Annotated in this window: 52 protein-coding genes and 1 pseudogene (1 of these 53 cut by a window edge); 33 read left to right on the forward strand and 20 right to left on the reverse strand. The window is 65.0% G+C overall.

Annotation, left to right across the window (positions count from 1 at the left end; all coding sequences use genetic code 11):
* Window positions 1–192: 192 nt before the first annotated feature.
* Window positions 193–1,251 (reverse strand): fatty acid desaturase, encoded by a 1,059-nt coding sequence (locus tag ACN8M7_RS18955; protein WP_490261770.1) that lies wholly within the window; start codon window positions 1,249–1,251, stop codon window positions 193–195.
* A gap of 103 nt (window positions 1,252–1,354) precedes the next feature.
* Between ACN8M7_RS18955 and ACN8M7_RS18960 the strand changes: the two genes are divergently transcribed.
* From ACN8M7_RS18960 to ACN8M7_RS18980, 5 genes are all read left to right on the forward strand, one after another.
* Window positions 1,355–2,368 (forward strand): AraC family transcriptional regulator, encoded by a 1,014-nt coding sequence (locus ACN8M7_RS18960; protein WP_490261771.1) that lies wholly within the window; start codon window positions 1,355–1,357, stop codon window positions 2,366–2,368.
* Entirely contained in the window at window positions 2,365–3,441 is a 1,077-nt protein-coding gene (locus ACN8M7_RS18965) for an FAD-dependent oxidoreductase (RefSeq protein WP_490261772.1), read from the forward strand. The genes ACN8M7_RS18960 and ACN8M7_RS18965 overlap by 4 nt, the downstream gene beginning before the upstream one ends.
* A gap of 432 nt (window positions 3,442–3,873) precedes the next feature.
* On the forward strand, window positions 3,874–5,379 hold the full coding sequence (locus ACN8M7_RS18970; protein ID WP_490261871.1) for a methyl-accepting chemotaxis protein: 1,506 nt from the start codon (window positions 3,874–3,876) through the stop codon (window positions 5,377–5,379).
* Window positions 5,380–5,834: 455 nt separating this feature from the next.
* Entirely contained in the window at window positions 5,835–7,202 is a 1,368-nt protein-coding gene (locus ACN8M7_RS18975; RefSeq protein ID WP_490261773.1) for a glutamine synthetase family protein, read from the forward strand.
* 107 nt (window positions 7,203–7,309) lie between these two features.
* Window positions 7,310–8,623, forward strand: coding sequence for an NAD(P)/FAD-dependent oxidoreductase (locus ACN8M7_RS18980; RefSeq protein ID WP_490261774.1), 1,314 nt, complete (start codon window positions 7,310–7,312; stop codon window positions 8,621–8,623).
* 33 nt (window positions 8,624–8,656) lie between these two features.
* Here the strand turns inward: ACN8M7_RS18980 and ACN8M7_RS18985 are convergent, their stop codons facing one another.
* Both ACN8M7_RS18985 and ACN8M7_RS18990 read right to left on the reverse strand, forming a co-directional pair.
* Complete coding sequence (locus ACN8M7_RS18985) at window positions 8,657–10,609, reverse strand: metallophosphoesterase family protein (RefSeq protein WP_490261775.1); 1,953 nt, start codon at window positions 10,607–10,609, stop codon at window positions 8,657–8,659.
* 61 nt (window positions 10,610–10,670) lie between these two features.
* Complete coding sequence (locus ACN8M7_RS18990; protein WP_490261776.1) at window positions 10,671–11,354, reverse strand: Crp/Fnr family transcriptional regulator; 684 nt, start codon at window positions 11,352–11,354, stop codon at window positions 10,671–10,673.
* A gap of 123 nt (window positions 11,355–11,477) precedes the next feature.
* Between ACN8M7_RS18990 and ACN8M7_RS18995 the strand changes: the two genes are divergently transcribed.
* Complete coding sequence (locus ACN8M7_RS18995) at window positions 11,478–12,002, forward strand: Mpo1 family 2-hydroxy fatty acid dioxygenase (protein WP_490261777.1); 525 nt, start codon at window positions 11,478–11,480, stop codon at window positions 12,000–12,002.
* A 202-nt stretch (window positions 12,003–12,204) separates the two neighbouring features.
* Here ACN8M7_RS18995 and ACN8M7_RS19000 read toward each other — a convergent pair whose 3' ends face one another.
* Together ACN8M7_RS19000 and ACN8M7_RS19005 are read right to left on the reverse strand one after the other, a co-directional pair.
* The gene (locus ACN8M7_RS19000; RefSeq protein WP_490261778.1) at window positions 12,205–12,951 is read right to left on the reverse strand and encodes a hypothetical protein; all 747 of its coding nucleotides are present in this window, start codon (window positions 12,949–12,951) and stop codon (window positions 12,205–12,207) included.
* A gap of 130 nt (window positions 12,952–13,081) precedes the next feature.
* Window positions 13,082–13,870, reverse strand: a complete 789-nt coding sequence (locus ACN8M7_RS19005) for an MmyB family transcriptional regulator (protein ID WP_490261779.1) — start codon at window positions 13,868–13,870, stop codon at window positions 13,082–13,084.
* A 122-nt stretch (window positions 13,871–13,992) separates the two neighbouring features.
* On the opposite strand from ACN8M7_RS19005, the gene ACN8M7_RS19010 reads away from it, so the two are divergent.
* Window positions 13,993–14,394, forward strand: coding sequence for a hypothetical protein (locus ACN8M7_RS19010; RefSeq protein WP_490261780.1), 402 nt, complete (start codon window positions 13,993–13,995; stop codon window positions 14,392–14,394).
* Between the two features lie 10 nt (window positions 14,395–14,404).
* Here the strand turns inward: ACN8M7_RS19010 and ACN8M7_RS19015 are convergent, their stop codons facing one another.
* Entirely contained in the window at window positions 14,405–15,142 is a 738-nt protein-coding gene (locus ACN8M7_RS19015; RefSeq protein ID WP_490261781.1) for a sulfite exporter TauE/SafE family protein, read from the reverse strand.
* Window positions 15,139–15,498: an antibiotic biosynthesis monooxygenase family protein gene (locus ACN8M7_RS19020; RefSeq protein ID WP_490261782.1), complete on the reverse strand. Its 360-nt coding sequence runs from the start codon at window positions 15,496–15,498 to the stop codon at window positions 15,139–15,141. The genes ACN8M7_RS19015 and ACN8M7_RS19020 overlap by 4 nt, the downstream gene beginning before the upstream one ends.
* An 81-nt stretch (window positions 15,499–15,579) precedes the next feature.
* Here ACN8M7_RS19020 and ACN8M7_RS19025 point away from each other — a divergent pair, with 81 nt between their 5' ends.
* The gene (locus ACN8M7_RS19025) at window positions 15,580–16,272 is read left to right on the forward strand and encodes an ArsR/SmtB family transcription factor (RefSeq protein WP_490261783.1); all 693 of its coding nucleotides are present in this window, start codon (window positions 15,580–15,582) and stop codon (window positions 16,270–16,272) included.
* Window positions 16,273–16,277: 5 nt separating this feature from the next.
* Here the strand turns inward: ACN8M7_RS19025 and ACN8M7_RS19030 are convergent, their stop codons facing one another.
* The 5 genes from ACN8M7_RS19030 to oscA form a co-directional block, all read right to left on the reverse strand.
* Window positions 16,278–17,270, reverse strand: a complete 993-nt coding sequence (locus ACN8M7_RS19030) for a sulfate/molybdate ABC transporter ATP-binding protein (RefSeq protein WP_490261784.1) — start codon at window positions 17,268–17,270, stop codon at window positions 16,278–16,280.
* A gap of 41 nt (window positions 17,271–17,311) precedes the next feature.
* Window positions 17,312–18,178: a sulfate ABC transporter permease subunit CysW gene (gene cysW, locus ACN8M7_RS19035; RefSeq protein WP_490261785.1), complete on the reverse strand. Its 867-nt coding sequence runs from the start codon at window positions 18,176–18,178 to the stop codon at window positions 17,312–17,314.
* A 10-nt stretch (window positions 18,179–18,188) separates the two neighbouring features.
* Window positions 18,189–19,001, reverse strand: a complete 813-nt coding sequence (cysT, locus tag ACN8M7_RS19040; RefSeq protein WP_490261786.1) for a sulfate ABC transporter permease subunit CysT — start codon at window positions 18,999–19,001, stop codon at window positions 18,189–18,191.
* Window positions 19,002–19,113: 112 nt separating this feature from the next.
* Window positions 19,114–20,115, reverse strand: coding sequence for a sulfate ABC transporter substrate-binding protein (locus ACN8M7_RS19045; protein WP_490261787.1), 1,002 nt, complete (start codon window positions 20,113–20,115; stop codon window positions 19,114–19,116).
* 100 nt (window positions 20,116–20,215) lie between these two features.
* Complete coding sequence (gene oscA, locus ACN8M7_RS19050) at window positions 20,216–20,398, reverse strand: sulfur starvation response protein OscA (RefSeq protein WP_061238348.1); 183 nt, start codon at window positions 20,396–20,398, stop codon at window positions 20,216–20,218.
* A gap of 244 nt (window positions 20,399–20,642) precedes the next feature.
* Between oscA and ACN8M7_RS19055 the strand changes: the two genes are divergently transcribed.
* Window positions 20,643–21,224: an RBBP9/YdeN family alpha/beta hydrolase gene (locus ACN8M7_RS19055; RefSeq protein ID WP_061238349.1), complete on the forward strand. Its 582-nt coding sequence runs from the start codon at window positions 20,643–20,645 to the stop codon at window positions 21,222–21,224.
* 97 nt (window positions 21,225–21,321) lie between these two features.
* On the opposite strand, the gene modC is transcribed toward ACN8M7_RS19055, so the two are convergent.
* The 3 genes from modC to modA all read right to left on the reverse strand — a co-directional run bounded on the left by modC (window position 21,322) and on the right by modA (window position 23,944).
* Complete coding sequence (modC, locus tag ACN8M7_RS19060) at window positions 21,322–22,446, reverse strand: molybdenum ABC transporter ATP-binding protein (RefSeq protein ID WP_490261872.1); 1,125 nt, start codon at window positions 22,444–22,446, stop codon at window positions 21,322–21,324.
* Window positions 22,446–23,126, reverse strand: coding sequence for a molybdate ABC transporter permease subunit (gene modB / locus ACN8M7_RS19065; RefSeq protein WP_490261788.1), 681 nt, complete (start codon window positions 23,124–23,126; stop codon window positions 22,446–22,448). Before modB ends, modC begins: the two co-directional genes overlap by 1 nt.
* A gap of 62 nt (window positions 23,127–23,188) precedes the next feature.
* A complete protein-coding gene (modA, locus tag ACN8M7_RS19070) occupies window positions 23,189–23,944 on the reverse strand; it encodes a molybdate ABC transporter substrate-binding protein (RefSeq protein WP_490261789.1) in 756 nt (251 codons plus the stop codon).
* Window positions 23,945–24,650: 706 nt separating this feature from the next.
* Between modA and ACN8M7_RS19075 the strand changes: the two genes are divergently transcribed.
* The 6 genes from ACN8M7_RS19075 to ACN8M7_RS19100 all read left to right on the forward strand — a co-directional run bounded on the left by ACN8M7_RS19075 (window position 24,651) and on the right by ACN8M7_RS19100 (window position 30,237).
* On the forward strand, window positions 24,651–25,322 hold the full coding sequence (locus tag ACN8M7_RS19075) for a GntR family transcriptional regulator (protein WP_061238353.1): 672 nt from the start codon (window positions 24,651–24,653) through the stop codon (window positions 25,320–25,322).
* 60 nt (window positions 25,323–25,382) lie between these two features.
* Window positions 25,383–26,189, forward strand: a complete 807-nt coding sequence (locus ACN8M7_RS19080; RefSeq protein ID WP_061238354.1) for an ABC transporter substrate-binding protein — start codon at window positions 25,383–25,385, stop codon at window positions 26,187–26,189.
* A 9-nt stretch (window positions 26,190–26,198) separates the two neighbouring features.
* Window positions 26,199–26,966, forward strand: a complete 768-nt coding sequence (locus ACN8M7_RS19085; protein ID WP_061238355.1) for an amino acid ABC transporter permease — start codon at window positions 26,199–26,201, stop codon at window positions 26,964–26,966.
* Window position 26,967: 1 nt separating this feature from the next.
* Window positions 26,968–27,747: an amino acid ABC transporter ATP-binding protein gene (locus ACN8M7_RS19090; protein WP_490261790.1), complete on the forward strand. Its 780-nt coding sequence runs from the start codon at window positions 26,968–26,970 to the stop codon at window positions 27,745–27,747.
* Window positions 27,748–27,791: 44 nt separating this feature from the next.
* The gene (locus ACN8M7_RS19095; protein ID WP_490261791.1) at window positions 27,792–29,408 is read left to right on the forward strand and encodes a gamma-glutamyltransferase family protein; all 1,617 of its coding nucleotides are present in this window, start codon (window positions 27,792–27,794) and stop codon (window positions 29,406–29,408) included.
* Window positions 29,409–29,589: 181 nt separating this feature from the next.
* Window positions 29,590–30,237, forward strand: coding sequence for a DUF998 domain-containing protein (locus ACN8M7_RS19100; protein ID WP_490261792.1), 648 nt, complete (start codon window positions 29,590–29,592; stop codon window positions 30,235–30,237).
* Here the strand turns inward: ACN8M7_RS19100 and ACN8M7_RS19105 are convergent.
* Window positions 30,218–31,051 carry a MurR/RpiR family transcriptional regulator gene (locus tag ACN8M7_RS19105; RefSeq protein WP_490261793.1) on the reverse strand — a complete coding sequence of 278 codons (834 nt, stop codon included), beginning with the start codon at window positions 31,049–31,051 and terminating at the stop codon, window positions 30,218–30,220. The two genes, ACN8M7_RS19100 and ACN8M7_RS19105, sit on opposite strands and share 20 nt — an antisense overlap.
* A gap of 230 nt (window positions 31,052–31,281) precedes the next feature.
* On the opposite strand from ACN8M7_RS19105, the gene ACN8M7_RS19110 reads away from it, so the two are divergent.
* The 8 genes and pseudogenes from ACN8M7_RS19110 to ACN8M7_RS19145 all read left to right on the forward strand — a co-directional run bounded on the left by ACN8M7_RS19110 (window position 31,282) and on the right by ACN8M7_RS19145 (window position 38,525).
* Window positions 31,282–32,319: a polyamine ABC transporter substrate-binding protein gene (locus ACN8M7_RS19110; protein ID WP_490261794.1), complete on the forward strand. Its 1,038-nt coding sequence runs from the start codon at window positions 31,282–31,284 to the stop codon at window positions 32,317–32,319.
* Between the two features lie 86 nt (window positions 32,320–32,405).
* Window positions 32,406–33,521: an ABC transporter ATP-binding protein gene (locus tag ACN8M7_RS19115; protein ID WP_490261795.1), complete on the forward strand. Its 1,116-nt coding sequence runs from the start codon at window positions 32,406–32,408 to the stop codon at window positions 33,519–33,521.
* Entirely contained in the window at window positions 33,521–34,408 is an 888-nt protein-coding gene (locus ACN8M7_RS19120; RefSeq protein WP_490261796.1) for an ABC transporter permease, read from the forward strand. Before ACN8M7_RS19115 ends, ACN8M7_RS19120 begins: the two co-directional genes overlap by 1 nt.
* Window positions 34,405–35,265, forward strand: coding sequence for an ABC transporter permease (locus ACN8M7_RS19125; protein WP_490261797.1), 861 nt, complete (start codon window positions 34,405–34,407; stop codon window positions 35,263–35,265). Before ACN8M7_RS19120 ends, ACN8M7_RS19125 begins: the two co-directional genes overlap by 4 nt.
* The gene (locus tag ACN8M7_RS19130) at window positions 35,258–36,340 is read left to right on the forward strand and encodes a DmpA family aminopeptidase (protein WP_490261798.1); all 1,083 of its coding nucleotides are present in this window, start codon (window positions 35,258–35,260) and stop codon (window positions 36,338–36,340) included. The genes ACN8M7_RS19125 and ACN8M7_RS19130 overlap by 8 nt, the downstream gene beginning before the upstream one ends.
* Before the next feature lie 200 nt (window positions 36,341–36,540).
* The gene (locus ACN8M7_RS19135; RefSeq protein WP_061238359.1) at window positions 36,541–36,846 is read left to right on the forward strand and encodes an NIPSNAP family protein; all 306 of its coding nucleotides are present in this window, start codon (window positions 36,541–36,543) and stop codon (window positions 36,844–36,846) included.
* Window positions 36,847–37,529: 683 nt separating this feature from the next.
* Window positions 37,530–37,664 (forward strand): annotated as a pseudogene (locus ACN8M7_RS19140) (HAMP domain-containing protein); the annotation flags it as partial.
* 135 nt (window positions 37,665–37,799) lie between these two features.
* The gene (locus ACN8M7_RS19145) at window positions 37,800–38,525 is read left to right on the forward strand and encodes a methyl-accepting chemotaxis protein (RefSeq protein ID WP_490261873.1); all 726 of its coding nucleotides are present in this window, start codon (window positions 37,800–37,802) and stop codon (window positions 38,523–38,525) included.
* Window positions 38,526–38,633: 108 nt separating this feature from the next.
* Here ACN8M7_RS19145 and ACN8M7_RS19150 read toward each other — a convergent pair whose 3' ends face one another.
* Window positions 38,634–39,560: a DMT family transporter gene (locus ACN8M7_RS19150; protein WP_490261799.1), complete on the reverse strand. Its 927-nt coding sequence runs from the start codon at window positions 39,558–39,560 to the stop codon at window positions 38,634–38,636.
* Window positions 39,561–39,663: 103 nt separating this feature from the next.
* Between ACN8M7_RS19150 and ACN8M7_RS19155 the strand changes: the two genes are divergently transcribed.
* Window positions 39,664–40,575: a LysR family transcriptional regulator gene (locus ACN8M7_RS19155; protein WP_061238362.1), complete on the forward strand. Its 912-nt coding sequence runs from the start codon at window positions 39,664–39,666 to the stop codon at window positions 40,573–40,575.
* A gap of 404 nt (window positions 40,576–40,979) precedes the next feature.
* Here ACN8M7_RS19155 and ACN8M7_RS19160 read toward each other — a convergent pair whose 3' ends face one another.
* Window positions 40,980–41,753, reverse strand: coding sequence for an AraC family transcriptional regulator (locus ACN8M7_RS19160; RefSeq protein WP_061238363.1), 774 nt, complete (start codon window positions 41,751–41,753; stop codon window positions 40,980–40,982).
* Window positions 41,754–41,857: 104 nt separating this feature from the next.
* Here ACN8M7_RS19160 and ACN8M7_RS19165 point away from each other — a divergent pair, with 104 nt between their 5' ends.
* Window positions 41,858–43,075: an MFS transporter gene (locus ACN8M7_RS19165; RefSeq protein WP_490261800.1), complete on the forward strand. Its 1,218-nt coding sequence runs from the start codon at window positions 41,858–41,860 to the stop codon at window positions 43,073–43,075.
* Here the strand turns inward: ACN8M7_RS19165 and ACN8M7_RS19170 are convergent.
* Complete coding sequence (locus ACN8M7_RS19170) at window positions 43,072–43,701, reverse strand: class I SAM-dependent methyltransferase (RefSeq protein WP_490261801.1); 630 nt, start codon at window positions 43,699–43,701, stop codon at window positions 43,072–43,074. The two genes, ACN8M7_RS19165 and ACN8M7_RS19170, sit on opposite strands and share 4 nt — an antisense overlap.
* Before the next feature lie 173 nt (window positions 43,702–43,874).
* On the opposite strand from ACN8M7_RS19170, the gene ACN8M7_RS19175 reads away from it, so the two are divergent.
* From ACN8M7_RS19175 to ACN8M7_RS19185, 3 genes are all read left to right on the forward strand, one after another.
* A complete protein-coding gene (locus tag ACN8M7_RS19175; protein WP_061238366.1) occupies window positions 43,875–44,159 on the forward strand; it encodes a hypothetical protein in 285 nt (94 codons plus the stop codon).
* A gap of 199 nt (window positions 44,160–44,358) precedes the next feature.
* Complete coding sequence (locus ACN8M7_RS19180; protein WP_490261802.1) at window positions 44,359–45,600, forward strand: MFS transporter; 1,242 nt, start codon at window positions 44,359–44,361, stop codon at window positions 45,598–45,600.
* Window positions 45,601–45,790: 190 nt separating this feature from the next.
* Window positions 45,791–46,858, forward strand: a complete 1,068-nt coding sequence (locus ACN8M7_RS19185; RefSeq protein ID WP_490261803.1) for a 2,3-butanediol dehydrogenase — start codon at window positions 45,791–45,793, stop codon at window positions 46,856–46,858.
* 801 nt (window positions 46,859–47,659) lie between these two features.
* Here ACN8M7_RS19185 and ACN8M7_RS19190 read toward each other — a convergent pair.
* On the reverse strand, window positions 47,660–48,172 hold the full coding sequence (locus ACN8M7_RS19190) for a hypothetical protein (protein WP_490261804.1): 513 nt from the start codon (window positions 48,170–48,172) through the stop codon (window positions 47,660–47,662).
* Window positions 48,173–48,793: 621 nt separating this feature from the next.
* Between ACN8M7_RS19190 and chrA the strand changes: the two genes are divergently transcribed.
* The 5 genes from chrA to kdpC form a co-directional block, all read left to right on the forward strand.
* Complete coding sequence (chrA, locus tag ACN8M7_RS19195) at window positions 48,794–50,128, forward strand: chromate efflux transporter (RefSeq protein WP_490261805.1); 1,335 nt, start codon at window positions 48,794–48,796, stop codon at window positions 50,126–50,128.
* Window positions 50,129–50,390: 262 nt separating this feature from the next.
* Complete coding sequence (locus ACN8M7_RS19200; RefSeq protein WP_021490657.1) at window positions 50,391–50,480, forward strand: hypothetical protein; 90 nt, start codon at window positions 50,391–50,393, stop codon at window positions 50,478–50,480.
* A 10-nt stretch (window positions 50,481–50,490) separates the two neighbouring features.
* A complete protein-coding gene (gene kdpA, locus ACN8M7_RS19205) occupies window positions 50,491–52,179 on the forward strand; it encodes a potassium-transporting ATPase subunit KdpA (RefSeq protein WP_490261806.1) in 1,689 nt (562 codons plus the stop codon).
* A 13-nt stretch (window positions 52,180–52,192) separates the two neighbouring features.
* Window positions 52,193–54,250, forward strand: coding sequence for a potassium-transporting ATPase subunit KdpB (gene kdpB / locus ACN8M7_RS19210; RefSeq protein ID WP_490261807.1), 2,058 nt, complete (start codon window positions 52,193–52,195; stop codon window positions 54,248–54,250).
* Between the two features lie 222 nt (window positions 54,251–54,472).
* A protein-coding gene (gene kdpC / locus ACN8M7_RS19215; protein ID WP_490261808.1) for a potassium-transporting ATPase subunit KdpC crosses the window boundary here: on the forward strand, window positions 54,473–54,589 show its 5' portion. 441 nt of this gene lie beyond the right edge of the window; 117 of the gene's 558 nt are visible here — the first part of the coding sequence; it begins with the start codon at window positions 54,473–54,475; its stop codon lies beyond the right edge, outside the window.

The following is a 54,589-nucleotide window of genomic DNA, read 5'->3' on the forward strand; positions in this document are numbered from 1 at the left end:
CGCCTCATGGCTACTACGAGGGCGCCGAAGTCCGGTGGACGCGTCCCCTTGTGGGGAGCGCTCGGGCGCTTGAGGATTCTAGCCGACTGCTGGCGGGATGATTGCGTTGCGAGTCTCATCTGCCAGGATGGCGCGACGAATGACTGCTTGGCCGAGACGGCGGCGCACCGCTGCGCCGCGCTCGGGCAATGCTCAGGCGGTCTGCGTGCGCCCCTCTCTGGATTTTTGCTGGCGCGTCCAGCGATTGGCGCGGGCGAAGGTGCCGAAGTCGTTGAAGCGCACCCCCATCTCGCGCATCACCCGGTGGGCGAAGGGCACCGTCAGTTGGCGAATGTAGAAGGGCTCCTTGACCACGAAATGGTGGATCGCGTGGCTGCTGCCGAAGTTGAAGCAGAAGGCTTGCAGCGGCCACAGCCACCAAGGATTGAGCACCTGGGTCTGCTGGATCACGTTGCCCGGCTCGACGTCTCCGTAGTAGTGCATGTTGGAGCTGACGAAGTGCAGGCAGAAGGTGCGCAGCACGTTGGGACCTACCAGCACCACCACGGCAACGTTCACCACGGCCATCACCTTCAGGGTGCCGGCCGACCAGGTGATGGGAGCGCCGAGCGCGGCACTGGCCCAGTCCAGCAGATGGAAGCCGAGAAACAGGTACCAGGTCGCCCAGTTGAGCAGGCCCAGCGGCGCGTAGACCTTTAGCGTGCGGGTGAGGATCAGCCTGCGGTGTTGCGGGGTCTTCGCGCGCAGCCAGCGGATGAGCGAGCTCATCATGTTGTCACCGACCATCAGCAGGCGCGCGATGCCCCAGGGTTCACCGTTGGTGATGGCGCGCTCCTCCGTGTCCGCTTCGCTGCCGGACACCTTGTGGTGGTTCAGGTGCAGATGGCGGCGTACCCAGGGGTTGATGGTGCTGGGCCGCGCCAGCCAGACCAGCGCCATCATCAGGTTGTGCGGCAGCGCTCGCTTGCGGAAATACATCGAGTGGATCAGGTCGTGCTCCAGCTCATGAGTCAGCGAGGCGAAGAACGCATTGAGCAGCAGGCACGCCCACCAGGGTAGGTAATCGCCGATATACAGCGCCGCCGAAGCGAACATGCCGAGCAGGGCGAAGGCCAGAATACCGGCGCCCAACGCGTCCTGATGCTGCAGGATCGGATAGCGCTGACGCAGGGTGTTGCCATGGGCCATCACCTGTTCACGGATATAAGCGGCGCGTTGCTGGTCATTAAGGCTTGCGGGAGAGGGCGACATGCCGACATCCTCTTGTTATCGGGTTGTGACTTCACTGTGCCGTGACGGTCGTCAGAGCGCCCGACCGTGCACGCCAACCTGCCTACCGGATACGCCAATCTGCATGACCGCCGAACCCTCAACCCTGGCCAGCTGGACCCGCGCCCTGCGCAAGCAGCTCGATGCGCTTGGCCTGGACAGCGCAGAGCTGTGCCGCCAGGCGGGGCTCGATCCGGCAGCGCTCGACGACCCCAACGCGCGCTGCCCGCTGTCGTTGACCACACGCCTGTGGCAGTTGGCAGTGGCCGCCAGTGGTGACCCCGCGCTGGGGTTGAAGACCTCGCAGTTCGTCAGCCCGACCACCTTCCATGCCCTGGGCTATGCGCTGGTTGCCAGCAGTAGCCTGCGCGAGATGTTCGAGCGCATCGTGCGCTATCACCGCGTGGTCAGTGATGCGCTGCAGCTGGAGCTGTGCGCGCTGGAGGAGGTCTACGAATTTCGTTTTCGTATACCGCCAGGCAGTCCGGCGCCCGCACCTGAAGCGCTGGATGCCTTCGCCGCGATCTACGTGCGCAGTTGCCGGAATCGTCTGAGCCGCGACTTCTCGCCATTGCTGGTGCGGCTGCAACGACCTCGGCCAGCCGACCCGACGCCGTGGCAGGCGGTATTTCGCGCGCCTGTGCAGTTCGATGCCGAGGAGAGCCTGCTGCGTTTCCCTCGCGCCGCCTTCGAGCAACGCCTGGACGATGGCAACCCGGAGCTTGCCGAACACAACGAGGCGGTGCTCAGGCGCAACCTCCAGCAACTGCAGGCCGCCAGTTGCAGCGAGCGGGTGCGCGCTTGCCTGGAGGCACAGTTGCCGGATGGCGAGCCGTCCGCCGAGCGCATCGCCCAGGCCCTGCACCTGAGCCTGCGCAGCTTGCAGCGCCACCTCGCCGAGGAGGGCAGCAGTTATGAGCAGTTGCTGGGTGATACACGCCACGCCCTGGCGCTACGGCACATGCGCGACCCGCGCTGCTCGATCAGTGAAGTTGCCTATCTACTCGGCTTCAGCGACAGCAGCAGCTTCGGCCGAGCCTTCAAACGCTGGACCGGCCAGACGCCGAGCCAATACCGCGACGGATTCAAGAACGCATGACCCAGTACGACCTGATCCTGGCCGGGGCCGGCCATGCCCACCTTGGTGTGCTGCGCCGCTGGGCACTGGTGGAGCGTCCGCCGGGGCGTATCGCCTTGCTCAGTCCTGGCCCGGAAGCCTGGTACGCCGGCATGCTGCCCGGGCTGATCAGCGGCCGTTTCAGTGCGGCGGACTGCCGGGTTGAACTGCAGCCGCTGTGCCGGGCGGCCAAGGTCGACCTGATCGAAGGCGAGATCGCCTCGCTCGATGCCGATGCGCGCATCCTGAACTTGGGCGACGGCCGCCAGCTGCAGGGTGAGTGGTTGTCGCTCAACGTGGGGGCCGGTATGGCCATTCCACCGCAGCAGGGAGATGGCATGCAGGTACTGGCGGCCCGCCCCATCGAGCGCTTGCTCGAGGGCTGGCAGCAGTGGCAGGCCGAGCCGCGGCGCATGGCGATTCTCGGCGGTGGCGCCGGTGGTGTGGAGCTGTCTCTGGCGCTGGCCGACAAGGTACCGGCGCTGGCGCTGTTCTGCGGCGGCTCCTTGCTCGACGGGCTGGCGCCGGGGCTGCGGCTGCGTGCGCTGGGGCACCTGCGCCAGCGCGGCGTGCAGGTGCGCGAGTATTGTCCGATCGGGCGTATCGAGGATGACTGGTTGCTCAGCGGCGACGAGCCGGTCTGGCGCGGGCGGCGCCTGCTGCTGGCCAGTGGCGCACGGCCCTGGCTCTGGCTGACGGCCAGTGAGCTGGCCAAGGACGCCGCCGGTTTCGTCGCCATCCGCCCGACTCTGCAGTGCGAGTCCCATGCGCAGATCTTCGCCGTTGGCGATTGCGCCAGCCTCGATGGCATGCGTCGCAGTGGGCGCTTCGCCGTACGCCAGGCGCCCGTGCTTGCCGCCAATCTGCATGCCGCGTTGCATGAGCGGCCACTGCAACATTACCGGGCGCAGTGGCAGAGTCTGGCGCTGTTGGCCACTGGCGATGGTGGCGCCTTGCTCGGTTGGCACGACTGGAGTGCTGGCGGCCAGCTTTACGGGCATTGCAAGGATTGGCTGGACCGGCGTTTCGTCAAACGCCATCGCATGGCCGGCTAGCCTGCCGTTGAGGCCAAAGCCAGCGCGGTTTTGCAACCGTTTGCTAATGCCACCCGATTAGGCGTCGATACAGTGGCTGGGTCCCTGGCAAAGACTGCGCTGGAGGCCTGTTTGCGCTCGGCCTGCCAAAGGTTGACCGTCTAATTTCGTGGCAGTGTGCTACCAAAGTTTTATGGTGCTGGCGCTTCCAAGCTGCTCGAATCCCGGTCATGGTGCCCGTTCTGCATACGCTGATTTTTCGTCGGGCCTGTCGTACACGTAGCCTGCTGCCCAGGTTGCGTGGGATATTCAAGGAGAGAACCCGCCGTGACCCCGTCCGCCTACAGCGCCTCGCCGCGCACCAGAACAAGAACTCTGAGGTCGGTCATGCAAGCTGCCTTTGTCCGTTCCCCCGTTGCCTGTCTTCTTCACGCCCTGGGGCTGGCCGCGCTGATGCTGGTCTACCAGCAGGTGCAACTGCCGGTCTATGTCAGCGTGGTGTCCTTCCTGTTGCTGGCCTTATGGCCCTGGCTCGGGCCGTGGCAGCGCCGCGACGAGCCGGAGCACGCTGCCCAGCAGAGCCTGGGCGGCGACTTCGTCGAGCTCAGCCGTGGGCTGTCGCGACACACCTGCCACAACGCGCTGTCGGCCGCCAAGGTGGCCCATGCCGTCAAGCACCTGGCCGAGCGCCTGCAGTCGCAACTGGCGGCGGTGCAGCAGGTCAGCCAGGCGGCCGAAGCCATTACCTATACCGAGCAGGACAGCGCCACCCGCGCCGAGCACACCCTGGCCGCTGCGCAGCATGTGCGGGCCGCCAGCGCCGATGGCCAGGCCGAGCTCAACCAGGCCATCGAGCGCATGCAGCAGCTCAGCGCCCAGACCCTGGCCAGTCGTGAGCTGATCGACGGGCTCGGCAGCCGCACCGAACAGATCGAACAGGTCACCCAGGTGATTCAGTCCATCGCCAGCCAGACCAACCTGCTGGCGCTCAACGCGGCCATCGAGGCAGCCCGCGCCGGTGAGATGGGCCGCGGGTTCGCGGTGGTCGCTGACGAGGTGCGCAACCTCGCTGCACGCACCGCCAGTGCCACCGAGGAAGTCAGCCAGATGATCGCCGACATCCGCCAGCAGAGCACGGCAGTGGTCGCCCATATCCAGCGCCAGAGCGTCGAGCTGGAGCAGGCGGCGCGCCAGGTCGAGACGGCCGGTAGTGGCCTGCACGGCATTGCCGAGCAGGCCGAGGAAGTCGAGCAACAGGTGGCGCAGATCAGCGCCGGTACGGCAGACAACCACCAGCGCCTGGCCAGCCTGTCGGCGGCTGCCTTGCAATTGCAGGACGATGTGCAGGGCAGCGAAGGGCAGACGCGGCAACTGGCCGATGCTGCCGAGCAACTGGTCGGCCAGGCCGAGACCGTCAGCGAGCAGCTCGCCGAAGTGGGCCTGGATGACTACCACCAGCGTGCCTATGACCTGGCCCGCGAAGGCGCAGCGGCCATCGCGGCGCAATTCGAAGACGATCTGCAGGCCGGTCGCATCAGCCTCGACGATCTGTTCGACCGCCACTACCAGCCGATTGCCGGCACCCACCCGCAGAAGTACCGCACGCGCTTCGACCAGTATGCCGACCAGGTGCTGCCGGCCTTGCAGGAACCCTTGCTCAAGCGCCATGAGGGGTTGGTTTTCGCCATTTCCACCACGCCGGAAGGCTATGTGCCGACCCATAACGCCGCCTTCAACCATCCGCCCAGCGGTGACCCGGCGGCAGACGCCACCCGCAGCCGTGGCAAGCGCCTGTTCAATGACCGAACCGGCATCCGCTGCGGCAGCCACACGCAGGCGCTGCTGCTGCAGACCTACATGCGCGATACTGGTGAGCTGATGCACGACCTGTCGGTGCCGATCATGGTGCAGGGCAAGCATTGGGGCGGCTTGCGCCTGGGCTACAAGCCGGAGCCATAGGGCCACCGTGCGCGCCGTCACTGCGTGGGTGGCGCGGTTTGAGCGGCGGTACGCCACGGCCTCCTGCCGCTCGGCGTGGTTTGAATCGGCACGATTGTTTAGCTAGCGCATAACCAAGCGTATGAAAAACCCGATTTAACGCACGTCAAACCCTGTGCGACGCTGCCAAGCCATGAGTTCCCCGGTCTGCCACGTCCATGTTCTACCGCACCGCGCGCCTGCGCGGCGGCGCCTGCTGGAGCGGCTCAACCCCCTGCTGACCATCATCCTCGCCTTCTGGGCGTTGTGGCATTGCCGCCACGCGCGCCCGCCGGACGTCGTCCCCGCCCGCTGAATACCGATGGCTGCGCCATGCCCGCAGCTACTGCTATCACCTTGTCTGCCTGTGCAACCTGTTCAAGAATCGAACGGGCCGTGCGGACACCGAGCGCCCAACTGGCGCAAGCGAGCGCAACATGACGACTTTCGCCCCCGTGCAGGAAGCTCAGGACTTCCTGGCGAACAATCCCGATATCGAGTTGATCGAGCTGTTCATCCTCGACGCCAATGGCGTGCCGCGCGGCAAGCTGCTGCACCGCGAGGAGCTGTTGGCGCTGTACCGCAGCGGCCGGCCGCTGCCGAGCACCATGCTCGGCCTGTCCATCCAGGGCGAGGACGTCGAGGATTCCGGCCTGGTCTGGGAGGTGGGCGATATCGACTGTCGCGCCTATCCGCTGCCTGGCAGCCTGGTGCGCCTGCCCTGGCGGCAGATGCCCACCGCCGCCGTGCAGGTGTCGATGCATCCCACCGAAGGCCTGCCGGCCACGCCGGCCGACCCACGCCAGCTGCTGATCCGCGTGATCGAACAGCTCGAAGCCGAGGGCTATTACCCGGTGATGGCCTGCGAGCTGGAGTTCTACCTGCTCGATCAGAAGCGTGATGCCCAGGGCCGCCCGCAGCCGGCGCTGGATGCCGATGGCGGTCGCCCACGGCAGACTCAGGTCTACGGCCTGCGTGAGCTGGAGCAGATCGAGCCCTTCCTGCGTGATCTCTATGCTGCCTGCAAGGCCCAGGGTATTCCCGCGCGCACGGCGATTTCCGAGTACGCCCCCGGCCAGGTGGAGATCACCCTGGAACATGGCCCGGTACTGGCGGCGATGGATCAGGCGGTGCGCTACAAGCGCCTGGTCAAGGGCGTGGCCCATGCCCACGGCATGCAGGCCTGCTTCATGGCCAAGCCCTTCGATCACCTAGCCGGTACCGGCATGCACATGCATGTCAGCCTGGCCGATGCGCAGGGCAACAATCTGTTCGCCAGTGAAGATCCGGCCGGCACGCCGCTGCTACGTCAGGCGGTCGGCGGCATGCTCGCCAGCCTGCTCGACTCGCTGCTGCTGTTCTGCCCCAACGCCAATTCCTACCGGCGCTTCCAGGCCAACAGCTACGCGCCGCTGGCGCCGACCTGGGGCGTGGACAACCGTACCGTCAGCCTGCGCGTGCCCGGTGGCCCGGCGAGCACCCGGCATGTCGAGCACCGCATCTGCGGCGCCGATGCCAACCCCTATCTGGCTGCGGCGGCGATTCTCGCCGGGATTCACCGTGGCATGCGTGATCGCCTCGACCCCGGCGCACCGGTGGAGGGTAACGGTTACACCCAGGCCACGACCCTGCTGCCGACCGAATGGCTGGTGTCGATCCAGGCGCTGGAGCGCTCCAGCTGGGCGCGCGATGCCTTCGGCGCGGACTTCCTCAAGGTCTTTCTCGCGGTCAAGCGTGCCGAGTACCGCCAGTTCATGGGCGAGGTCGGCGAGCAGGATTGGCGCTGGTACCTGAGCAACGCCTGATTGAACAGCATCGCGGCTGAAGCCGCTCCTACGCATGCTTGACCCGTAGGAGCGGCTTCAGCCGCGATCCCAGATTCACCGGTGCGAATGCACCCCAAGGACATGCAATGAACACGATCAAGCAACCCGTCAAACCCGCTGCCGAGCGCGCGCCGTCCTACTACTCGGCCTCGCTCAACTTCGAGTCCGACTACCCGACGCTGCAGGGCAGCGTGAGCGTCGACGTGGCCATCATCGGCGGCGGTTTCACCGGTATCGCCACGGCGGTGGAGCTGGCCGAGCGCGGCCTCAAGGTGGCCGTGGTGGAAACCAACAAGGTCGGCTGGGGCGCCAGCGGGCGCAACGGCGGCCAGGTCACCGGCAGCCTGTCCGGCGACGAGGCCATGCGCAAGCAGATGCGCAACACCCTGGGCGAGGAGGTGGACGACTTCATCTGGCACCTGCGCTGGCGTGGCCATGAAATCATCAAGAGCCGCGTGGCCAGGTACGGTATCGACTGCGACCTCAAGCACGGCCACCTGCATACGGCGATGAAAGCCAGCCATATGGACGAGCTCAAGGCGACCTACGACGAAGCGCTGCGCCGCGGCATGGCGGGCGATGTCAGTCTGCTCGATGGCGCCGGCGTACGTGCGCAACTGGGCAGCGACCTGTACTGCGGGGCGCTGAAGAACACCCGCAACATGCACCTGCACCCGCTCAACCTGTGCCTCGGCGAGGCCAAGGCCGCCGAAAGCCTGGGCGCGCTGATCTTCGAGCACTCCGAGGTGCTGGATATCGTCCACGGCCCACGTCCGGCGGTGGTCACCACGGGCGGGCGCATCGAGGCCAAGCAGGTGCTGCTGGCCGGCGACGTCTACCACAAGCTGGAGCGGCGCACGCTCAAGGGCATGATCTTCCCGGCCATGGGCGGCATCGTCACCACCGCGCCGCTGGGCGAGTTGGCGCAAGAGATCAACCCGCAGGACCTGGCGGTCTACGACTGCCGCTTCGTGCTCGACTACTACCGTCTCACCGGCGATGGCCGCCTGCTGTTCGGCGGCGGCGCCAACTACTCCGGCCGCGATTCACGCGACATCGCCGGCGAGCTGCGTCCGTGCATCGAGAGGACCTTCCCGCAGCTCAAGGGCGTGCAGATCGACTTCCAGTGGAGCTGCGCCATGGGCATCGTGATGAACCGCATCCCGCAACTGGGCAAGCTCTCGTCCAACGTCTGGTACTGCCAGGGCTACTCCGGCCATGGCGTGGCCACCACCCATATCATGGGCGAGATCATGGCCAAGGCGATTACCGGCGACCTGGAGCAGTTCGACACCTTCGCCGCCTGCAAGCACATCAAGGTGCCGCTGGGCGATCAGCTCGGCAACCCGATGCTGGCGGCAGGCATGTGGTACTACCAGATGCTGGAGAAGCTGCGCTGACCGCTGGCCCCCGGGATCGGACCGTGGCGCTGCTCATTCGCTGAGCAGCGCTGCCTCTGTGGCGCCCGCTTCACGCTCGGCCACGAACGCGGCTGGTGGCGAGCCGTCGGCATTGAGCTGAAGAATGCGTGTGGGGCGGCCCTGCTCGTCGAAGAACACCTGGCCGAGGCCGGCGCTGTTCCACAGTCGTTCGCCTGAGCGGCTGCGATCGGGGATCAGCGGGGTGACGCGCATGCGCCGACGTTTGGTCAGCCAGTTGAGTGGCGACCACGGCGCGTAGAGCCAGCGATTGAGGCGGTCGAACCAGTCCAGCAGCTGGGCCGGAAACTCGTTCTTGATGCCGCTGCTGGTGATCTGCCAGATGGTCGGGCTGGCGCGACGGTGGCGGATGCTCACGCGATAGACGAAGGAGTAGTGCACATCGCCGGAAAGGATGACGAAGTCGCCTGGTGTGCGCGAGTGACGGAAGATGTTCATCATCACGCTGGCTGCGCCGCGGTGGGCCATCCAGTTCTCGGCATCGACCATCAGCGGGTGGCCGGCGAGGGTGAAGAGTTTCTGGATGCCTTCGATCAGCTTCACGCCGAACATCGGCGCAGGCGAGACGATGATGCAGCTGGGGTGGTCGAGCAGCGCCTGCTGAAAATCGCACAGCGCCTCCCAGTCCATCAGCCCCGAGGGCTTCGACTGATGCCCTTCGCTGCGCCAGCGGCGTGTGCGGGTGTCCAGCACCAGCAGCGCCGGCGTGGTCGGCAGTACGTAGTGCCACTGTTCGAACTCCAGCAGACGATCGATCAGCGCGTCATGTGCCGTGGCCTGCAGATGGTCGTCCTGGCGCTGCTCAAGCAGTTCGCGAAAGACCTGCAGCGGCTCCTCGAATACGTCCGGGTTGTTGCCCCAGCCCTGGCACAGCAGATAGGCGAGCAGGGCGTTGCCGATGATGCGCTTGGAAAACGGGTGGCCGTAGGCGGTCTGCTCCCAGCGTGCGGAGAGGTTCCAGTCGTCGGTGACGTCGTGGTCGTCGAAGATCATCAGCGTCGGCAAGTGAGCGAACACCCGCGCGGCCTGGCCCAGATTCTGGCGAAAGGCATCGATACGTTCGCGCTCGCTGGCGTAGCGCTGCTGCTGTTCGTCGTCCAGCGCTGGCTGCTTTTCGCTGATCAGCGTCCAGGGCAGCGGCGACCAGACCAGCAGGTACATGGCGATCATCTCGGCGAAGGTCACCAGGTGGTTGTCGGCGCTGCTGCTGGTGAATACCGGCTTCTCGACGCCGCCGAAGAACTTGTCGCGCAGGGTCTGGTTGCTCTTCACCGCCGGCAGCAGCTCGGCGCGCTGGTAGTAGCCGACCGGGTTGGCGTACAGCGACTGGCTGTTTTCGACCACGGCACCTTCGAGAAACTCGTCGAACAGGCCGAGGCGGGCGATCAACTGGTGGATGGCGCAGAGCATCGGCCCGGCGACGTCGTCCACGTAAACCTGATCGCCGCTCATCAGCAGCAGGGCCGGGCGCTGCGTGGCGTCGTGTGGTTCGGCGAGCAGACGGTCGGCGCACAGCAGGCCATCGTCGGCGGCATGATGCGGCTTGCGGCAGGAGCCGTGGAGCAGCTGATCGACGCGCGAGCGCAGGACGAAATCGGCATGCTCGGCGCCGTCATGCAGCACGTGCGGTGCCCAGTCGCGCATGCCTTTCGCGCCCGCGTCATCGACGATCTGCAGGTCGTAAGCGATGCGCTCGTCCTGCGGCAGCGCTTGCGAGAGGGGCAGGTCGATCAGGTGCAGCACGGCATGTTTGCCGAGCGGCAGCTGCTGGCAATGCTCGTCACCCAGGCTGTGGCGTTGTTGCGCCTGGCCCTCGGGTTGCAGCCACAGTTGCAGGGTCAGCTCGCGACTGGCTACCAGCCACAGCACCAGGCGGCCGGGTTCCAGGCGGCGCAGCAGCGGGCCGGCGAGCACATCGGGCAGCGGGGCATGGGTGTTGTCAGGCATCGTTGCGGCGCTTCCTGCAGGAAAATTGACAGGGCTTGGACAGTGGCAGGGCGCCAGCGGTTCAGGAGGCCAGCTGGCGCAGGCGTTCGATATCGAGAATCTCGATTTCGCCGTAGGTCAGCTGCACCACGCCCTGTGCCTGCAGCTCCTTGAGGATCTGGTTGGTGGTCTGGCGCGACAGCGAGAGCATCAGCGCCAGCTGTTCCTGGGCCAGGTGCAGCACTCGCCGTGGTTCGCTCTCGCCGTAGTTCTCGGCGATCAGCAGCAGGCGCCGGGCCAGGCGTGGCGCGGCCGGCAGCAGGCTCATGTCCTCCAGGGTAAGGAAAGTCAGGCGCAGCTTGTGGCTCATCAGCAGGGCGAAATCGCGCCAGTACTGCGGCTCGCGTTCGAGCAGGGCGAGCAGCTCATGCTGGGGTAGCAGCAGCAGGGTGCTGGCGCTCTCGGCGAAGGCATCGTGGGTGCGCGGCAGGCCATCGAACAGGGAAATTTCGCCGAACCAGTAGGGCGGCTCGACCAGCGTCAGCAGCGCCTCCTTGCCGCTCTCGCTGACCGCGCCGACGCGCACCGCGCCTTCGACTACCGCATACAGCCCGCTGGGTTTGTCGCCACGGCGAAACAGCCGCTGGCCGGCGTCCAGGCGTTGCACCTGGGCCATCGCCAGCAGGCTCTGGCCAAGCGGTTGGGGCAGTGCGGCGAACCAGTGGCCCTGGTTCAGCTGGCTGAAATAGTCACGGGGATCGAGCATTGCGGCTCCTGTGAGGTTACGCGGCGCCGAGGCCATCGTTGCCATTGTCGGCTAGCCGACAGTGCGACGAGCCACGGCAAGGTGATGATGCTCGGGCCCGTTTCACACGTGAGGACGATAACCATGAAAACCCTCGTCGATCACCTGGCGCAGTATGCCGCCTACCACCGCGACCGGCGCAACATCGCCAGCCATTTCATCGGCATCCCGATGATCGTGTTGGCCGTCGCCGTGCTGCTGTCACGCCCGGGGTTCCAGTTCGCCGGCCTGTGGCTGGCGCCGGCGACCTTGGTGGCGCTGGCGTCGGCATGCTTCTACCTGCGCCTGGATACCCGCTTCGGCCTGCTCATGAGCGCTCTGCTGGCGTTGTCCCTGTGGGTCGCGGCCAAGCTGGCGCTGGCGAGTACCGGCCTGTGGCTGACGGCAGGGCTTGGCCTGTTCGTGGTCGGCTGGATCATCCAGTTCGTCGGTCATTACTACGAAGGGCGCAAGCCGGCGTTCGTCGACGACATCACGGGGCTGATCATCGGCCCGCTGTTCGTGGTCGCTGAACTGGTCTTCCTGCTTGGCCTGCGCAAGGAGGTCGAGCATGCCGTGGTGGAAATCGCCGGCCCGACCTGCATCCGCGAGAAGAAGGCGCTGGCCTGAGCACGTACCGCTTCTGCTGTTCGTCGCGGCTAAAACCCTTCCCACAATCCCGAGAGACCGTGGGAGGGGCTTTAGCCGCGAGCTTTTCTCGGTTCTGTATGAGAAGCAGGAGCCCGCTTGCTGGCGACCCCGCAGTGTGACGATCTGACGAAAAGCATCGCCAGCAAGCCGGCTCCCACGATTGCTTTGCACGGTCGCGGGGCTAGAACATCGTCATCCATTGCGCCGTCATGGCGCGCGCGTGGCGGTCCACGGTGATGGGGGCGAAGGGGCGGCCGGAGACGCTTTGCAGGGTGTTGCTCTGGCTGTTCATGTCGGCCAGTGCGGCGCGCAGATAGCTCCAGCGCGTGTGCAGCTTGCTCACCTGCGGGTCGGATTGGTCCTTGAGCGCCTGCAGTTCGCTATCGATGGCCGGCAGCAGCAGGCGTTCGTCCTGGCCGAGATAGGTGCCGGGCTGCTCGCGGGCGATCTCGAAGGTGCCCAGATACGAGCGGCTGAGGTACTGCACGCAGAGGTACTCGACCTTGGCTGCCAGCTCACTCTGGTCTCCGGCGCCCGTTAAGGCGCGGGCTGCGCTGAGAAAATCGCGCAGGGCACGGCTGAGATCCTCGGGGAAGCGCCAGGGCACGTTCTCATCACCGGGGCCATAGGAAACACCGTTGCGCAGTTGAGTAACGAGGGCCAGATGGGCGCTGGTGAGCGCCGCGTTGCCCTGCGGCAGGCTCTGCATGGCGCCGGCCAGCGCGGCCAGGTCGGCGTCCAGGCGCTGCTGATGAGTCTTCTGGAAACCTTCGCCACGTAACAGCATCAGGCTGCTGGTGGCGCGGCTGGCGTGTATCTGAATCTGTTCCTGTGGGCTGACGGCCTCGGCGAAGGCCATTGGCGAAAGCCCGACGAAGAGTCCGAGCGACCAGACAAAAGCATGGCGCAACAGTGCTTTACAGCGCATCCGGGGTGCTCCTTGTTATTGTTTTGAGCAGGTATGCATTGGCAGCGTCAATGACGCAGCGCCAAGACTACTGCGCCACGCGTAGCGGAGCATGACCCGAAAGAGTGATTTCGTCGGAAATCGCTACCGTTCAGGGGCTTTTCGTCAGATTGCGCAGGTAGTCGGTGCTGAAGGCGTCAGCGGGGAAAAAGGTTTCCAGCGCCAGTTCGGCCAGGGTCACGTCGTTCGGCGTGCCGAATACCGTGGTGGTGCTGATCAGGCTCAGCACGCCGGCCTCGGTACGCAGCTGCACCGGCATCAGTACCGCCTCGGCCAGCGGGTCGCCTTGATCCTCGGGGGCGGGGTAGGTCAGCAGTTCTTCGTGCAGGGCGAAGAGCTGCGGGTCGCCACTGACCTCGGCATCTCGATGCAGGCGTAGCAACAGATGCGCGCGCCATTGCGCCAGGTTGACGATGCGTGGCGCCAGCCCCTGCGGGTGCAGGGACAGGCGTAGCACGTTGAGCGGCGGGCCGAGCAGAAAATCCGCCACGCCATCGAGAAAGGGAGCGACCGAGGCGTTGGCCGCCAGCAGGTTCCACTGCCGATCGATGGCCAGGGCCGGGTAAGGCTCATGGGCCTGGAGCAACTGCTCGATGGCCTGGCGGGCCGGAGCCAGCGCCGGGTCGGCCAGGTCATGCTGGCTATACAACGGGGCGAAACCCGCGGCGCTGAGCAGGCGATTACGCTCGCGCAGAGGGATCTCCAGCTGTTCGGCGAGGTGTAGCAGCATCTCGCGGCTGGGTTGAGCGCGCCCTGTCTCGACGAAGCTCAGGTGGCGCGTGGAAATATCGGCCTCGCAGGCGAGGTCGAGCTGGCTCAAACGGCGTCGCTGGCGCCATTGGCGCAACAGCGTGCCGGCGGTCTGGGAGTTCGTATTCATGGTCAGCACGATAGTCCAGCCAGGTCATGTCAGCCATTACCTGGGAGGTAATCGACGCCCCGAGCGTTTCAGCGAAATCTGTAGGCCAGGTACCACCCCGGTGCCCTTACGGAGGATTCGCCATGAACGCACTACAACCCACCCCGATGCTGCGCAACGCCCTCTTGCTCGATGGCCTGCTCAGCGGTGTCACCGGCCTGCTGCTGGTCCTGGCTGCCGGCTGGCTGGGCGCCTTCCTCGAATTGCCGCGCCTGCTGTTGCTGGTCGCTGGCAGCGCCCTGTTGCCATTCGCCGCGCTGCTGGTGTGGTTGTCCAACCGTGCCGAGATCAGCCGTCAGGTCATCTGGGCGGTGATCGCGGTCAATCTCATCTGGGTGCTCGACAGCCTGCTGTTGCTAGTGGTCGGTTGGCTGTCGCCGAACCTGTTCGGCTACTGCTTCGTCATCACTCAGGCGCTGGCGGTAGGACTGCTGGCCGGATTGCAATGGCTGGGCCTCAAGCACTCGTCGGCCGCCGTGATCTGATGGGTCTGGCTCAAAGGCCGCGCAACGCCAGCTCGGCCCCGAGCAGCAACAGACCGACGAAGAACCAGAGCTTGAAGCGCTCCGGGCTGATGCGTTTGCGCAGCCACTGGCCGGCGGCCATGCCCAGCAAGGCGGGTAGCAGGGCCAGGGCAGAGAAGCCGAGGACCGCCGGTTGCAGCAGTTCACCGCTGTGCCCGAGCGCGGCCGCCAGCGCCAGCGTCGAGACGCTGAACGACAACCCCAGGGCCTGGACCAGATCGTCTTTCTCCAGGCCGATGGCCTGCAGGTAGGGCACGGCGGGAATCACGAACACGCCAGTGACTGCGGTAATCGCGCCGGTGATCGCACCGATCACCGGGCCTAGCCAGGCTTCCCTGGCGCGCTCCACGCGAAAGTGCACCTTGGCCAAGCCGAGCAGCGCGTAGAGCACCAGGGCGGCACCCAGCCAGCGGCTGGCGCCGGGCAGATCGAGGCTCTGCAGCAGGCCGGCGATCAGCAGCGTGCCGAACAGGATGCCCAGCAGCATCGGCCACAGGCGGCGCAACATCGGCAGTGGGCTGCGGCCGTCGCACAGCTGCCAGATGTTGGTCACCATCGACGGGATGATCAGCAGCGCAGCGGCCTGCAGCGGCGCCATCACCAGGCCCAGCAAACCGACGGCGATGGTCGGCAGGCCGAGGCCGACCACGCCCTTGACCATGCCAGCGAGGAGAAAGGTGGCGAGGATCAGCGGTAGATGCTCGGTCATCGTGCAGCCCCCTGTTCGTGGATCGCCCGGCTGTCGGCAGGCGCCTCGTCGCGTTCGTGCATGCCGTAGTCGCGCAGTACCTGGGCCACGCGCAGACGATAGTGACTGAAAACCTCCTCGCGTCCTGCCGTCTGTGCGCGTCGGTGTTCATCGCGCTGGCGCCAGGCCTGGACCGAGGCCTCGTCCTGCCAGAACGACAGCGACAGGATCTTCCCTGGCTGGGTAAGGCTCTGGAAGCGCTCGATGGAGATGAAACCCGGCTGTTCGGCGAGCAGCGGGCGCAGCTCTGCGGCGAGGTCGAGATAGTCCTGCTGTTGGTCCGGTTTGGCCTCGACTTCGAAGATCACGGCGAGCATCGGCTTTCTCCCTGGCTCTGGCTGAAGTTGCCTGCCAGTATCCACATTTGTTGCATGCCATGTTTCGTCATGAGGTGAACTATGGAATACGCACCGGGTTTCAGTTCGATTGCTGCGCTGCTCGCCGATGCCGGGCGCGCGAGTATGGTCTGGGCACTGATGGATGGTAGCGCGCGGCCGGCCGGTGAATTGGCCTTGCTGGCGGGGCTGTCGCCGTCGTCGACCAGCGCGCACCTGGCCAAGCTGGTAGAGGGCGGCCTGCTGGCCCAGCAGCGGCATGGGCGCAATCGCTATTACCGCCTGGCCGGGCCGGAAGTCGGGCAACTGGTCGAGGCGCTGGCCAGTGCTGCACTGGCTGCACAGCCCCGGCAAGCTCGCGCTATACCAAGCTCGCGCGGCACGCCGCAGCCCATGCGCGAGGCGCGTACCTGCTATGACCACCTGGCCGGCGAGCTGGCAGTCGGCGTGTTCGCGCGCATGCATGCCGCCGATTGGCTGAGCGAGGAGGGCGCTGCGCTGACCCTGACCGCGCGCGGTGAGCAGGGCCTGCTGGCATTGGGCATCGATCTGCAGCAGGTCGGCCGTCAGCGCCGCCAGCGTCTGTGCGCCTGCCCCGACTGGAGCGAGCGCAAGCCGCATCTGGGCGGAGCGCTGGGCGCGGCGTTGCTGAGTCTGTGCGAAGGCCAGGGTTGGCTGTGTCGCAGTCAGGGTTCGCGTGCGCTGCAGGTTTCCCCACAGGGGCGCAGGGCGATCATGGCGATCGCCCTGGATTAGGCCGCTCAGGCCTGGGCGCTGACCGGCTTGCCGCCCTTGGGCTTGAAGTACAGGGTGGTGCCGCGGGCGAGGTTGTCCAGGCTGACGTGATCCTTGGCCACCTCGGCCTCGATCAGTTCGTCCTGGCCTTCGACCTTGAGGGTGATGCGGGTGATGGCGCCGAGCAGGCGGATGTCACGCACTTCACCGGCCTTGTGCTCCGGGCTCGGCTCGCTGGACAGGTCGACCTCGTGCGGGCGGAACAGCACGTGGTGGTCGTTGCCGACGTAGAGGCGGTTGGCATCACCCAGGAAGTGGTAGACGAAGTCGCTGGCCGGGTATTCGTAGACCTCGGCTGGGGTGCCGATCTGCTCGATCACACCTTTGTTCATCACCACGATGCGGTCGGCCACTTCCATGGCTTCTTCCTGGTCGTGGGTAACGAACACGCTGGTCAGGTGCACTTCCTCGTGCAGGCGCGCCAGCCAGCGGCGCAGCTCCTTGCGCACCTTGGCGTCCAGTGCGCCGAAGGGTTCGTCGAGCAGCAGCACTTTCGGCTCTACCGCCAGGGCCCGGGCCAGGGCGATGCGCTGGCGCTGGCCCCCGGAGAGCTGCTCCGGGTAGCGGTCGCCGAGCCAGTCGAGCTGCACCAGGTCGAGCAGTTCGTGCACCTTCTGCTTGATCACCTCTTCGCTTGGGCGCTCGCGCTTGGGCTTCATGCGCAGGCCGAAGGCGACGTTGTCGAATACCGTCATGTGGCGGAACAGCGCGTAGTGCTGGAACACGAAACCGACGTTGCGATCACGCACGTCGTGCTCGGACACGTCCTCGCCGTGGAAGCCGATGCTGCCGCTATTCGGGGTTTCCAGGCCGGCGATGATGCGTAGCAGGGTGGTCTTGCCGCAGCCGGACGGGCCGAGCAGGGCGACCAGCTCGCCGCTCTGGATGCTCAGGTTGATCTCGTTCAGCGCCTTGAACTGGCCGAACTGCTTGTTGACGCCTGTGACTTCGATACTCATGGCTTATTCCTGGTGGTTCCGTGGGCCGGGCCTCACGGCTGTCAGTCTTCTCGATCGGCTTGTAGCTGGCGGCTCAGACGCGCCTCGCTCCATTGGCGAAGCAGCAGCACCACCAGGGCCATGACGAGCAACAGGATCGCCACGCTGAAGGCGGCGACGATGTTGTACTCGTTGTAGAGAATCTCGATATGCAGCGGCAGGGTGTTGGTGTACCCGCGGATATGCCCGGAGACCACCGATACTGCGCCGAATTCGCCCATCGCACGGGCGGTGCACAGCACCACGCCGTAAATCAGCGCCCATTTTACGTTAGGCAGCGTGACATGCCAGAACATCTGCCAACCGTTGGCTCCGAGCAGGCGCGCGGCCTCTTCCTCGGTGGTGCCCTGCTGCTCCATCAGCGGGATCAGCTCGCGGGCGACGAAGGGGAAGGTGACGAAGATCGTCGCCAGCACGATGCCGGGTACGGCGTAGATGATCTGCAGGTTGTGCGAGTCGAGATAGGGCGCGAGCACGCTCTGCGAGCCGAACAGCAGCACGTAGATCAGGCCGGCGACCACCGGCGACACCGAGAACGGCATGTCGATCAGGGTGACCAGAATGCTCTTGCCGCGAAACTCGAATTTGGTCACTGCCCAGGCCGCCGCCACGCCGAACACCAGGTTCAGCGGCACCGAGATGGCGGTAGCCAGCAGGGTCAGTTGCAGCGCCGAGATGGCATCCGGCTCGCGGATCGCCGCCCAGAAGAATTCCAGGCCACGACTCAGGCCCTGGGTCAGCACCATATACAGCGGTAGCAGCAGGATCATGGCGAACACGGCCCAGGCGATGACGATCAGGACGATGGCGCCGACGGAGCGGCTGGCCGGGCGCGCAGCCGCGCTCTGGCCAAGGGTTGCAAGGCTCATGACGGGCTCCTCAAAGTGGCGGCTGGATGCGGCGCTGCAGGATGTTGATCAGCAGCAGCAGGATGAACGACACCACCAGCATGATCACGCCGATGGCGGTGGCGCCGGGGTAGTCGTACTGATCCAGCTTGGAGACGATCAGCAGCGGCAGGATCTCGGTCTTCAGCGGGATGTTGCCGGCGATGAACACCACCGAGCCGTACTCGCCGACACCGCGGGCGAAGGCCAGGGCGAAGCCGGTCAGCCAGGCCGGCAGCAGGCTCGGTAGCAGCACGTGGCGGAACACCTGCAGCGGCCTGGCGCCCAGGCAGGCGGCGGCTTCCTCGACTTCCTTGGGGATGTCGGCCAGCACTGGCTGCAGGGTGCGCACCACGAACGGCAGAGTGACGAACACCAGCGCCAGGGTGATGCCCAGCGGGGTATAGGCGATCTTGAACGGGAACAGCGAACCGATCAGACCATTGGGGGCGTACAGCGCGGTGAGCGCGATGCCGGCCACCGCCGTGGGCAGGGCGAAGGGCATGTCGACCATGGCATCGATGATGCGCCGGCCAGGGAAGGTGTAGCGCACCAGCACCCAGGCGATGACGGTGCCGAGGATGCCATTGAGCAGGGCGGCGGCCAGCGCGGTGCCGAACGACAGTTGCAGCGAGAACTGCAGCTGGCGGTTGTTGAGCAATGCCCACCACTGTTCGCTGCTCAGTTGCAGCGAGAAGAGCAGCATCGCCCCTAGCGGAATCAGCACGATCAAGGCCAGGTAGCTGATGGTGTAGCCCAGGGTCAGCCCGAAGCCGGGTATGACCGGGGAAGTTCGACGAGACATGGAGTGTCCTTCATGTGGCAGCGATCAGGGCCGCACCCAGGGCCGCTGGGTACGTCCCCATGGGCGCGACTCCGTGGCGAAACGCGCGAGACAATCGCGAATGAATTCGCTGCTACTGGTTGATCTTGCTGAAGATCTGATCGAACACCGCGCCGTCACCGAAATACTTCGGCTGGGCTTCTTTCCAGCCGCCGAAGTCCTTGTCGATGGTCACCAACTTGAGGTTCTGGAACTGATCCTTGAACTCGGCGGCAACTTTCTCGTTGCGTGGGCGGTAGAAGTTTTTCGCAGCGATGCGCTGGCCTTCTTCGCTGTACAGGTGTTGCAGGTAGGCTTCGGCCACTTTGCGTGTGCCCTTGCGCTCGACGTTGGCATCGACCACCGCTACCGGCGGCTCGGCGAGGATCGACAGCGACGGAGTGACGATCTCCAGCTGGTCGCCACCTTCTTCGGCCAGCGACAGGTAGGCCTCGTTCTCCCAGGCCAGCAGCACGTCGCCCAGGCCACGCTGGACGAAGCTGATGGTCGAGCCGCGAGCGCCGGTATCCAGCACCGGGGCATGGCGGTACAGCTCGGTGACGAATTCCAGCGCCTTGTCTTCGCTGCCGAATTTCTCGCGGGCATAGGCCCAGGCGGCGAGGAAGTTCCAGCGCGCGCCGCCGGAGGTTTTCGGATTCGGGGTGATGACTTCCACGCCGTCCTTGACCAGGTCATCCCAGTCCTTGATGCCTTTCGGGTTGCCCTTGCGTACCAGGAACACGATGGTCGAGGTGTACGGCGTGCTGTTATCCGGCAGGCGCGCCTGCCAGTTCGGGTCGATCAGTTGCTGGTTGAGGTTCAGCGCGTCGATATCGCCGGACAGCGCCAGGGTCACCACGTCGGCACGCAGGCCGTCGATCACCGCACGGGCCTGCTTGCCCGAGCCGCCGTGGGACTGTTGGATGGTCACGGCCGGGTTGCCCTGCGCTTGCCAGAATGTGTTGAAGGCGGCGTTGTACTCGACGTACAGCTCGCGGGTCGGGTCGTAGGACACGTTGAGCAGCGGCTGGGCGATGGCCGGGCCGGCGATCAGGGTGCTGGCCAGCGCGGCCAGGGCGAAACGGCGAATGGACATGGTGCAGCTCCTAAACTGGATAAGTTCTTGTGTTGGCGGAGGCGTTGGGGTTCTAGCCCTCCGGTGGTCCAGTCGGGCTGCATCATGAGTCGGTGATCTGTCAGCTGTGCTTGGTGTTCGGCTGTTGCAGGCGGATCTTTTCCTTGCGCTCGATCTGCACCACCTGGCCGTTGTGCACGGTGATTTCCACCGAGCCGAATTTCAGGCCATGCAGGGCGGTCTGGATCTCGCGGAGGATGACGGCTTCATCCTGACCTTCCAGGTTTCTCAGCGTCGCGGTCATTTCCAGGCTCCTTGTGAATGGGCACCACGGCGGCGCAACGAGTGCCGACGCTGGCGTGGAGCGGATAGTAGGTAGGCACGAATATTCTTAAAAATACTGTTTAAGAACATTTATATTCTTTTTGGAAATATAAGGCGTTGTCTGCTTGAATTGTATTTATGGAATAAGCAAATAAATTCTTATTCTTTTTGTAATGAATTCGCGCTGCCTAGACTGACGCCATTCGATTCAAGGAGGCGCCGTCATGGCCAGCGAAGCAATCCGTTATCTGATCCTGCCGGGTTGGCAGGGCTCACCCGAGGAACACTGGCAAAGCCACTGGCAGCGCAGCCTGCCAAACAGTGCGCGGGTCGAGCAGCAGGACTGGATCAACCCGCAACGGGGCGACTGGATCGCTGCGCTGAATACAGCGGTCGCCGCCGATCCGCGTCCGGCCATGCTCATTGCGCACAGCCTGGGCTGCATCACCGTTGCGCACTGGGCGCGGCAGGCTCCGGTCGAACTGTTGCGCCGTGTGCGTGGTGCGCTGCTGGTCGCGCCGGCCGATGTCGAGCGGCCAGGCTGCCCCGAACCGCTGCGAAATTTCGCGCCGATGCCGCGCGATTTGCTGCCCTTTCCCAGCCTGCTGGTGGGCTCCGATAACGATGCTGCAGCCAGCGCGCTGCGCGCCCTGGAGCTGGCGCGTGACTGGGGCAGTGAGACGGTGATCCTCAGCGGTGCCGGGCATATCAACGTGAAGTCCGGACACCGTTATTGGGAGCAGGGCTTCGCCTATCTGTATCGCCTGCAGAGCCGTATCGAGCAGCGCTCGCGCCGGCGTGCCTGAACGGCTACAACCCGCCAATGTGATGCGGCGTAGTGCTTCGCGACGATTGCATGGATGCAGCAAGCCAAAGCCGAGTACGGCCTATGGGACCGCGTACCTACGGTGCCAGCAGCGACACTGATTTGATCTGAGCCCAGATCGCCTGTCCGGCGTGAATGCCCAGGTGATCGAAGGAGTAGCGGGTGATCCGCGCCAGCAAACGCTGATCGCCGATGCTCAGGGTCAGCAGCATCTGCGCACCCAGCGCGTGCCAGCCCTCGACCCGCACCGGCAACAGGTTGAGCAGGCTGCTGCCCTCGGCGCGTTGCAGGCTCAGGCTGACGTCGCGCGCCTTGATCTTCACCCGCACCCGGTGGCCCTCGGGCAGCGCCGCATGGGGCAGGCGCAGGCAGGCTTCGCTGCCGGGAAGGCGCAGTTGCAGCAGGTCGTAGGTGCCATCGTGGCCGCAGACTGCGCCGTCGATCACGGCTTCGGCCTCGTCATCGCTGGCAAACGGCAGGTCGGCGCGCAGCAGGGTTTCCTTCAGTGGGCCACTGGCGCGCACCTGGCCTTCGTCGAGCAGCACCAGATGATCGGCCAGGCGCGCCACTTCGTCCGGTGCATGGCTGACGTAGAGCAGCGGGATGTCCAGCTCCTCGTGCAGGCGTTGCAGGTAAGGCAGCACTTCCTGCTTGCGCTTGAGATCGAGCGAGGCCAGCGGCTCGTCCATCAGCAGCAAACGCGGGCTGGTGACCAGTGCACGGGCGATGCCGACGCGCTGGCGCTCTCCACCGGACAATGCCGAGGGCATGCGCTCGAGCAGGTGACCGATGCCCAGCAATTCCAGCGCCTGATCCAGCGCCACCTTGCGCTGCGCCGCCGGGATGCGTTTCTGCCCGTATTGCAGATTGCGGCGCACGTTGAGATGCGGGAACAGGTTGGCGTCCTGGAACACGTAGCCGATGGCGCGCTGGTGCGCAGGCAGGAAGAAGCCACGTGCGCTGTCCTGCCAGAGCTCACCGGCCACTTGCAGGTAGCCCTGTTGCGGGCGATCCAGCCCGGCGAAGCAGCGCAGGCAACTGGTTTTGCCCGAGCCGGAATGGCCGAACAGCGCGCTGACCCCGCGCGCCGGCAGGTCGAGGTCGACATCCAGACGAAAGCCCGGATGCTGCACCAGAAAGCGCGCGCGGATGCGCCCGTCATCCGTCACGGGCAAAGGCGCGGGCTTGCCGAAACCGAACATCACAGCGCCCTCATGCGCGGGCGGCGCCCGCTGTACAACGTGAGCAAGACGATGAAGGAGAACGCCACCATGCCACCGGCCAGCCAGTGCGCCTGGGCGTAGTTCATGGTTTCCACATGGTTGTAGATCTGCACCGACACCACCTGGGTCTTGCCGGGGATGTTGCCGCCAATCATCAGCACCACGCCGAATTCACCAACGGTATGGGCGAAGCTGAGAATGGCGGCGGTGATGAAGCCCGGGCGGGCCAGCGGCAGCACCACGCTGAAGAACGTATCCCAGGGGTTGGCGCGCAAGGTCGCGGCAGCTTCCAGCGGGGCGCGGCCGATGGCCTCGAAGGCGTTCTGCAGCGGCTGCACGACAAAGGGCAGGGAGTAGAAGATCGAGCCGATCACCAGGCCGGTGAAGCTGAAGGTGAAGGTGCCCAGGCCGAGGCTCTGCGTCAGTTGGCCGAAGAAACCGTTGGGCCCCATGCTCACCAGCAGGTAGAAGCCGATCACCGTCGGCGGCAGCACCAGCGGCAACGCCACCACGGCGCCGACCGGGCGTTTGAGCCAGGACTCGGTGCGTGTCAGCCACATCGCGATGGGCGTGCCGATGATCAGCAGCAGCACGGTGGTCAGCGAGGCCAGCTCCAGGGTCAGGAGGATGGCATCGAGGTCGTTCTTGGACAGCGGCATGCGTGATTCCGAAAGGCGAACCTGGCGCGGATGCAGCCCGGGCCGGATTCAGGCAAATGGTTCTACGGCAGTTTATAGCCGAACGACTCGATCACCTTCGCCGCTTCCGGGCTTTTCAGGTACTGCACCAGCGCCGCAGCCGCCGGATTGTTCGCGCCTGGCTTGAGGATCACCGCGTCCTGCTTGATCGGCTGGTACAGGGTGTCCGGCACTATCCAGGCCGAGCCGCTGCTGACCTGGCCCTGCTGGTACACCTGCGACAGCGCGACGAAGCCCAGCTCGGCGTTACCGGTGGCAACGAACTGATATGCCTGGGTGATGTTCTGGCCCTCGACCAGCTTGCCCTTGAGCGTTTCGCTCAGGCCCAGCTTGGCCAGCACCTGAGTCGCCGCCAGGCCATAGGGCGCGGCCTGCGGATTGGCGATGGACAGGTGCTTGAACTGGCCGGCTTTCAGCGCCGCGTCCGTACCATCGAGATAGCTGGCATCGGCCGACCACAGCACCAGGCTGCCGATGGCGTAGGTGAAGCGCGAGCCAGGGACGACCTTGCCTTCGCTTTCCAGTCTGGCTGGAGTGCTGTCGTCGGCCGCGAGGAACACCTCGAACGGCGCGCCGTTGTTGATCTGCGCATAGAACTGCCCGGTGGCGCCGAAGGAGGCCAGCAGCTTGTGCCCGGTGGCTTTCTCGAACGCAGGGGCGATGGCCTGGATCGGTGCGGTGAAGTTGGCCGCGACCGCGACCTTGACTTCATCGGCGCTGGCGCCGCCGGCAAAGAGCAGGCCGAGGGCCAGAAGGCTGTGCTGGAGAGGCTTGAGCATGGCAATTCCTTGTCGTGTGCAGGCGTCGCCTCGACGCCTGGCAGCCGGTATGAATGCGGCAATGCTACATCGTTATATCTTTTTGTATATAGCGATTATGAGTCGGTTTCCCTGCACGATCTTTGTGCGCAGCCGTAGGCGCTTGCACCGTCAAAGCCTGCGTGCAGTTTTTCCCTTGCCAGCAACTACAAAAAACATAATTTCGCGAATCCCTCGCTCTGAACAGAGTGTCTGCAACGAGCCGCCCCGGCGGAATCCGCGAGTAGGGTGGACGACGCTCTTTTCATCCACCGCCTGCCCTGTGATGGTTGATGGAGGAAGCGCCATCCACCCTGCGGACGCGCCCATGTCCCCACCGCAACCTGTTCACCGACGCTGCCTGTGACGCCGTGATCGCCGGGCGTGAGGACTTCACCACCCTGGTCTGCCGCCCGGCAGTCTCGATCAGCTCGAACGCTGCGACGCCCTGCTGGCGCGCCTGGCCGGGTGGATGCAGTAGTCCACCCATTCACCGCGCGGGTGTGGCTTTTTACCTCGTTCGTGCCTTGAAACGGGGCTCCTGGTAACGTTTTTGGTGCATTTTCTCGGCGCAGACTCTTCCGCCAAACATCCCATTTCCTTTTAAAACAACGGCTTGGCATTTTTGGCATGGTCGATGCTTTTGGATGATTGTGTTTTTGGATCCAAAAATTCAGGAATCCTCTCCATGCCTTTCGCCGTTACCTACAACGCCCAGCCAGCTTTGTCCGCCGAGGACGAAGCCTATCTGCATCTGCTCGATGCCATCTGCCAGGGCCGCTATCGCACCGGCGACCGGCTGATCGCCGAGGACATCGCCAGCGAGCTGGAGATGAGCCGCATGCCGATCCGTGGCGCCTTCAAGCGCCTGGCGGCAGAAGGGCTGGTAACGCTGCGACCCAATCGCGGCGCAATCGTAAGCGGTCTCAACCTCGATCAGATGCGTGAGGTCTTCGAGATGCGCAGCGCCCTCGAGGGGCTGGCGATTCGCGTGGCCACGCCCAAGGTCAGCGAGCGCCACCTGGCGCGCCTGGAACGTCTGCTCGACGAGATGGACGACTGCCGCGAAGACAGTTCGGAGTGGGTGGTGCGCCACCGCATCTTCCACGAATACCTGTGCAGCCTCAGCGAGCGTCCACGGCTGATGCGTCAGATCAGCGCCCTCTACGCACTGATCGAGCCGTACATGCGCCTCTGGCTCAAGCACGTCGACAAGCCGCTGAGCGCCCGTGAAGAGCACAAGGTGATCCTCGACGCCTTGCGCACGGGTGACGCCGCGCATGCCGAGCGGATCATCTGCGAGCACATCGAGGGCACCGTCCCCGATCTGCTCGAATTCCTGGAAAAGTCGGGCGCCTGAGACCCGATGACCTCCGTTTCATTTCGAACTGCCATACCAACAATTACACCGGAGTCGAATATGTCAAAACGCACTTTCACCACATCCCTGATGGCCCTCTCGCTGATGGCTGGTCTGGCCCAGGCCGAGGTCACGGTTCCCGAGCGCCTGCAAGCGTCGGACAAGATCGTTTATTGCGGGGCGATGGACTCGCCGCCCATGGGCTTCTTCGACGCGCAGCAGAAGCCGGTCGGCATCACCGTCGAGCTGGGTGACGAGATCGCCAAGCGCCTCGGTGGCAAACGTGTGGAGTGGCGAGTGACGCCGTTCTCCGGCCTGATCCCGGCGCTGATGGCGCAGCATTGCGACATGATCGTCGACCAGCTGTTCGACAAGCCCGAGCGCCGCGAAGTCATCGACATCGTCAACTACATGTATTCCAGCCAGGCAGTCACCGTGCTCAAGGGCAACCCGGCCGGCATCCACAGCCTCGACGACCTGTCCGGCAAGCGCGTCGCGGTACTCAACGGCTCCACCATCCGCACCTTGCTCGAAGCGCATAACGACCTGCTCGCCAAGGCCGGCAAGGCGCCGATGACCCTGGTGGTGTTCAACTCCGACACCGATGCCTTCCAGGCGCTGCGCGTCGGTCAGGCCGATGCCTACGGCACCACCATGGAAACCGCCGGCTACTACCAGAGCATGGCGCCCGATCTGTTCGAAACCGGCGTGCCGGCCTTCGCCAAGATCCTCACCGGCTTCGGTCTGCGCAAGGACGATGCCGAGCTGAGCAAGGCGGTCAGCCAGGCTCTGGCCGACATGAAGGCTGACGGCAGCTACATGGCGCTGCTCAGCAAGTGGCACATCGAAGGCAACCAGCTCGACTGAGGTAAGACGATGAACTTCAACTGGGACATATTCTGGCAATACTTGCTGCAGCCCAGCGACGTATATCTCTACGGCCTCTGGCTGACCTGCGTGATTGCGGTGATGGCGATGCTGCTGGGATGCGTCCTGGGTTTGCTGGCGGCGCTGATGCGCGCTTCCAGCAATCCGCTGCTCAACTACCCGGTGCGCTTCTACATCTGGCTGATGCGTGGCACACCCTTGTTGGTGCAGATCGTCTTCCTCTACACCGCACTGGCGGCGGGCGGCATCTTCCGCTTCGAGGATCTGAACCTGGGCCTGTTCGTCCTGCCGGGCAACATCCAGGCAGCGATCCTCGCCCTGGCCCTCAACGAAGGTGCTTACATGGCGGAGATCATCCGCTCCGGCATCAACGCGGTGGATCGTGGCCAGTACGAAGCGGGGCGTTCGCTGGGGATGAGTTATCCACGGCTGATGCGTCGCATCGTGCTGCCGCAGGCCTTTCGCGTGATCGTGCCGCCGCTGGGCAACGAGTTCAACGTGATGCTCAAGAACACCACCCTGGTCAGCGTGATCGGCGTGCAGGAGCTGCTGCTCAGCACGCAGATGATCACCTCGGCCACCTTCCGTGTGTTCGAGCTGTATCTGGTGGTGGCCATCTACTTCCTGCTGCTGACCACGCTCTGGGGCTTCTTCCAGCGCTGGCTGGAGCTGCGCTTCGGGCGTACCGACGGCCATGTGCCGGCGAGCAGCCGGCTGTTCGGCCTGGGTGCCATGAAATTTCTGAGGGGGCGTTGAGATGAGCGCATTGGACGAGAGTCTGGTGATCCAGGCGCAGAGCGTACACAAGCGTTTCGGCGAGCTGGAGATCCTCAAGGGCGTATCGCTGAACGTGCGCCGCGGCGAGGTGGTGGTGCTGATCGGCGCCTCCGGCTCGGGCAAGACCACCTTCATCCGCTGCCTCAACTACCTGGAGGATATCCAGGGCGGCAGCATCCTGGTCAACGGCAAGCCCATGGGCTACATCGAGCGTGCCGACGGCAAGCGCGTGCGCGACTCCGAGCGCAACATCGCGCGCATGCGCCGCGACATCGGCATGGTGTTCCAGCGCTTCAACCTGTTCCCGCACATGACCGTGCTGGAAAACATCATCGAGGCGCCGACCCAGGTGCTTGGCGTCGGTCGGCGCGAGGCCGAGGAGCAGGCGCGGCAACTGCTGGCCCGCGTGCGCCTGTCGGACAAGGCCGATCACTACCCCAGCCAGCTTTCCGGCGGACAGCAGCAGCGCGTGGCGATTGCCCGCGCGCTGGCGATGAAGCCGCAGGCGATGCTCTTCGACGAACCGACCAGTGCTTTGGACCCGGAAACCGTGGGCGAGGTGCTGCAGGTGATGAAGGAGCTGGCCGAGGAGGGCATGACCATGGTCGTGGTCACCCACGAGATGGGCTTTGCCCGTGAGGTGGCCGACCGCGTGGTGGTGCTGCACCAGGGCGAGTTGATCGAAGAAGGTCCGCCGGCCCAGGTTTTCGGCAACCCCCATCACCCGCGCACGCGGGAGTTCCTCAGCCGCGTTCTGTGAAGGTCGCGAGCGGCCTTGTTCAATCTCTGGATCGAGTTCAATCCATGCTCAATTTTTCTGCTCACGAATATCCCTACGCGTCCCAGCGCCAGAGCGTGTTCGCCCGCAAGGGCATGGTCGCCGCGTCGCAACCGCTGGCGGCCGAAGCGGGTATCGCCATGCTGCGCCGTGGCGGTAACGCCATCGATGCCGCCATCGCCACTGCCGCCGCGCTGACGGTGGTCGAGCCCACCGGCTGCGCGATTGGTGGTGACGCCTTCGCCCTGGTCTGGTTCAAGGACAAGCTGTACGGCCTCGACGCCAGCGGTCATGCGCCGGCAGCGCTGTCCAGCGAGGCGGTCAAGGCTGCCGGCCACGAGCGTGTGCCGGTGCACGGCTGGCTGCCGGTCACCGTACCTGGCTGCCCTGCTGCCTGGGCCGAACTGTCGCAGCGTTTCGGCAAGCTGCCCTTCGCTGAGCTGCTGCAGCCGGCCATCGAGCTGGCGCGCGATGGCTTCCCGGTATCGCCAGTGGTCGCCCACCAGTGGCGCATCGCCTTCGATGAATACCAGGCCAGCCGCGAGGCCTTCCCCGAGTTGCAAGCCTGGTTCGACACCTACCTGATCGACGGCCAGGCGCCGGTCGCCGGACAACTGTTCCGCAACCCGGCGCAGGCGCAGACCCTGGCCGAGCTGGCCGAGACTCAGTGCGAGAGCTTCTACCGGGGTGCCATCGCCGAGCGTCTGGCCAGCCACGCCGCAGCCAGCGGTGGCAAACTCTCGGTCGACGATCTGGCCGGCTATTTGCCGCGCTGGGTCGAGCCGATCAAGGTCAGCTACCGTGGCTATGACGTCTGGGAGATTCCCCCGGCTGGTCAGGGCCTGATCGCCCTGATGACCCTGAAGATCCTCGAAGGCTTCGACTTCGATCACCGCGACAGCCGCCAGACCTGGCACCGTCAGATCGAGGCGATGAAGCTGGCCTACGCCGACGGTCTGCACTACATCACCGACCCCGAGCACATGCGCGTGGCCGCCGAAGAGCTGCTCGCCGACAGCTACTGCGCCCAGCGCCGCGCGCTGATCGGCGAGCGTGCCCGCGAGCCGCTGCATGGCGACCCGCAGGCCAGTGGCACGGTGTACGTCGCCACCGCCGACGCCGAGGGCAACATGGTCTCGTTCATCCAGAGCGCCTACCATGGCTTCGGCTCCGGCGTGGTGCTGCCGGACAGCGGTATCGCCCTGCAGAACCGGGGTTACGAGTTCAGCCTCGACCCGAGCCATGCCAACTACCTGCAACCGGGCAAGAAGACCTTCCACACCATCATCCCCGGCTTTCTCAGCAAGGACGGTGTGGCGGTCGGCCCGTTCGGCGTGATGGGCGGCTACATGCAGCCGCAGGGCCACGTGCAGATGGTGATGAACATGGTCGACTTCGGCCTCAACCCGCAGGCCGCGCTGGACGCTCCGCGCTGGCAGTGGCTGGGCGGGCAGAAGGTCGGCATCGAGCAGGAAACCCCGCGCGACCTGACCTTCGCCCTGGCCCGTTGCGGGCATCAGATCGAGGTGGCCTGCGACCGCACCGAGTACGGGCGCGGCCAGATCATCGTGCGCGACCCACAGACCGGCGTGCTCTGCGGCGGTACCGAGCCGAGGGCCGACTCGCATATCGCGGTGTATTGAGCGGCGCCTGGCTGGGCCATGACGGCCAGCCGTACACGAGGCAGTCATCGTGTACGGCCTGGCAGCATCAGGAGACTGACAACATCAGGCGCTGGGCCTAACGCGCAGGGTGGAGGTTTCTTGGGCATAATCCGCGTCTCCAGGGCGCCAGGTGCCCGCTGCCAGCAAGGAACAGGGACGTATGAACAACATGGATCGGGTGTTGCTTGGCCTTGGCGTATTGATACCGTTCTGGCTGTTCTTTGGCGTGCTGCTGACGGCTCTGGCCTATCCCGGTTACAGCCATCTTGACCAGGCCATGAGCCAGCTGGGCGCGCAGGGCTCACCCACCCAGGGTTTTTCGGCCTGGCTCAACAATCTGCCCTTGGGTGTGTTCTTCGTGCTGTTTGCCGTGGCTGTGATGCGCCAGGTACGCAGTTCGCGCCTGGCGCTGTTCAGTGCCGGGCTGATTCTCGTCCACGGCCTGGCCAGTTTCGCCACTGGCTACTTCGCCTGCGACCAGGGCTGCGCGCCGGCACAGCCGTCCTTCTCGCAGCAGATGCACAACCTGGCCGGGCTGGTGATGTTTCTCTCGCTGACCCTGGCCAGCCTCATCTGGGCATTTGTCAGCAAACGCCTGCTGGGCTCGCGCGGCTTTGGCCTGTTTTCCAGCGCTTGCACCCTGTTGGCCGTGGTCACCGTGGTGCTGATGGCCCAGGCCGTCGAGGCCGGGCACTCGTTCGGCCTGTATCAGCGCATCAACTACGGCATCTCGGTGCTCTGGGTCGCAGGCCTGGCGCTGATGCTGCTGCGGAGCCGTGCCGGTTATCTCAGGTGCGGTACAGCTTGAGGCTCTCGACCCGCGCCCGGTAGGCGCCGAGGCGTTCCTTGAGCTGATCCTTGCGGGCACTGGCCACGCAGTGCAGCAGCACGTTCAGGGCGCTGGTCAGGCCGCCGGTGGATTCGAGGATCAGACCAGTCTTGGTCTTCATGGTGACGATGTATGGCGTGTCGATATGCTTGGCGATGCCGTACTCGTCGGTGAACACCACCAGGTCGGCGTTCTGCTGCAGGCAGTTGTTGGCGAAGGCGATGCCGGCATCGGCGTAGGGCGCAATGTCGATCAGGATCACGCAGCAGCGCTGGTTGTGGCTGTCCAGCCATTGGCCGAGTACGCCGCTGTAGAGGTCGAGGAACTCCACCCCCGAGCGCACCAAGGCCAGGCGGTTGGCGAAGTCCTCGGCCAGCCCGCGAATGGTCTGGAAGCCGCAGACGAACACGCGCTCGGCATCCCCCACGCGCGCCACGATATCGCGCCAGTGCTGGCTGCCGAGCAGCTCGGCGAAGGCGCGCAGGGCTTCGATTTCTTCGTTTAGGTGGGCCACCAGGTCTTCCGGTTGCTCGACCCGCTCGATCAGCGCCGGGTTGAGCAGCGATTGCACACGCACCTCGTCGCGCAGCTCGTCTTTCAGGCTCTTCAGGCCCTTGTAGCCGAGCCGACGCAGGAAGCGGCTGACGGTGTTGGGGCTGACTCCGCTCTTGGCCGCCAGGCTGGCGCCGTTCTCGAACGCCAGGGTTTCCAGGTTGGCCTGGATGTAGACCCACAGGGTGCGCTCGGCCGGCGTCAGCTTGCCTTCCAGGTGTTGCATCTTGCCATCGAGCATGCTCGTTTTTCCTGTCATGCCAAATCGGTCTGACATTTAAATGTCAGTGTATTGATATTTGGAAGAAATATATTCTACTCTGCAGCCGTAACGCAAAGAGCTGTCGATTGGCCATCGCTCGGGCGAGAAAGCCAGCAGAAGTCTTTCCGCCGTGTCGTCGACGCTCGCGCTTCCTGCCGCAACAAGCAAATGTCGCGCCCTGCGCGACCACAACAGTGGAGAACAGGAACATGCCCATACTGCGTCATCTCACCCTGTGCGTCGCCCTTGGCAGCGGCCTCGTCACCGGCGCCGCCCAGGCCGCCGAAGAACTGCGCCTGTACAACTGGGGCGACTACATCAACCCCGAGGTGCTGACCCGCTTCACCGCCGAGACCGGCATCAAGGTGTCACTCGACACCTACGGCAGCAACGAAGAGATGCTGGCCAAGCTGCAGGCCGGGGCCAAGGGCTACGACATCGTCTTCCCCTCGGTGCACATGCACGACACCATGGCCGCTCTCGGCCTGCTGGAGAAGACCGACATCAACCAGGATGTTGCCTTCGCCAATATCGACCCGGCCTTCCTGCGTTCCAAGTCCGACCCCAAGGGTGAGTACTGCATGCCCTACGCCTGGGGCACGGTGGGCATCTTCTACAACAAGAACAAGGTCTCCAAGCCGATCGAGAGCTGGGACGACTTCTTCGCCGAGGCCAAGGCCGGCAAGAAGGTGATCATGCTCGACGACATGCGCGAGACCCTCGGCGTCGGCCTGATCAAGGACGGCAAGTCGGTCAACAGCACCGACCCAGCCGAGCTCAAGCAGGCCGCCGACTGGCTGATCGAGCGCAAGCCGCTGATCGCCGCCTTCACCTACGACAGCGTGCCGATGGTGCAATCCGGCGACGCCGCCGCCTCGCACTATTTCGTCGGCGCCATGATGTACGTGAAGCAGGATCCGCAGAACCTCGCCTACGTCATCCCCAAGGAAGGCGCGACCATGTACCAGGAGGACATGTGCGTGCTCAAGAGCGCGCCGAACAAGGCCAACGCCAAGCGCTTCATGAGCTTCTTCCTGCAGCCGGAGATCGCTGCGCTGAACACCGCGCAGCAAATGAACGGCACGCCGAACAAGGAAGCGCTGAAACTGCTGCCGGCTGAGCTGCGTGACAACCCGCAGGTCAACCCGCCGGCCGATGTCATGGCCAAGCTGCAGATCTTCCAGGACCTGGGCAAGGGCCTGAAGCAGTACGACCGGGTGTGGACGCGGGTGCGTACCGCCAACTGAGTCAGCTTGTGCAGTTAGGTCGCGGCTGAAGCCCCCTTGTAGGAGCGGCTTCAGCCGCGATTACTCCGATATCAGTGGAGTCCTCCATGACCGCTTTCACCCAAACCGCGCCGGTGGTCGAGATCCGTGGCGCGGTGAAGCACTACCGTGCGCCTGAAGGGCATCTGGTGCGTGCCCTCGACGGCCTCGACCTGGCTGTCGGCGCCAATGAATTCGTCACCCTGCTGGGGCCGTCCGGCTGCGGCAAGACCACGCTGCTGCGCACCATCAGTGGTTTCGAGCAACTGGATGGCGGCGAGCTGCTGATCCAGGGCCAGCCGATGAACCTGGTGCCGCCGCACCGCCGTCCGGTGCACACGGTGTTCCAGAGCTACGCGCTGTTCCCGCATATGAGCATCGGCGACAACGTCGGCTATGCGCTGGACGTGCGCGGCGTCGGCAAGGCCGAGAAACGCCAGCGCGTTGGCGAGGCACTGGAAATGGTCGGCCTGGCCGGCATGGAGCGGCGCAAGCCCGGCCAGCTCTCCGGTGGCCAGCAGCAGCGCGTGGCACTGGCCCGCGCCATCGTCGACCGCCCGGCGTTGCTGTTGCTCGACGAGCCGCTGTCGGCCCTCGACCGCCAGTTGCGCCAGGCCATGCAGCGCGAGCTGAAGAACCTGCAGCACGAACTGGGCATCGCCTTCGTCTTCGTCACCCACGACCAGGAAGAAGCGCTGACCATGAGCGACCGAATCGTCGTGCTCAATGGCGGCCATATCCAGCAGATCGGCGCCCCGGCAGAGATCTACCACCACCCGACCAACGCCTTCGTCGCCGGTTTCATCGGCGAGAGCAACCTGTTCGACGTGCACGTCGGCTCGATCGACGACGGCATCGCCTACCTGCTCGACAGCCAGGGAGACCTGTTGCAGGCGCACCACCCCGACCTGTGCGTCGGCCAGTATGCCCAGCTCATGTTGCGCCCCGAGCAATTCCACCTGCAGCGCCCTGGCGAAGGTTTCGCCGCGCTGGAAGGGTGTCTGGAGCAACTGCTGTTCATCGGCAAGGACTTCGAATTGCTGCTGCGCACCGCGCACGGCCGCCTGGTCAAGGCGGTGTTGCGTGACGCCGCGCAACAGGGCCTGCAGCGCCTGCGCAAAGGCAACAGCGTGCAGCTCTGGTATGAATTGACGGCCGCGCACCTGATCCCGGGAGGTGCCTGATGCTACTGCGCGAGCGCCTGCGCCTGGTCGGCCTGCTGACCCCGGTGACACTGATCATCGGCGTATTCTTTCTCACCCCGCTGAGCATCATGGCGGTGTACAGCCTGCTCGAACCGGGGCTCTATGGCGGCGTCGAGTGGAGCTTCTACCCGGACAACTTCGGCCGCGTGCTGGGCTGGGCCGATGGCGTCAACGAGGAGTTCGATCCGGTCTACCTGGAAATCATCCTGCGCTCGTTCAAGCTGGCCGCGCTGACCGTGCTGGCGACCCTGGCGCTGTGCTACCCGGCAGCCTTCTGGGTGGCGCGCCAGCCCGAGCGGATGCGCAACTTCTGCCTGTTTCTGATCACCCTGCCGTTCTTCACCAGCCTGATCGTGCGCCTGTACGCCTGGCTGCTGATCCTGCGCCCCAGCGGCGTGATCAACACCGCGCTGGCGGCGTTGGGCTTCTACAACCCGGTGGAGCTGATCTACACCGAGACGGCGGTGCTGATCGGCATGACCTATATCTTCATCCCGTTCATGTTCATGCCCGTCTACGCCAGCGTCGAGAAACTCGACAAGCGCCTGCTGGAAGCCTCGGCCGACCTCGGCGCGAGCCGCTGGCAGAGCTTCTGGAAGGTGATCTTCCCGCTGACCCTGCCGGGCATCGCCGCCGGCTCGATCATCGTTTTCATTCCCAGCCTGGGTAATTTCATCGTGCCGTCGCTGCTCGGCGGCGCACGCGTGCTGATGATCGGCAGCCTGGTCGAGCAGCAGTTCCTAGCCGCGCGTAACTGGCCATTCGGCGCCGCCCTGGCGATGCTGCTGATGGCCGCCGTGCTGGTGTGCCTGGTGCTCTACGTGCTGGCGCAGGGGCGCAACAGCGCCCAGGAGGCCAGCCGATGAACGCACTGCTCGCGCGCCTCGGACGCCGCCTGCTAGGCGGCTACAGCCTGGCCTTCTTCGTCTTCCTGTACCTGCCAATCGGCCTGATCGTCGCCTACTCGTTCAACAGCAACCCGATCAACATGATGATCTGGGACGGCTTCAGCCTGGACTGGTATCGCTCGCTGTTCGGCCTGACTACCAGCCTCAGCGAGAACGCGCTGTACGTCGAATCCACCGACCAGTTGCTGGCCGCCTTGCGCACCAGCCTGGTGGTGGCGCTGACCACCACGGCGATCTCCACCGTGATCGGCACGCTCACCGCGCTAGCCTTGGCGCGCTACCGCTTCCGCTTGCAGAAGTTCTACCGGGTACTGCTGTTCATGCCGATGCTGATGCCCGACATCGTGCTCGGCATCGCCCTGCTGATCTTCTTCGTCGGCGTCGGCCTGCCGCTGGGCAAGGGCTCGATCATCATTGGCCACTGCACCTTCCTGATCAGCTACGTGTTCCTCGTTGTCAGCGCGCGCTTGGCCGGCATGGACACGCGTCTGGAAGAAGCGTCGGCCGATCTTGGCGCCTCGCCCTGGACCACCTTCCGCCGCGTGACCCTGCCGCAGATCCTGCCCGGCGTGGTCGGTGGCGCGCTGCTGGCGTTCATCATCTCGATGGACGATCTGGTGATCACCTACTTCATCGCCGGTGTGGACTCGACCACGCTGCCGGTCTTCATCTACGGCATGATCCGCCGCGGCATCAAGCCCGAGATCAACGCCATCGCCACCCTGCTGCTGCTCGCCTCGCTGCTGATCGCAGCGGTCGGCCTGTACCTGCGCAACCGCAAGCCTGCTACTTCTCAGGATGATCCCCATGGCTAAACCGCGCGCCCGTGAACTCGGCCTGCCGCTGCCCGGCATCCCCGGCCCGTACAACGCAATCACCGACGTGCCCGGCGTGCTGGTCGGCTACCGCACCCTCAATGGAGTGGCCGACAACGGCCGGCGCATCCAGACAGGCGTCACCGCCATCCTGCCACGCGGCCGCGATAGCGAACCGCAGCCCGTGTGGGCGGGCTTCCATGCCCTCAACGGCAACGGCGAGATGACCGGCACGCACTGGATCGAGCACGGCGGCTACTTCGTCGGCCCGCTGTGCATCACCAACTCGCACAGCGTCGGTATCGTTCACCACGCCGCCGCGCGCTGGACGATCCGCCAGTACGCCGATTCCTGGCAGCGCGAGCACCTGTGGGCCATGCCGGTGGTGGCCGAGACCTACGATGGGGTGATCAACGACGTCAACGGCCAGCACGTCAGCGAGGCCGATGCACTGGCCGCGCTCGATGCGGCAAAGGGCGGCGCCATCGCCGAGGGCAACGTCGGCGGCGGCAACGGCATGATCTGCTACGGCTACAAGGGGGGCACCGGCAGTGCCTCGCGCCTTGTCGAGATCGACGGCCAGACCTACACCCTCGGCGCCTTGGTGCAGGCCAACCATGGCCAGCGCGCCTGGCTCAAGGTCTGTGGCGTGGCGGTGGGTGAGCGCCTGGAAGATGAACTGCCGACCGGACTGGAGCGCGAGCGCGGCTCGATCATCGTCATCCTCGCTACCGACGCGCCGCTGCTGCCGCACCAGCTCAAGCGCCTGGCGCAACGCGCTGGCCTCGGCATCGCCCTGGCCGGCACGCCGGGTGGCAACAACTCCGGCGACATCTTCCTCGCCTTCAGTGTGGCCAACCCCCGGCCCTTGCCGCAGCTGTCGCAGACGCGGCTGAACCTCGAGTACCTCAATGACGAGTGCTTCGACGCGCTCTACCTGGCTGCCGTGCAAGCCACCGACGAAGCCGTACTCAACGCCATGCTCGCCGCCGAGGATTCGCCGATGCAGAAGCCCGAAGGGATGTGCCGGGCCATCGATGGCCAGCGCCTGCGCCAACTGGTGACCGGGGCGTGATGCGTAGCCCGGATGAAATCCGGGGCACAGGCGATACCGAGTCCCCGAATTGCATCCGGGCTACGTGAAGCTGGTTACCGGGTAGGGTGCGCCGTGCGTACCATCGGTTGCTGGCGTGATGCGGGAAAAGAATGGCGTGTGGATTTTTCGCCGTGTTTATATCCCGCGCTCATCGAATCTACCCTCAAGTAAGGACAGTCATGATCACCTGCTACCTGCGCTACATCGTCGATCCCTACAAACTCAAGGAATTCGAGCATTACGCCAAGCTGTGGATTCCCTTGGTAGAGCGCTTCGGCGGCACGCACCACGGTTACTTCCTGCCCTCCGAGGGTGCCAACAACGTGGCCCTGGCGCTGTTCAGCTTCCCCAGCCTGGCCGAATACGAACGCTATCGTCAGGATTCCTTCGCCGACGCCGAGTGCCAGGCGGCCTTCCGCTATGCCGAAGAGACGCGCTGCGTCCTCAGCTACGAGCGCAGCTTCTTGCGCCCCGTGCTGGAGTAGGGCGCGGGTCTTGCAGTCTCGGCAGCTGAACTAGACTTACCATTCCCTTCGCCACAGTCAGGCAGCCGTGCATGAATATTCGTCAGAAGATGATCGCCAGCGGCGTGCTGAGCGTGGCCGTTGCGGCGGGGCTGGGGGCCGTGGGCTTCTGGGGGCAGACCCAGCTCAATGACGCGCTGGCGCAGAACCAACTGAGCGTCGCGGCGCTGCGCAATCATCTGGAGGGGGACATGATGCACGACGCGCTGCGCGCCGACGTGCTCGCTGCCTTCAGCGTCGAACCTGGCGATCAGGCCGCTGCCGAACAGGTGCGCAGCGATCTGCGTGAGCATGCCGATTGGTTCAAGCGCGCCATGGCCGCCAACGCCGAGTTGCCGCTACCGGCTGACATCCAGCAGGCCATCGCTCAGTCGCAACCGGCGCTCAACGCCTACATCAGCGAAGCCGAGCAGATCACCGAAGCGGCCCTGCGTGATGCCAAGGCCGCCAGGCAGGGAATGCCGTCGTTCGTACAGCGTTTCAGCGATCTCGAAACCAAGAACGAGGCGCTCAGCAGCCTGATCGAAGAGCAGGTCAGCGCAGCCCACATGAGTGGCGAGAGTGCGGTGAACCAGGCCAAGATCTACCTGGTCAGCGGTATCGTGCTGGTCAGCCTGCTGCTGGGGCTGATCACCTGGAGCCTGATGCGCAGTGTGCTGGGGCCGTTGCAGCGTTCCGTCGACGCCGCCCGCGCCATCGCCAGCGGTAACCTGCGCGGTCGTATCGAGGTGGATCGGCAGGACGAGGCTGGTCATTTGCTGCAGGCCCTCGCCGAGATGCAGGGCAACCTCGGGCGGATGATCAGCAGCATCACCCAGCACAGCGATCAGTTGCAGCACACCGCCCGCACCCTGAACGGCACCGCCCAGGGCATCCTGCACGACTCCACCCAGCAGGCCGACAGTGCCACGAGCATGGCTGCGGTGATGGAGCAGATGATCCGCAACATCGCCCAGGTGTCCTCGCACGCCCACGATGCCAAGGGCATTTCCGCCCACTCCGGGCAACTGGCCGACAGTGGCGGCCAGGTCATTCTCGGCGTGGTCGAGGGCATGAACCGCATCGCCGAGGCGGTTTCCTCGTCGTCCGAGACGATCACCGAACTGGGGCGTTCATCCGAGGAAATTCACTCGATCATCCAGGTCATCAAGAGCATCGCCGAGCAGACCAACCTGCTCGCCCTCAACGCTGCTATCGAGGCGGCTCGCGCGGGGGAGGCTGGCCGTGGTTTCGCCGTGGTCGCCGACGAGGTGCGCAACCTGGCGGCGCGTACTGCGCAGTCGACCCAGGAAATCACCGATATGATCGAGCGCATCCGCGGCAACACCAACCTGGCGGTGAACAGCATGCAGGCAGGGGTGACGCGGGTGAACGACGGCGTGAGCCTGGCACACCAGGCTGGCGATTCGATCAACGAGATACGTGACGGTGCGCAGCGCGCGGCCCAGATGGTGGGGGAGATTTCCCACACCATCGGTGAGCAGAGCGACGCCAGCAACGATGTGGCGCAGCGTGTCGAGCAGATCGCGCTGATGGCTCAGCAAAACGCCCAGGCGGTGAACGACCTGGCGCGCTCTGCCGAGGAGCTGGAGCGGGTGGCGCAGGGCATGCGTAACGCCGTCATGCAGTTCCAGGTCTGAACCAGCAGGGTCAGGCTGGCGGCGCCATCAGCTGCCCGCCCAGCTCCACCTTGCAGTAGTCGACGAACAACTGCGCTGGCATGGTCAGCTGTGCACGTTCTAGCCCGGTCACTGCGTCTTGCGCTTGCCAGACAGGCGCGAGACGCCCAGCAGCACCAGCGCCAGGCCGGCGATCTGGTACAGGGTGATGGTCTCGCCGAGCATTACCCAGGCGGCGAACAGCGTCAGCACCGGACCGAGGTTGCCGAACATGGCGGCATGGCTGGCCCCCATGCGCTGCACCGCCAGGGCCAGCCAGTAGATCGGCAACACCGTCGACAGCACCGCCATCAGCGCCCCCTGCAGCCACACCTCACGAGGCAGGCTCATCAACTGCGAGGGATCGCGGGTCAAGCCATAGTGGATCAGCACCATCAGCGCCGAAGCGCTGCCGGCCAGACCGGCCAGGCGCATCGAACCGACCCGGCGGATCACCACGCCGGTGCCCAGGTAGTACAGGGCGTAGGTCACGGCGCTGGCGAACACCCAGGCGGCGCCCAGCAGGATCTGCTCGCTGTCGCCCTCGACGCGGATGTCATGCACCAGAGCGATGCCCAGGCCCAGGTAGCACAGGCCCAGGGCCAGGAAGGTGCGCGGCCCCGGGCGCTCGCCCAGCGCCAGCATCTGCAACAGCAGCACCAGCGTCGGGTAGGTGAACAGGATCAGCCGCTCCAGCCCGGCGCTGATGTACTGCAGGCCCTGGAAGTCGAACAGGCTCGACAGGTAGTAGCCGAACATCCCCAGCAGCAGGACATGCGCCCAGTCCTTCGCCGACAGCCGCGCCAGCCCTGTGCCCCGGCTCAGCCACAGCAGCCAGAGAAACAACGGCAAGGCCAGCGCCATACGCAGGCTCAGCAGTGTCACGGCGTCCACCGGCGCGGCGGCGTAGGCCAGTTTGACGAAGATGGCTTTCAGGCTGAAGCCAGTGGCCGAGAGCACGGCGAACAGTACGCCACTGTCCAGGCTGCGGCGGTAGGAGGCGGTCAAGGCATTCATGGGGCGGGGCTGCGGCAGGAAATAAGCTGTTATTCTGAATGGAAAACCAAACGGCCAGAATCGCAATTTCACGAAGTGAGCGTTCTGATTTGGAGAAGGCTAAATGCATTTCGATCTGCCCGACCTGCGCCTGATTGCCGCCATTGCCGTCACTGGCAGCCTGAGCAAGGCGGCAGCGACCTTTCCCGTTGCGGTGTCGGCGGCCAGCACCCGCCTGCGCCTGTTCGAGGAGCGCTGCGGGCTGACGCTGTTCGTGCGCAGCAGCGACGGCATGACCCCGACGCCGGCCGGGCGTCTGGTACTGGAGGCTTGCCAGGGCGTGCTGAAGGAGGCTCGCCAGCTCAGCGACACCCTGCAGGAACTGAAGGGCGAGCGGCGCATCACCCTGCGCCTGGGCGCTTCCACGGTGGCCAACAGCACCTTCCTGCCAGCGGCGCTCGGCCCCTTCCTGGCCGACTACCCGGAAGTGGACCTGCAACTGGCCGAGCAGGGCAGCAAAGCCGTATTGAGATCGGTGCGGGAGGGCGCCATCGACATCGGTGTGTACGACGGCAACCTGCCCACCGATGACCTGCTGTCGCTACCGTTTCGCAACGACCGCCTGGTGATGCTGGTGCCGCACGGGCATGCGCTGATCGGCCAGCGCCCCGCCTCGCTGCGCGCTGCGCTCACTTACCCCTTCGTCTGCCTGCCGGCCGAGCGCGCGATGCAGCGTTTCATCGAATACATGGCGGTGCGCCACGCCCTGCCACTGAAGGTGCGCGTGCGTGCGCCGAGCTTCGATGCCATCGCCCAGCTGGTGGCGCAGGGCGTTGGCGTGTCCATGCTGCCCGAGGTGGCCGCGACCCGCTTCGCCCAGGAACTGCCGGTGACGGTGGTGATGCTGGAGGATGTCTGGGCTACCCGCGAGCTGCGCCTGTGCGTGCGCAGCTGGGACGCGCTGTCCTCCCATGCGCGGCAACTGGTCAGCTATCTCTCGCCCGAACGGCCAGCCGGCGACAGCCTGCGGGTGTGACCTAGGAGCGGCTTCAGCCGCGATAGAACCGCTCGCCGCTGAAGCGCCTCCCACGGTGCGTGGCTGACCGGCTGCGTCCCGGCGTTGACGCGTGCGATGGGGGAGGGGCTTTCGTCTCTGGCATCCTGCTTGGCGCTACCTCCTGCATCCATCGACAAAAGCTCGCCGCTGAAGCGCCTCCTACGGTGCGTGGCTTGAGCGGCTGAGCTTCGATGTTGACGCGTGCACTGTTGGAGGAGCTTTCGGTTCGCTCTAGCTCCTGCGCCCATGCAGTCGCAGCCGCACAAAAGCTCGCCGCTAAAGCGCCTCCCACGGTGCGTGGCTTGACCAGCTGCGCGCCGGTGTTGAGGCGTACTGTGTGGGAGGGGCTTCAGCCGCGACAGCCCCTGCACTAGCACCGCGCATCACTTGAAAAACTGGCTGGGCGTGGTGCCGAACTGTTTCTTGAACATGGTGGTGAAGGCGCTGGGGCTGTCGTAGCCCAGCTCCCCGGCGATGTCGATGATCTTCTCGCCCAGGGCGATGCGTTCCAGCGCAAGCAGCAGGCGTGCCTGCTGGCGCCACTGGCCGAAGGTCATGCCGGCGCCTTTCTGGAACAGGCGCTGGATGGTTTTCTCGTCCAGGTCCAGGCGAGCGCTCCAGTCGGCCAGTGTGGAGGCGTCGCCGGGGTCGTCCTGCAGCGTCGTACAGATCGGCTGCAGGCGCGGATCGGCCGGCTGCGGCAGGTGCAGCGGCAGGGTCGGCAGGATACGCAGCTCATCGAGGATCAGGCGCATCACCCGTGCCTCGCGCGAGTCCTCGGCGTAGGGCTGGGTAATGTCCACGGCGGCGCGAATCAGCTCGCTGAGCAGCGGCGAGATGGCCACGGCGCGGCACTCGCCGGGCATGTCCGGCAGGCTGTCGGGGCGCACGAAGACGCTACGCATGCGCACGCTGCCGATGCAGCGGATCGCGTGCACCTGGCCGCAGGGCATCCAGATGCCGCGGCTCGGCGGCACCGTCCACTGGTTCATCGCCGAAGTCACCACCATCACCCCGGAAATGGCGTAGATCAACTGGTGCTTGTTGCGGTGCGAGTGCGGCTCGATGATGGCGTTGAGCGGATAATCGGTGGCGCTGCTGCTGACCAGCCAGGGCGATGCATCGATCTCGGCCAGCAATTTATCGGCTAAGCGCATGGGGCTGCCTTTTTTGCGAGGGTTGTTGCCCTGTCTTCGTGAGACAGGCGATTGAGCGGAGCCTAGCATAGCGCCGTTCCTCACCTCGTCCGGAAGCTTCAAGCATGTCCAGCAGTCCTGCCGTTACCTCCCTGGCCGGCGCTTCGCCCGCCAGTCAGGCCAGCCCCCTGGTGATGCGCGTGATCGGCGCCTGCGCCCTGGCGCACCTGATCAACGACCTGATCCAGGCGGTGTTGCCCGCCATCTACCCGATGCTCAAGCTCAACTACGGTCTGAGCTTCGCCCAGATCGGCCTGATCACCCTGACCTTCCAGCTCACCGCCTCGCTGTTGCAGCCGTGGGTGGGCTACCACACCGACCGCCATCCCAAGCCCTGGCTGCTGCCGGCTGGCTCGCTGTGCACCCTGGTCGGCATCCTCATGCTGGCCTTCGTCGGCAGCTTCCCGGCGATCCTGCTGGCCTCGGCGCTGGTGGGCATCGGCTCCTCGACCTTCCACCCCGAGGCGTCGCGCATCGCACGCCTGGCCTCGGGCGGGCGCTACGGCCTGGCGCAGTCCACCTTTCAGGTCGGCGGCAACGCCGGCACCGCCTTCGGCCCGCTGCTGGCGGCGGCCATCATCATTCCCTACGGTCAGGGCAACGTCGCCTGGTTCGGTTTGTTCGCCGCCTTCGCCATCGTCGTGCTGTACGGTCTGAGCCGCTGGTATCGCCACCACCTGACGCTGTTCAAGCTCAAGCAGGGCGGCGTGGCCACCCACGGCCTGTCAGCCGGGCGGGTGAAGTTCGCCCTGCTGATCCTGGCGCTGCTGGTGTTCTCCAAGTACTTCTACATGGCCAGCTTCACCAGTTACTTCACCTTCTTCCTGATCGAGAAGTTCGACCTGTCTGTGGCCAGCTCGCAGCTCTACCTGTTCCTGTTTCTCGGCGCGGTGGCAGCTGGCACCTTCTTCGGCGGGCCGATCGGCGACCGCATCGGGCGCAAGCAGGTGATCTGGTTCTCCATCCTCGGCGTGGCGCCGTTCTCCCTGCTGTTGCCGCACGTCGGCCTGTTCTGGACCGGCGTGCTGAGCATGGTGATCGGCTTCATCCTCGCCTCGGCGTTCTCCGCCATCGTGGTCTTCGCCCAGGAGTTGCTGCCGGGCAACGTCGGCCTGATCGCCGGGCTGTTCTTCGGCCTGATGTTCGGTTTCGGCGGCATCGGCGGAGCGCTGCTCGGATACCTGGCGGACCTCCACGGCATCGAGCAGGTGTTCCTGCTGTGCTCTTTCCTGCCGCTGCTGGGCATCCTCACCGCGTTGTTGCCGTCGCTGAAGGCGCGTTAACCCACACGCCGCCACACGCTGGCCAGCCAGGGTTGCTGGTCGCGTGGCAGGCCGGCGGGGCGGTAGTAGTGTTCCAGTTCGACGAAACCGGCCGCCGTGAGACGCGCGCGCCAGCGTTCCAGATCGTGATAGCTGCCGTAGCGCGGGCCGTTCCAGCCTTCCTGATTCTCACCGCGCGGGTTGGAGCTGAACAGCACGCCGCCCGCTTTGAGCGCTGCGTGCAACTGGCCGAGTACGCGCGGCAGTTCCTGATCGGGTACATGGAACAGGCTGGCGTTGGCGAAGATGCCGTCGAAATACCCGGCCGGCAGATCCAGTTCGAGAAAGCTCTGCTGCCACACCTCGCAGCCGCTGTCGGCGCGCGCCATGGCGACGAACTCGGCGCAGCCATCCAGGCCAACCGCTTCGTGACCAAGGCCGCTGAAGGTGCGCAGGTCACGCCCCGGGCCACAGCCGAAATCGAGGATGCGCCAGGGCTTGTCAGCCTCGATATGACGCAGCAGGGCGGCGATGTTCTGGCTCACGTCATGGTCGCGCGTGCCCTCGCGAAAGTCCTCGGCGCTGCTCTGGTAGTGGGCCAGGGTGAGGGCGCTGATCTGCGCCAGTTCGTCGGGGCTCAGGGGCATGGTGGGGCTCCGGCAAAAGAACGCATTTAAACCGCTTATCGGGCTACACGGCCAGGGGCAGCATGGCCCTTGGTCGCCGACAATGAACCCGCGTGCTGCTCGCAGAGTCCCATTTCCGAGGGGCGTAAACCGGCTGACAGCAGTCGAACGCCCACAATCAAGGAGATAACGCGATGGTTACGCACTACAAAGTCTCTGGTCACCTTGCCTGTGGCTCGCATGGTGAAAAGCTGCCGTCCACCACCGAACTGGCCAAGGTCAAATGCCGCAATTGCCGCAAGACTGAAGTCTTCACCGAAGCCCGCCGCAATGCCCGTAATGCTGCGCGCCGTGCCGCCCGCCGTGAGAAGGCTGCGCGTGCAGTCAACGACTGGCGTAGCTCCTGGGAGGCGCGCCTGACCGCCTTGCCGGGCCGCCAGCGCCTGCCGCGTGGTTTCGGCGCCCAGGCATTCGTCTAGCGTGATGCTGATCGTGGGAGGGGCTGGGCCGCGAGCTACTGACGCGCCTCCCACGGTTCGCCTCGATGCACTCTTCAAGCGCTCAAGGTTCGGTCCACGCAACAGGCTGTTCGCGCGTTTGCCCCGCAACCGCGCCATGACGTAGATTGGCCGGCTCACCTCGACCGGCACCCGCCGGTCATGCCTCGAGGTTTCTGCCGTGTCCGCTGCCCCCGTTTCCGTCTACCGGCTTCCCGGTTTCCTGCCTTTTCTCATCTCCCGAATCGTGGTGGTCTTCGCCGTGCAGATTCAGGCCATCGTGGTGGCCTGGCAGGTCTACGACCTGACGCGCGATCCGCTGTCGCTGGCCTATGTCGGTCTGGCCCAGTTCATTCCCATGCTGCTGCTGTTGATGCCGGCCGGCGACCTGATCGACCGCTACGACCGCAAGCTGATCCTCATGCTCAGCTGGTTGGTCGAGGGCGTGTGTGCGGCGGCGCTGCTGTGGCTGTCGCTGAGCGAGGCGCCGGTCGCCTGGTACTACGCGGTGCTGGTGCTCTACGGCTGTGGCCGGGCCTTCACCGGGCCGGCGCTGTCGAGCCTGTTGCCGCAGATCGTGCCGCGCGAGCGCCTGGCCGCAGCCATTGCCGCCAACAGCATGATCATGCGCGGCGCGACCATTTCCGGCCCGGTGCTGGGCGGCGCCCTGTACGCCATCGGTGGTGGCGGGCTGACCTACTCCGTGTGCCTGGCCTGCTTCCTCGCCGGCTCCGCGTTGCTGCCGCTGGTGCCCGTGCGTTACGCGGAAAAGATGCAGGCGCTGGAGTCCACGGCCTGGGCGCGCTTCACCGCCGGCATCCACTTCATCCGCACCCGGCCGATCATCCTCGGCACCATCTCCCTGGACCTGTTCGCCGTGCTGCTCGGTGGCGTGGTTGCGCTGTTGCCGATCTATGCCCAGGAGGTACTGGAAGTCGGGCCGACAGGCCTCGGTCTGCTGCGCAGCGCCATGGCCATCGGCGAGGTGTCCGTCGGCCTGTACCTGAGCATGAAGCCGTTCAACCGCCATGTCGGCCTGGTGATGTTCGGCGCGGTGGCGCTGTTCGGCCTGGCCAACCTGGTGTTCGCCCTGTCCAGCCTGTTCTGGCTGTCGTTCGCCGCGTTGGTGGTGGCCGGTGGTGCGGACATGGTGAGCATGTATATCCGCTCATCTCTGGTGCAGTTCTCCACGCCGGACACCATGCGCGGCCGGGTCAATGCGGTGAACATGCTGTTCATCGGCTCTTCCAACGAACTGGGCGAGTTCCGCGCCGGCACCAGCGCCGCCTGGTTCGGCGTGGTGCCGGCGGCGCTGCTCGGCTGCGCCTGCACCCTGACCGTCACCGGCGGCTGGATGCTCGGCTTCAAGAGCCTGCGCAAGGTCGACCGCTTCGAGGATGCGTCGCCGAGCAAGCCGGCGTGACGTAGCCCGGGCGCAATCCGGGGCCAGCAGCCAGAACGAATTTCACCCAGCGGGCGTGGGAGAGCTAACGGTCTCCCATTGCAATGATGTAGCGCAATTCGCTGCAATCCGTGCGAGCGTACGCTTCAGCCATGATCCTGCGCAGTTCCTGCAGGATGTTTGCGACTCAACTGAGCATGGAGGTTGAAGCATGAAAGCAGCGCGTTTCTACGACCGGGGCGACATTCGTATCGAGGACATCCCCGAGCCAGTGGTCAAACCCGGTACCGTCGGCATCGACGTCGCCTGGTGCGGCATCTGCGGCACTGACCTGCACGAGTTCATGGAGGGGCCGATCTTCATCCCGCCTTGCGGCCATCCGCACCCGATTTCCGGCGAGTCGGCTCCGGTCACCATGGGCCACGAGTTTTCCGGTGTGGTCTACGCAGTAGGTGAAGGTATCGATGACATCGAGGTTGGCCAGCACGTGGTGGTCGAGCCGTACATCATTGCCGACGACATACCCACCGGGCCGGGCGAACGCTATCACCTGTCCAAGGACATGAACTTCATCGGTCTGGGCGGCCATGGTGGCGGCCTGTCGGAAAAGATCGCCGTCAAGCGTCGCTGGGTTCACCCGATATCCGACAAGATCCCGCTGGATCAGGCGGCTCTGATCGAACCGCTGTCGGTCGGTCATCACGCCTTTGTGCGCAGCGGCGCCAAGGCGGGTGATGTGGCGCTGGTCGGTGGTGCTGGGCCGATTGGTCTGCTGCTGGCGGCGATCCTCAAGGCCAAGGGCCTCAGCGTGATCATCACCGAGCTGAGTGCCAAGCGCAAAGAGAAGGCCCTTGAGTCCGGTGTGGCCGACCACATTCTCGACCCCTCGCAGGTGGATGTGGTCGAGCAGGTGATGGCGCTCACCGGCGGCAAAGGTGTGGATGTCGCCTTCGAGTGCACCAGCGTGAACAAGGTGATGGATGCCCTGGTCGCCGCGACCAAGCCCACAGGCGTGGTGGTGATCGTGTCGATCTGGAGCCACCCGGCCACCATCAACGTGCACAGCGTCGTGATGAAGGAGCTGGACGTGCGCGGCACCATCGCCTACTGCAACGACCATGCGGAAACCATCAAGTTGGTCGAGGAAGGCAAGATCGACCTCGAACCTTTCATCACCCAGCGTATTCAACTCGATGACTTGATCGCCAAGGGCTTCGACACCCTGATTCACAACAATGAATCGGCGGTGAAGATCATCGTTCAGCCGCGCTTGAAGTAGTTGTCTGTGCTGTAGGGTGGGGGCAGGGCTTGCACTCCACTCTGCCCACACAATCTGTTGGCAGCCCTGTGGATAAACTGCGCAAAAGCGCGTTCACGCCAGCATCTACGCGGCTTGGTCGAGGTCGCTCAGTTTTTGCCCGATGATGCCTGAAAGGCACTATTGCCAGTCGCTATATCTCAATGAATCAATAACTTGCAAAGATTGCTCAGGTATCTGGCAGATGGCGGCGCTGTGCCTGTGGTTCATGCACAGAATCTGGGGAAAGTGCTGTGGATAAGATGAGGGAAAACACGTCCAGGGCAGAAGGTAAAAGGGCTGCGCGGGACTGGTGGTTTTTTGCCCCCGGCCATCATTGCGGCTCACCCTTCGCTGCGCAGACGCGACAATCCGTTGTCAGCCTTCTTTTCGACGATGTCATGCGTCTTCTAGAGGGAGCTGCAGCGGCGCTCTACCCCGTGAGCTGAGCAATGCACGCGCCTAACGCCAAGAGCGAGACCAGTCCCGTCATGGACACCATGAACTGGGTCGTCCCTGAAGCCTGATCTGACTCCGTGATGCGCTCGCCAGGCCGTGAGTTGAACGTAACCAGGCGACAGATGGGCCAGCCGATATACCAGGCCACTTTTTCAAACAAGAACTCACACATAAGCCAGATCAACACACGTATGCACAGGCCGAGTAAGCGCAAAACGCCTTTCAATGCCCCTTCGGCTAGCTCTTCCAAATGCTCTGCTCCTGCTTGCTCGGTTGTTTCGCTCTGTCGGTCGAGCGCTTTGGCTTCGGCGATAAGTCCGTTTTTTATTGAGAGATTTCTCTCATGCGCAGACAGGCAAACCCGGAAGGACGCAGGTTCATTTTCTTGAGCGTGAGTGCTTCCGTCTTTCCGGATGGCAGAATTTTCTCACCTGTCACCGTGCAGTAGAGGGCGGGGCCCGACAGGACGCCAAGAATGCCTGGTGCGTTCTCGACATGAGTACCCTGAGTGAAGCGGTATCGGGCGTTGCTCTCAGGGGAGAAAGAGAAAATGACCTGGCAAAACGAGTTTCCATGGCGTCTGTTCAATGCCATGAAAGTCTCTGTATCGGCGTGGATCTTTACGCTCGACCCGGACGAGCCAAGCGTTGATGTTCCGGCAAAACATCCGTTGGCATCCATATTGAAAATATCGAACCACGACCGCTCGTTGAAATTCACGGTGACCTCGGCGGACGACTCAACCTCAGTCGGAAACAGGTAGGGCTTGTTGCCTATCCGGTCGTAAAGCGTACAGCTGCTCAGCAGGGCGGATAACAGAATCAAAGCAATGCGCATGGTCTTCCTTGTGGTCTATCAACTGACGCTGATAGCGCATGGCAATGTCAGCATGCCATGCGCTATTCCTTGTCGTTTGCAGTTTAGCGAGGGGAGGGAGCTCCGGTGGCGGCGATGGTGGCAGGTCAGGGCCCTGCAAGTCCGTGGCGGAAGCTATTGCAGAGGCAACGCTGTTGTCCATGCTGAACAAGTCAAAATGTCACCTGGGTAGCATCCGTGATGGGCAATCGCTACCAGACAGCTCTCACATCACCCACAAATTTTGTTGATTGCGCTGTGGATAACCTTTGCAAAAGCGCCTCCTGTCTAGCATTCAAGCGCCTCTTGCAGTATCGCTCATTTTTTATGCAATGCTGGATTCCCGACGTTATCGCCAGACGGTATATCTCAAATAATCAATGACTTGCGTGGAGCTTTCAATCGCGAGATGGGCTGCAGGCGTGTTGCTAGGTGTCATGCACAGAATCTGGGGAAAGCGTTGTGGATAAGATGCGGGAAAACTCGTCCAGGCCAGGTGGGGCAAGGGCTGCGTGGGGCTGGTTGTTTTTCGTGCGCTGTCGCGCTGTTGTCATTTTTCGTGGCTATAGTGGCCGGTCGATTTGCAGCCGCTGGAGCCTCTAGATGTCCGATTCGCCTGAACGTCCCGCCACGATCAGTTTGCTGCAGGCGTTCTGGTTCTGGTTGAAGCTGGGGTTGATCAGTTTTGGCGGGCCGGCCGGGCAGATTTCGGTCATGCATCAGGAGTTGGTTGAGAAGCGCCGCTGGCTGTCCGAGCGGCGCTTTCTGCATGCGCTGAACTACTGCATGTTGCTGCCCGGGCCGGAGGCGCAGCAGTTGGCCACCTATATCGGCTGGTTGATGCACCGCACCTGGGGCGGGGTGATCGCCGGGGCGTTGTTCGTGCTGCCGTCGCTGGTGATTTTGATTGCGTTGTCCTGGGTCTATCTGGCGTTTGGCGATGTGCCGCTGGTGGCCGGGATCTTCTATGGCATCAAGCCAGCGGTGACGGCCATCGTGGTGCAGGCGGCCTGGCGCATCGGCGGGCGGGTGTTGCGTAACGCCTGGCTGTGGGCCATCGCGGCGGCGGCTTTCGTCGCCATCTTCGCGTTGCAGCTGCCCTTCCCGCTGATCGTGCTCGGCGCGGCGTTGCTGGGGTATGTCGGCGGGCGGCTGGCGCCGCAGCATTTTGCGCTTGGCGCCGGGCATGGCGAGAAGGGTGGGGCGCATGCGCCGGCATTGATCGATGACGACACGCGCCTGGCGCACACGCATTTTCGCTCCAGCCGCCTGGCGCTGATCCTGCTGGTCGGTGCGTTGCTCTGGCTGCTGCCGATGGGCCTGCTGACGCTGGCGTTCGGTTGGCAGGGCACGCTGACGCAGATGGGCTGGTTCTTCACCAAGGCGGCGCTGCTGACCTTTGGCGGCGCTTACGCGGTGCTGCCCTATGTGTACCAGGGCGCCATCGAGCACTACGGCTGGCTGACGCCCCGGCAGATGATCGATGGCCTGGCGCTGGGCGAGACCACGCCGGGCCCGCTGATCATGCTGGTGGCGTTTGTCGCCTTCGTTGGTGCCTACGGCCAGCCGCTGTTCGGGGGCGATTCGGCCTTCGCCAGCGGCGCGCTGGCGGCGGCGCTGGTCACATGGTTCACCTTCCTGCCGTCATTTCTGTTCATCCTCGCCGGTGGGCCGCTGGTGGAGTCGACTCACGGGAAGTTGAAGTTCACTGCGCCGCTGACCGGCATCACAGCCGCCGTGGTCGGGGTGATCCTCAACCTGGCGCTGTTCTTCGGCTATCACGTGCTCTGGCCGCAGGGTTTTGCCGGGGCGTTCGATTGGGTCTCTGCGTTGATTACCCTCGGCGCGGCGCTGGCTCTGTTCGCCTTCAAGCGCGGGGTGATCGAGACCATCGCTGGTTGCGCTGTAGTCGGGCTGGCGGCGCATCTGTTGGTTTGATGGGCATCGCTTGGTGGGTTGCGCGGCGCTTGAGATGGGGCGTGACTGTGGGAGCGGTGTTCTGCGCCGCTAACCCATCCTACGGGCGCCATGTTCATGCCGCGTAGCGGCCCTGTCGCCGCTGAAGCGCCTCCCACAGGGCTGATGCCACCGCATCAATACGATTTCTTTACGCCCCGGCGGTGGGGCGCCAATCGAATCTTTACGGCCAGCCTTTCGACAATGCTCGCGAGCGGATTCCCCGCATCGTGGAGCTTTGCACATGAACGCAATCGATGGTGTGTCGCTGATCCTGGTGGTCGGCCTCTTCGCCTACCTGCTGTCGGCGCTGCTGACCGCCGGGCGTGGTTGAGGAGGCGGCCATGCACGACTACGACTGGCTGCTGCTGGCGGCCTTTTCCCTGCTGGTGCTGGCACCGGCACCTTTTCTCGGGCGCTATTTCTACCGTGTGATGGAGGGCCAGCGCACCTGGCTCAGTCCGGTTCTGCTGCCGGTGGAGCGTTTGTGCTACCGCGTGGCCGGCGTCGACCCGGAGCAGGAGCTGAGCTGGCGCGGCTACGCCTTGGCGCTGTTGGCCTTCACCCTGGTCTGCCTGCTGGCACTGATGAGCATCCTGCTGCTGCAGGGCGGCTTGCCGCTCAACCCGCAGCAGGTGGCGGGGATGAGCCTGCCGCTGGCGTTCAATACGGCGGTGAGCTTCGTCACCAACACCAACTGGCAGGCCTACAGCGGCGAGGCGCAGCTCAGTTATTTCAGCCAGATGCTCGGCCTTGGTGTGCAGAACTTCGTCAGCCCGGCAGTGGGCCTGGCGGTGCTGGTGGCGCTGTGCCGGGGTTTGGCGCGGCAGTCCAGCGACCGTCTGGGCAACTTCTGGGTGGATATCACCCGCGCTGTGCTCTACGGCCTGTTGCCGCTGTGCCTGGTGCTGGCCGTGCTGCTGGTGTGGCAGGGCGTGCCGCAGAACTTCAGCGATTACGTTTCGGCCACGACCCTGCAGGGCAGCGAGCAGACCTTGCCGATGGGGCCAGCGGCCAGTCAGATCGCCATCAAGCAACTGGGCACCAACGGCGGCGGCTTTTTCGGCGTCAACTCGGCGCACCCGTTCGAGAACCCCACGGCGCTGAGCAACCTGCTGGAGCTGGCGTCGATCCTGCTGATCCCGGCGGCGCTGGTGTTCACCTTCGGCCATTACGTGCGTGATCTGCGTCAGAGCCGGGCGATCCTCGCCAGCATGCTGCTGTTGTTCGTCATCGGCCTGGGTGTCTGTGCCTGGGCGGAGTTGCAGCCGAACCCGGCGCTGGCGGGGCTGCCCATCGAGCAGGTCGGCTCGCTGGAGGGCAAGGAGGCGCGCTTCGGCAGCTTCGCCTCGGCGCTCTGGGCGACCACCACCACGGCGGCGTCCAACGGCTCGGTCAACGCCATGCACGACAGCTTCAGCGCTCTCGGCGGGCTGGTGCCGCTGGTCAACATGCTGCTCGGCGAGATCGTCTTCGGCGGCGTCGGCGCGGGCCTCTACGGCATGCTGCTGTTCGTGCTGATCGCGGTGTTCCTCGCCGGCCTGATGATCGGTCGTACGCCGGCCTACCTGGGCAAGAAGCTGGAAGCACGCGAGGTGCGCCTGATGGTCGCCACGCTGCTGGTGATGCCGGTCGGCGTGCTGATATTCGGTGCCCTGGCGGTGAGTTTCGCCGGGCCGGCAGCCTCCATCGGCAACCCCGGCCCGCATGGCTTCAGCCAGGCGCTGTATGCCTACGGTTCGGCCACCGGCAACAACGGCTCGGCCTTCGCCGGCTTCGGCGCCGACACCCCCTACCACAACCTGATGCTCGGCCTGGCCATGCTGCTCGGGCGCTTCGGCTACATCCTGCCGGTGCTGGCGATTGCCGGCAGCCTGGCGGCCAAGCGCGCTGCGCCGCAGGGGCAGAACAGCTTCCCCACCCATGGGCCGCTGTTCGTCGTGCTGCTGACGTTGACCATCCTCCTGGTGGGTGGCCTGACCTTCATGCCGGCGCTGGCCCTGGGCCCGCTGGCCGAACACCTGGCGTTCTGAAGGAGAAACCGTGATGAATGCCCCCGTAACGGCGCAACGCAGCGCCAAATCGTCCAGCAGCCAGCCGCAGACCGGCCTCGGCGCGCTGTGGCGCCCGGCCCTCAAGCAGGCCTTCGTCAAGCTCGACCCGCGCCAGTTGGTGCGCTCGCCGGTGATGCTGGTGGTGGAGCTGACTGCGCTGGTTACCAGCGTGCTGTGCTTCGTCCCCAACCCAGCGGTGAGCACCGCCCTGGGCGTGCAGATCGCCCTGTGGCTGTGGTTCACCGTGCTCTTCGCCAACTTTGCCGAGGCCTTGGCCGAAGGGCGGGGCAAGGCCCGCGCCGACAGCCTGAAGTCCGGCAGCCAGGGCTTGATGGCCAGCAAACAGGTCGGCGCGCAGTTTCAGTCCGTGCCCGCCAGCAGCCTGCGTAAGGGAGATGTGGTGCGGGTCGAGGCCGGTGAGCTTATTCCCGGCGACGGCGAGGTGATCGAAGGCGTCGCGGCAGTCAACGAGGCGGCGATTACCGGCGAGTCCGCACCCGTGATCCGCGAGTCCGGCGGCGACCGCTCGGCAGTCACCGGCAACACCCGCCTGGTATCGGACTGGCTGCTGGTGCGCATCAGCGCCAACCCCGGCGAGTCCACCCTCGACCGCATGATTGCCCTAGTGGAAGGCGCGCGCCGGCAGAAGACGCCCAACGAGGTGGCGCTGGATATCCTGCTGATCGGCCTGACCCTGATCTTCCTGCTGGTGGTGGCCACGCTGCAGCCGTTCGCCCGCTTCGCCGGTGGCGACCTGCCGCTGATCTACCTGGCGGCGCTGCTGGTGACGCTGATTCCCACCACCATCGGCGGCCTGCTCTCGGCCATCGGCATCGCCGGCATGGATCGCCTGGTGCGCCTCAACGTCATCGCCAAGTCCGGCCGCGCGGTGGAAGCTGCCGGTGACGTGCACACCCTGCTGCTGGACAAGACCGGCACCATCACCTTCGGCAACCGCCGCTGCAGTGCCATGGTCAAGGCACCGGGCGTGGCCACGCCGGAGCTGGCCGAGGCAGCACTGCTGGCCTCGCAGGGCGACGACACGCCGGAGGGCAAGTCCATCATCGAATACCTGGCCTCGTTGCACCCGATGGAAGCGCCCGAGCGCAGCGGCATGACCCTGATCGCCTTCAGCGCCGAGACGCGCCTGTCCGGCGCCGACGTGAACGGTGTGGCCTACCGCAAGGGCGCGGTGGACGCCGTGCTGGCCTACCTCGGCCTGGGTCGAACTGATTTGCCGGCGCCGCTGGCGCGCGAGGTGGAGAAGATCGCTCAGAGCGGCGGCACACCGTTGCTGGTGGCCGGCAATGGTCGCCTGCTCGGCGCCATCCACCTCAAGGACGTGGTCAAGCCAGGCATCCGCGAGCGTTTCGCCGAGCTGCGCGCCATGGGCATCCGCACCGTGATGGTGACCGGCGACAACCCGCTGACTGCCGCCGCCATCGCCGCCGAGGCCGGTGTGGATGACGTGATCGCCGAGGCCACACCGGAGAAAAAGCTCTCACGTATCCGCGCCGAGCAGGCCGAAGGAAAGCTGGTGGCGATGTGCGGTGATGGTGCCAACGACGCCCCGGCGCTGGCCCAGGCCGACGTCGGCCTGGCGATGAACGACGGCACCCAGGCCGCGCGCGAGGCCGCCAACCTGGTCGACCTGGACAGCGACCCGACCAAGCTGATCGATGTGGTGCAGGTGGGCAAGGAGCTGCTGGTGACGCGTGGCGCGCTGACCACCTTCTCGGTGGCCAACGACGTGGCCAAGTATTTCGCCATCCTGCCGGCGCTGTTCGCTGGCATCTACCCGCAGCTCGGCACGCTCAATCTGATGCAGTTGCACAGCCCGCAGAGCGCGATTCTCTCGGCCATCGTGTTCAACGCGCTGATCATCGTTGCGCTGATCCCGCTGGCGCTGCGCGGTGTACGTATCCAGGCGCTGGACGCCGGCCAGTTGCTGCGGCGCAACCTGCTGATATACGGCCTCGGCGGGCTGGTCGCGCCCTTTGTCGGCATCAAGCTGCTCGACCTGCTGCTGGTGGGGTTGGGCTGGGTGTAGGCGCGTTGTTTGAACGTTCTTGTAGGAGCGGATTCATCCGCGAAATGGCTGGCACGCAGGCAAAGCCATCGCGAATGAATTCGCTCCTACAGGAGCCCGGAGGCACGGTCGGTAGGAGCGGATTTATCCGCGAAATAGCCAGGCACGGCGCCAAGACGAATGACACAAGCCAAGCGACGTAGCCCGGATGCAATCCGGGGCAATCTGAACAGGAGACTCATCATGCTCGACTCAATCCGCCCCGCCATCACCACGCTGGCTTTCATGACCCTGCTGGTCGGGGTCGCCTATCCCTTGACCGTCACTGGCGTCGCGCACCTGGCGTTTCCCGATCAGGCC

Source organism: Pseudomonas spartinae (genome assembly GCF_965197125.1).
GTDB classification, from domain to species: domain Bacteria; phylum Pseudomonadota; class Gammaproteobacteria; order Pseudomonadales; family Pseudomonadaceae; genus Aquipseudomonas; species Aquipseudomonas composti_A.

Excerpts from the sequence above, each read along its gene's own strand:
- modC (WP_490261872.1), bottom strand. The coding sequence starts at position 22,446 with ATGTTCGGTTTCGGCAAGCCCGCGCCTTTGCCCGTGACGGATGACGGG.
- ACN8M7_RS19090 (WP_490261790.1), top strand. The coding sequence starts at position 26,968 with ATGAGCGCATTGGACGAGAGTCTGGTGATCCAGGCGCAGAGCGTACAC.
- kdpA (WP_490261806.1), top strand. The coding sequence starts at position 50,491 with ATGCACGACTACGACTGGCTGCTGCTGGCGGCCTTTTCCCTGCTGGTG.
- ACN8M7_RS19030 (WP_490261784.1), bottom strand. The coding sequence starts at position 17,270 with ATGAGTATCGAAGTCACAGGCGTCAACAAGCAGTTCGGCCAGTTCAAG.
- ACN8M7_RS19150 (WP_490261799.1), bottom strand. The coding sequence starts at position 39,560 with ATGAATGCCTTGACCGCCTCCTACCGCCGCAGCCTGGACAGTGGCGTA.
- ACN8M7_RS18995 (WP_490261777.1), top strand. The coding sequence starts at position 11,478 with ATGAAAACCCTCGTCGATCACCTGGCGCAGTATGCCGCCTACCACCGC.
- ACN8M7_RS18960 (WP_490261771.1), top strand. The coding sequence starts at position 1,355 with ATGACCGCCGAACCCTCAACCCTGGCCAGCTGGACCCGCGCCCTGCGC.
- ACN8M7_RS19200 (WP_021490657.1), top strand. The coding sequence starts at position 50,391 with ATGAACGCAATCGATGGTGTGTCGCTGATCCTGGTGGTCGGCCTCTTC.
- ACN8M7_RS19185 (WP_490261803.1), top strand. The coding sequence starts at position 45,791 with ATGAAAGCAGCGCGTTTCTACGACCGGGGCGACATTCGTATCGAGGAC.
- ACN8M7_RS18985 (WP_490261775.1), bottom strand. The coding sequence starts at position 10,609 with ATGCCTGACAACACCCATGCCCCGCTGCCCGATGTGCTCGCCGGCCCG.
- ACN8M7_RS19000 (WP_490261778.1), bottom strand. The coding sequence starts at position 12,951 with ATGCGCTGTAAAGCACTGTTGCGCCATGCTTTTGTCTGGTCGCTCGGA.
- ACN8M7_RS19005 (WP_490261779.1), bottom strand. The coding sequence starts at position 13,870 with ATGAATACGAACTCCCAGACCGCCGGCACGCTGTTGCGCCAATGGCGC.
- ACN8M7_RS19055 (WP_061238349.1), top strand. The coding sequence starts at position 20,643 with ATGGCCAGCGAAGCAATCCGTTATCTGATCCTGCCGGGTTGGCAGGGC.
- ACN8M7_RS19110 (WP_490261794.1), top strand. The coding sequence starts at position 31,282 with ATGCCCATACTGCGTCATCTCACCCTGTGCGTCGCCCTTGGCAGCGGC.
- ACN8M7_RS18955 (WP_490261770.1), bottom strand. The coding sequence starts at position 1,251 with ATGTCGCCCTCTCCCGCAAGCCTTAATGACCAGCAACGCGCCGCTTAT.
- cysT (WP_490261786.1), bottom strand. The coding sequence starts at position 19,001 with ATGTCTCGTCGAACTTCCCCGGTCATACCCGGCTTCGGGCTGACCCTG.
- ACN8M7_RS18965 (WP_490261772.1), top strand. The coding sequence starts at position 2,365 with ATGACCCAGTACGACCTGATCCTGGCCGGGGCCGGCCATGCCCACCTT.
- ACN8M7_RS19190 (WP_490261804.1), bottom strand. The coding sequence starts at position 48,172 with ATGCGCATTGCTTTGATTCTGTTATCCGCCCTGCTGAGCAGCTGTACG.
- ACN8M7_RS19135 (WP_061238359.1), top strand. The coding sequence starts at position 36,541 with ATGATCACCTGCTACCTGCGCTACATCGTCGATCCCTACAAACTCAAG.
- ACN8M7_RS19045 (WP_490261787.1), bottom strand. The coding sequence starts at position 20,115 with ATGTCCATTCGCCGTTTCGCCCTGGCCGCGCTGGCCAGCACCCTGATC.
- ACN8M7_RS19170 (WP_490261801.1), bottom strand. The coding sequence starts at position 43,701 with ATGCCCCTGAGCCCCGACGAACTGGCGCAGATCAGCGCCCTCACCCTG.
- cysW (WP_490261785.1), bottom strand. The coding sequence starts at position 18,178 with ATGAGCCTTGCAACCCTTGGCCAGAGCGCGGCTGCGCGCCCGGCCAGC.
- ACN8M7_RS19165 (WP_490261800.1), top strand. The coding sequence starts at position 41,858 with ATGTCCAGCAGTCCTGCCGTTACCTCCCTGGCCGGCGCTTCGCCCGCC.
- ACN8M7_RS18975 (WP_490261773.1), top strand. The coding sequence starts at position 5,835 with ATGACGACTTTCGCCCCCGTGCAGGAAGCTCAGGACTTCCTGGCGAAC.
- ACN8M7_RS18990 (WP_490261776.1), bottom strand. The coding sequence starts at position 11,354 with ATGCTCGATCCCCGTGACTATTTCAGCCAGCTGAACCAGGGCCACTGG.
- ACN8M7_RS19015 (WP_490261781.1), bottom strand. The coding sequence starts at position 15,142 with ATGACCGAGCATCTACCGCTGATCCTCGCCACCTTTCTCCTCGCTGGC.
- ACN8M7_RS19115 (WP_490261795.1), top strand. The coding sequence starts at position 32,406 with ATGACCGCTTTCACCCAAACCGCGCCGGTGGTCGAGATCCGTGGCGCG.
- ACN8M7_RS19145 (WP_490261873.1), top strand. The coding sequence starts at position 37,800 with ATGGCTGCGGTGATGGAGCAGATGATCCGCAACATCGCCCAGGTGTCC.
- kdpB (WP_490261807.1), top strand. The coding sequence starts at position 52,193 with ATGAATGCCCCCGTAACGGCGCAACGCAGCGCCAAATCGTCCAGCAGC.
- oscA (WP_061238348.1), bottom strand. The coding sequence starts at position 20,398 with ATGACCGCGACGCTGAGAAACCTGGAAGGTCAGGATGAAGCCGTCATC.
- chrA (WP_490261805.1), top strand. The coding sequence starts at position 48,794 with ATGTCCGATTCGCCTGAACGTCCCGCCACGATCAGTTTGCTGCAGGCG.
- ACN8M7_RS19160 (WP_061238363.1), bottom strand. The coding sequence starts at position 41,753 with ATGCGCTTAGCCGATAAATTGCTGGCCGAGATCGATGCATCGCCCTGG.
- modA (WP_490261789.1), bottom strand. The coding sequence starts at position 23,944 with ATGCTCAAGCCTCTCCAGCACAGCCTTCTGGCCCTCGGCCTGCTCTTT.
- ACN8M7_RS19085 (WP_061238355.1), top strand. The coding sequence starts at position 26,199 with ATGAACTTCAACTGGGACATATTCTGGCAATACTTGCTGCAGCCCAGC.
- ACN8M7_RS19130 (WP_490261798.1), top strand. The coding sequence starts at position 35,258 with ATGGCTAAACCGCGCGCCCGTGAACTCGGCCTGCCGCTGCCCGGCATC.
- ACN8M7_RS19010 (WP_490261780.1), top strand. The coding sequence starts at position 13,993 with ATGAACGCACTACAACCCACCCCGATGCTGCGCAACGCCCTCTTGCTC.
- ACN8M7_RS19080 (WP_061238354.1), top strand. The coding sequence starts at position 25,383 with ATGTCAAAACGCACTTTCACCACATCCCTGATGGCCCTCTCGCTGATG.
- modB (WP_490261788.1), bottom strand. The coding sequence starts at position 23,126 with ATGCCGCTGTCCAAGAACGACCTCGATGCCATCCTCCTGACCCTGGAG.
- ACN8M7_RS19155 (WP_061238362.1), top strand. The coding sequence starts at position 39,664 with ATGCATTTCGATCTGCCCGACCTGCGCCTGATTGCCGCCATTGCCGTC.
- ACN8M7_RS19100 (WP_490261792.1), top strand. The coding sequence starts at position 29,590 with ATGAACAACATGGATCGGGTGTTGCTTGGCCTTGGCGTATTGATACCG.
- ACN8M7_RS19120 (WP_490261796.1), top strand. The coding sequence starts at position 33,521 with ATGCTACTGCGCGAGCGCCTGCGCCTGGTCGGCCTGCTGACCCCGGTG.
- ACN8M7_RS19175 (WP_061238366.1), top strand. The coding sequence starts at position 43,875 with ATGGTTACGCACTACAAAGTCTCTGGTCACCTTGCCTGTGGCTCGCAT.
- ACN8M7_RS19125 (WP_490261797.1), top strand. The coding sequence starts at position 34,405 with ATGAACGCACTGCTCGCGCGCCTCGGACGCCGCCTGCTAGGCGGCTAC.
- ACN8M7_RS19095 (WP_490261791.1), top strand. The coding sequence starts at position 27,792 with ATGCTCAATTTTTCTGCTCACGAATATCCCTACGCGTCCCAGCGCCAG.
- ACN8M7_RS19020 (WP_490261782.1), bottom strand. The coding sequence starts at position 15,498 with ATGCTCGCCGTGATCTTCGAAGTCGAGGCCAAACCGGACCAACAGCAG.
- ACN8M7_RS19105 (WP_490261793.1), bottom strand. The coding sequence starts at position 31,051 with ATGCTCGATGGCAAGATGCAACACCTGGAAGGCAAGCTGACGCCGGCC.
- ACN8M7_RS19025 (WP_490261783.1), top strand. The coding sequence starts at position 15,580 with ATGGAATACGCACCGGGTTTCAGTTCGATTGCTGCGCTGCTCGCCGAT.
- ACN8M7_RS18970 (WP_490261871.1), top strand. The coding sequence starts at position 3,874 with ATGCTGGTCTACCAGCAGGTGCAACTGCCGGTCTATGTCAGCGTGGTG.
- ACN8M7_RS19075 (WP_061238353.1), top strand. The coding sequence starts at position 24,651 with ATGCCTTTCGCCGTTACCTACAACGCCCAGCCAGCTTTGTCCGCCGAG.
- ACN8M7_RS18980 (WP_490261774.1), top strand. The coding sequence starts at position 7,310 with ATGAACACGATCAAGCAACCCGTCAAACCCGCTGCCGAGCGCGCGCCG.